Origin of the sequence: Streptomyces shenzhenensis (assembly GCF_003688995.1) — a bacterium.
In the GTDB taxonomy this organism is placed as follows: domain Bacteria; phylum Actinomycetota; class Actinomycetes; order Streptomycetales; family Streptomycetaceae; genus Streptomyces; species Streptomyces shenzhenensis_A.
Window position 1 is genome coordinate 56,149 of the sequence record NZ_PENI01000024.1, and the last position, 56,640, is coordinate 112,788.

At 71.5% G+C, this 56,640-nt stretch carries 56 protein-coding genes and 1 pseudogene (2 of these 57 cut by a window edge); 34 read left to right on the plus strand and 23 right to left on the minus strand.

The features are described 5' to 3' along the window. Positions 1-526 carry the 3' end of a c-type cytochrome biogenesis protein CcsB gene (gene ccsB / locus CTZ28_RS30770; protein ID WP_121892992.1) on the plus strand. 575 nt of this gene lie to the left of the window's left edge, so only the last 526 of its 1,101 coding nucleotides appear in the window; the start codon falls outside the window, past its left edge; the stop codon is at positions 524-526. Between the two features lie 40 nt (positions 527-566). Beyond that, complete coding sequence (locus tag CTZ28_RS30775) at positions 567-971, plus strand: SRPBCC family protein (RefSeq protein WP_121892993.1); 405 nt, start codon at positions 567-569, stop codon at positions 969-971. Positions 972-1,015: 44 nt separating this feature from the next. Here the strand turns inward: CTZ28_RS30775 and CTZ28_RS48770 are convergent. Next, positions 1,016-1,229 (minus strand): annotated as a pseudogene (locus CTZ28_RS48770) (isopenicillin N synthase family dioxygenase); the annotation flags it as partial. Between the two features lie 49 nt (positions 1,230-1,278). Further along, positions 1,279-1,746 carry a nucleoside deaminase gene (locus tag CTZ28_RS30785; protein ID WP_121892994.1) on the minus strand — a complete coding sequence of 156 codons (468 nt, stop codon included), beginning with the start codon at positions 1,744-1,746 and terminating at the stop codon, positions 1,279-1,281. 237 nt (positions 1,747-1,983) lie between these two features. On the opposite strand from CTZ28_RS30785, the gene CTZ28_RS30790 reads away from it, so the two are divergent. Further along, a complete protein-coding gene (locus CTZ28_RS30790; protein WP_121892995.1) occupies positions 1,984-2,751 on the plus strand; it encodes a CDP-alcohol phosphatidyltransferase family protein in 768 nt (255 codons plus the stop codon). Here the strand turns inward: CTZ28_RS30790 and CTZ28_RS30795 are convergent. Both CTZ28_RS30795 and CTZ28_RS30800 read right to left on the minus strand, forming a co-directional pair. Then, positions 2,690-3,451: a MerR family transcriptional regulator gene (locus CTZ28_RS30795; protein ID WP_259471896.1), complete on the minus strand. Its 762-nt coding sequence runs from the start codon at positions 3,449-3,451 to the stop codon at positions 2,690-2,692. The genes CTZ28_RS30790 and CTZ28_RS30795 overlap by 62 nt on opposite strands. Positions 3,452-3,486: 35 nt before the next feature. Beyond that, complete coding sequence (locus CTZ28_RS30800; RefSeq protein ID WP_121892996.1) at positions 3,487-3,876, minus strand: PLD nuclease N-terminal domain-containing protein; 390 nt, start codon at positions 3,874-3,876, stop codon at positions 3,487-3,489. An 88-nt stretch (positions 3,877-3,964) separates the two neighbouring features. Between CTZ28_RS30800 and CTZ28_RS30805 the strand changes: the two genes are divergently transcribed. The 8 genes from CTZ28_RS30805 to CTZ28_RS30840 all read left to right on the plus strand — a co-directional run bounded on the left by CTZ28_RS30805 (position 3,965) and on the right by CTZ28_RS30840 (position 11,005). After that, complete coding sequence (locus CTZ28_RS30805) at positions 3,965-5,422, plus strand: menaquinone biosynthesis decarboxylase (protein WP_121892997.1); 1,458 nt, start codon at positions 3,965-3,967, stop codon at positions 5,420-5,422. Positions 5,423-5,501: 79 nt separating this feature from the next. Continuing rightward, positions 5,502-6,404: a menaquinone biosynthesis prenyltransferase MqnP gene (mqnP, locus tag CTZ28_RS30810; RefSeq protein ID WP_121892998.1), complete on the plus strand. Its 903-nt coding sequence runs from the start codon at positions 5,502-5,504 to the stop codon at positions 6,402-6,404. A gap of 106 nt (positions 6,405-6,510) precedes the next feature. Then, a complete protein-coding gene (locus CTZ28_RS30815; RefSeq protein ID WP_121892999.1) occupies positions 6,511-7,185 on the plus strand; it encodes a UbiX family flavin prenyltransferase in 675 nt (224 codons plus the stop codon). A 95-nt stretch (positions 7,186-7,280) separates the two neighbouring features. Continuing rightward, positions 7,281-7,736, plus strand: a complete 456-nt coding sequence (locus CTZ28_RS30820; protein WP_121893000.1) for an Lrp/AsnC family transcriptional regulator — start codon at positions 7,281-7,283, stop codon at positions 7,734-7,736. 47 nt (positions 7,737-7,783) lie between these two features. Beyond that, positions 7,784-8,947 (plus strand): aminofutalosine synthase MqnE, encoded by a 1,164-nt coding sequence (gene mqnE, locus CTZ28_RS30825; protein WP_121893001.1) that lies wholly within the window; start codon positions 7,784-7,786, stop codon positions 8,945-8,947. 371 nt (positions 8,948-9,318) lie between these two features. Beyond that, positions 9,319-9,843: a GNAT family N-acetyltransferase gene (locus CTZ28_RS30830; RefSeq protein WP_121893002.1), complete on the plus strand. Its 525-nt coding sequence runs from the start codon at positions 9,319-9,321 to the stop codon at positions 9,841-9,843. Positions 9,844-9,968: 125 nt separating this feature from the next. Next, positions 9,969-10,268 carry a DUF4229 domain-containing protein gene (locus tag CTZ28_RS30835; RefSeq protein ID WP_121893003.1) on the plus strand — a complete coding sequence of 100 codons (300 nt, stop codon included), beginning with the start codon at positions 9,969-9,971 and terminating at the stop codon, positions 10,266-10,268. Between the two features lie 38 nt (positions 10,269-10,306). Then, complete coding sequence (locus CTZ28_RS30840) at positions 10,307-11,005, plus strand: TetR/AcrR family transcriptional regulator (RefSeq protein ID WP_121893004.1); 699 nt, start codon at positions 10,307-10,309, stop codon at positions 11,003-11,005. Here CTZ28_RS30840 and CTZ28_RS30845 read toward each other — a convergent pair. Together CTZ28_RS30845 and CTZ28_RS30850 are read right to left on the minus strand one after the other, a co-directional pair. After that, positions 10,993-11,826, minus strand: coding sequence for a MaoC/PaaZ C-terminal domain-containing protein (locus tag CTZ28_RS30845; RefSeq protein ID WP_121893005.1), 834 nt, complete (start codon positions 11,824-11,826; stop codon positions 10,993-10,995). The two genes, CTZ28_RS30840 and CTZ28_RS30845, sit on opposite strands and share 13 nt — an antisense overlap. After that, entirely contained in the window at positions 11,826-13,127 is a 1,302-nt protein-coding gene (locus CTZ28_RS30850) for a 3-oxoacyl-ACP reductase (RefSeq protein ID WP_121893006.1), read from the minus strand. Before CTZ28_RS30850 ends, CTZ28_RS30845 begins: the two co-directional genes overlap by 1 nt. A 128-nt stretch (positions 13,128-13,255) precedes the next feature. Between CTZ28_RS30850 and CTZ28_RS30855 the strand changes: the two genes are divergently transcribed. Together CTZ28_RS30855 and CTZ28_RS30860 are read left to right on the plus strand one after the other, a co-directional pair. Further along, the gene (locus CTZ28_RS30855; RefSeq protein ID WP_121893072.1) at positions 13,256-14,581 is read left to right on the plus strand and encodes an acetyl-CoA C-acetyltransferase; all 1,326 of its coding nucleotides are present in this window, start codon (positions 13,256-13,258) and stop codon (positions 14,579-14,581) included. 234 nt (positions 14,582-14,815) lie between these two features. After that, positions 14,816-16,762, plus strand: coding sequence for an AMP-dependent synthetase/ligase (locus CTZ28_RS30860; RefSeq protein ID WP_398657085.1), 1,947 nt, complete (start codon positions 14,816-14,818; stop codon positions 16,760-16,762). A gap of 30 nt (positions 16,763-16,792) precedes the next feature. Here CTZ28_RS30860 and CTZ28_RS30865 read toward each other — a convergent pair whose 3' ends face one another. Further along, the gene (locus tag CTZ28_RS30865; protein WP_121893007.1) at positions 16,793-17,149 is read right to left on the minus strand and encodes a class I SAM-dependent methyltransferase; all 357 of its coding nucleotides are present in this window, start codon (positions 17,147-17,149) and stop codon (positions 16,793-16,795) included. 766 nt (positions 17,150-17,915) lie between these two features. Continuing rightward, a complete protein-coding gene (locus tag CTZ28_RS30870; protein ID WP_003974443.1) occupies positions 17,916-18,119 on the minus strand; it encodes a cold-shock protein in 204 nt (67 codons plus the stop codon). Between the two features lie 287 nt (positions 18,120-18,406). Here CTZ28_RS30870 and CTZ28_RS30875 point away from each other — a divergent pair, with 287 nt between their 5' ends. Beyond that, positions 18,407-19,252: a menaquinone biosynthetic enzyme MqnA/MqnD family protein gene (locus CTZ28_RS30875; RefSeq protein ID WP_121893008.1), complete on the plus strand. Its 846-nt coding sequence runs from the start codon at positions 18,407-18,409 to the stop codon at positions 19,250-19,252. 91 nt (positions 19,253-19,343) lie between these two features. Continuing rightward, a complete protein-coding gene (locus tag CTZ28_RS30880) occupies positions 19,344-21,083 on the plus strand; it encodes a serine/threonine-protein kinase (protein ID WP_121893009.1) in 1,740 nt (579 codons plus the stop codon). A 29-nt stretch (positions 21,084-21,112) separates the two neighbouring features. Here CTZ28_RS30880 and CTZ28_RS30885 read toward each other — a convergent pair whose 3' ends face one another. Beyond that, positions 21,113-25,717 carry an FtsK/SpoIIIE domain-containing protein gene (locus CTZ28_RS30885; protein WP_121893010.1) on the minus strand — a complete coding sequence of 1,535 codons (4,605 nt, stop codon included), beginning with the start codon at positions 25,715-25,717 and terminating at the stop codon, positions 21,113-21,115. 336 nt (positions 25,718-26,053) lie between these two features. Here CTZ28_RS30885 and CTZ28_RS30890 point away from each other — a divergent pair, with 336 nt between their 5' ends. Then, complete coding sequence (locus CTZ28_RS30890) at positions 26,054-26,356, plus strand: WXG100 family type VII secretion target (protein WP_121893011.1); 303 nt, start codon at positions 26,054-26,056, stop codon at positions 26,354-26,356. Between the two features lie 94 nt (positions 26,357-26,450). On the opposite strand, the gene CTZ28_RS30895 is transcribed toward CTZ28_RS30890, so the two are convergent. From CTZ28_RS30895 to CTZ28_RS30945, 11 genes are all read right to left on the minus strand, one after another. Further along, positions 26,451-27,080, minus strand: coding sequence for a hypothetical protein (locus CTZ28_RS30895; RefSeq protein ID WP_259471897.1), 630 nt, complete (start codon positions 27,078-27,080; stop codon positions 26,451-26,453). Between the two features lie 145 nt (positions 27,081-27,225). Beyond that, on the minus strand, positions 27,226-28,140 hold the full coding sequence (locus CTZ28_RS30900) for a hypothetical protein (protein ID WP_121893013.1): 915 nt from the start codon (positions 28,138-28,140) through the stop codon (positions 27,226-27,228). A 38-nt stretch (positions 28,141-28,178) separates the two neighbouring features. Further along, positions 28,179-29,396, minus strand: coding sequence for an enoyl-CoA hydratase/isomerase family protein (locus CTZ28_RS30905; RefSeq protein ID WP_121893014.1), 1,218 nt, complete (start codon positions 29,394-29,396; stop codon positions 28,179-28,181). A gap of 1 nt (position 29,397) precedes the next feature. Further along, entirely contained in the window at positions 29,398-29,697 is a 300-nt protein-coding gene (locus CTZ28_RS30910; protein WP_121893015.1) for a hypothetical protein, read from the minus strand. Between the two features lie 185 nt (positions 29,698-29,882). Further along, complete coding sequence (locus CTZ28_RS30915; protein ID WP_398657090.1) at positions 29,883-30,929, minus strand: hypothetical protein; 1,047 nt, start codon at positions 30,927-30,929, stop codon at positions 29,883-29,885. Continuing rightward, positions 30,917-31,564: a hypothetical protein gene (locus CTZ28_RS30920; RefSeq protein ID WP_121893016.1), complete on the minus strand. Its 648-nt coding sequence runs from the start codon at positions 31,562-31,564 to the stop codon at positions 30,917-30,919. The genes CTZ28_RS30915 and CTZ28_RS30920 overlap by 13 nt, the downstream gene beginning before the upstream one ends. A gap of 209 nt (positions 31,565-31,773) precedes the next feature. Continuing rightward, complete coding sequence (locus CTZ28_RS30925) at positions 31,774-32,322, minus strand: hypothetical protein (protein WP_121893017.1); 549 nt, start codon at positions 32,320-32,322, stop codon at positions 31,774-31,776. Beyond that, positions 32,319-32,987 carry a hypothetical protein gene (locus CTZ28_RS30930; protein WP_121893018.1) on the minus strand — a complete coding sequence of 223 codons (669 nt, stop codon included), beginning with the start codon at positions 32,985-32,987 and terminating at the stop codon, positions 32,319-32,321. The genes CTZ28_RS30925 and CTZ28_RS30930 overlap by 4 nt, the downstream gene beginning before the upstream one ends. Positions 32,988-33,143: 156 nt before the next feature. Next, positions 33,144-34,346: a putative T7SS-secreted protein gene (locus CTZ28_RS30935; protein ID WP_121893019.1), complete on the minus strand. Its 1,203-nt coding sequence runs from the start codon at positions 34,344-34,346 to the stop codon at positions 33,144-33,146. Continuing rightward, positions 34,343-34,648 (minus strand): hypothetical protein, encoded by a 306-nt coding sequence (locus CTZ28_RS30940; protein WP_121893020.1) that lies wholly within the window; start codon positions 34,646-34,648, stop codon positions 34,343-34,345. Before CTZ28_RS30940 ends, CTZ28_RS30935 begins: the two co-directional genes overlap by 4 nt. 125 nt (positions 34,649-34,773) lie before the next feature. Then, positions 34,774-35,703 (minus strand): hypothetical protein, encoded by a 930-nt coding sequence (locus tag CTZ28_RS30945; protein ID WP_121893021.1) that lies wholly within the window; start codon positions 35,701-35,703, stop codon positions 34,774-34,776. Between the two features lie 516 nt (positions 35,704-36,219). On the opposite strand from CTZ28_RS30945, the gene CTZ28_RS30950 reads away from it, so the two are divergent. The 13 genes from CTZ28_RS30950 to CTZ28_RS31010 all read left to right on the plus strand — a co-directional run bounded on the left by CTZ28_RS30950 (position 36,220) and on the right by CTZ28_RS31010 (position 48,671). Further along, the gene (locus tag CTZ28_RS30950; RefSeq protein WP_121893022.1) at positions 36,220-36,966 is read left to right on the plus strand and encodes a hypothetical protein; all 747 of its coding nucleotides are present in this window, start codon (positions 36,220-36,222) and stop codon (positions 36,964-36,966) included. Positions 36,967-36,983: 17 nt separating this feature from the next. Beyond that, on the plus strand, positions 36,984-37,865 hold the full coding sequence (locus CTZ28_RS30955; protein ID WP_121893023.1) for a hypothetical protein: 882 nt from the start codon (positions 36,984-36,986) through the stop codon (positions 37,863-37,865). After that, positions 37,862-39,169, plus strand: a complete 1,308-nt coding sequence (locus CTZ28_RS30960; RefSeq protein ID WP_121893024.1) for a TadA family conjugal transfer-associated ATPase — start codon at positions 37,862-37,864, stop codon at positions 39,167-39,169. Before CTZ28_RS30955 ends, CTZ28_RS30960 begins: the two co-directional genes overlap by 4 nt. A 59-nt stretch (positions 39,170-39,228) precedes the next feature. Beyond that, positions 39,229-40,200 (plus strand): type II secretion system F family protein, encoded by a 972-nt coding sequence (locus CTZ28_RS30965; protein WP_183154676.1) that lies wholly within the window; start codon positions 39,229-39,231, stop codon positions 40,198-40,200. Next, positions 40,197-41,117, plus strand: a complete 921-nt coding sequence (locus CTZ28_RS30970; RefSeq protein ID WP_183154672.1) for a type II secretion system F family protein — start codon at positions 40,197-40,199, stop codon at positions 41,115-41,117. Before CTZ28_RS30965 ends, CTZ28_RS30970 begins: the two co-directional genes overlap by 4 nt. Before the next feature lie 132 nt (positions 41,118-41,249). Then, the gene (locus CTZ28_RS30975) at positions 41,250-41,501 is read left to right on the plus strand and encodes a hypothetical protein (protein ID WP_121893025.1); all 252 of its coding nucleotides are present in this window, start codon (positions 41,250-41,252) and stop codon (positions 41,499-41,501) included. A gap of 34 nt (positions 41,502-41,535) precedes the next feature. Next, positions 41,536-41,985 (plus strand): TadE family protein, encoded by a 450-nt coding sequence (locus tag CTZ28_RS30980; RefSeq protein ID WP_121893026.1) that lies wholly within the window; start codon positions 41,536-41,538, stop codon positions 41,983-41,985. Next, a complete protein-coding gene (locus CTZ28_RS30985) occupies positions 41,986-42,426 on the plus strand; it encodes a TadE/TadG family type IV pilus assembly protein (protein WP_121893027.1) in 441 nt (146 codons plus the stop codon). Next, positions 42,423-42,887: a Tad domain-containing protein gene (locus CTZ28_RS30990; protein WP_121893028.1), complete on the plus strand. Its 465-nt coding sequence runs from the start codon at positions 42,423-42,425 to the stop codon at positions 42,885-42,887. Before CTZ28_RS30985 ends, CTZ28_RS30990 begins: the two co-directional genes overlap by 4 nt. Before the next feature lie 102 nt (positions 42,888-42,989). After that, entirely contained in the window at positions 42,990-45,986 is a 2,997-nt protein-coding gene (locus CTZ28_RS30995; protein WP_121893029.1) for a bacterial transcriptional activator domain-containing protein, read from the plus strand. Beyond that, the gene (locus CTZ28_RS31000; RefSeq protein ID WP_121893077.1) at positions 45,983-46,711 is read left to right on the plus strand and encodes a prepilin peptidase; all 729 of its coding nucleotides are present in this window, start codon (positions 45,983-45,985) and stop codon (positions 46,709-46,711) included. The genes CTZ28_RS30995 and CTZ28_RS31000 overlap by 4 nt, the downstream gene beginning before the upstream one ends. Positions 46,712-46,822: 111 nt before the next feature. Next, positions 46,823-48,022, plus strand: coding sequence for a cyclic dehypoxanthinyl futalosine synthase (gene mqnC, locus CTZ28_RS31005; protein WP_121893030.1), 1,200 nt, complete (start codon positions 46,823-46,825; stop codon positions 48,020-48,022). Between the two features lie 7 nt (positions 48,023-48,029). Beyond that, positions 48,030-48,671: an imidazolonepropionase-like domain-containing protein gene (locus CTZ28_RS31010; RefSeq protein ID WP_121893031.1), complete on the plus strand. Its 642-nt coding sequence runs from the start codon at positions 48,030-48,032 to the stop codon at positions 48,669-48,671. Between the two features lie 4 nt (positions 48,672-48,675). On the opposite strand, the gene CTZ28_RS31015 is transcribed toward CTZ28_RS31010, so the two are convergent. Beyond that, entirely contained in the window at positions 48,676-49,701 is a 1,026-nt protein-coding gene (locus CTZ28_RS31015) for a chitinase (RefSeq protein ID WP_121893032.1), read from the minus strand. A 203-nt stretch (positions 49,702-49,904) separates the two neighbouring features. On the opposite strand from CTZ28_RS31015, the gene CTZ28_RS47305 reads away from it, so the two are divergent. The 4 genes from CTZ28_RS47305 to CTZ28_RS31035 are packed head-to-tail and all read left to right on the plus strand — an operon-like array spanning position 49,905 to position 54,493. Beyond that, positions 49,905-50,330, plus strand: coding sequence for a hypothetical protein (locus CTZ28_RS47305; protein WP_183154673.1), 426 nt, complete (start codon positions 49,905-49,907; stop codon positions 50,328-50,330). A gap of 18 nt (positions 50,331-50,348) precedes the next feature. Beyond that, positions 50,349-52,601 (plus strand): bifunctional polysaccharide deacetylase/glycosyltransferase family 2 protein, encoded by a 2,253-nt coding sequence (locus CTZ28_RS31025; RefSeq protein WP_121893033.1) that lies wholly within the window; start codon positions 50,349-50,351, stop codon positions 52,599-52,601. Further along, positions 52,602-53,744: an acyltransferase family protein gene (locus CTZ28_RS31030; RefSeq protein ID WP_398657099.1), complete on the plus strand. Its 1,143-nt coding sequence runs from the start codon at positions 52,602-52,604 to the stop codon at positions 53,742-53,744. Positions 53,745-53,797: 53 nt separating this feature from the next. Beyond that, positions 53,798-54,493: a demethylmenaquinone methyltransferase gene (locus tag CTZ28_RS31035; RefSeq protein ID WP_121893034.1), complete on the plus strand. Its 696-nt coding sequence runs from the start codon at positions 53,798-53,800 to the stop codon at positions 54,491-54,493. A 14-nt stretch (positions 54,494-54,507) separates the two neighbouring features. Here CTZ28_RS31035 and CTZ28_RS31040 read toward each other — a convergent pair whose 3' ends face one another. Beyond that, positions 54,508-54,810, minus strand: coding sequence for a PASTA domain-containing protein (locus CTZ28_RS31040; protein WP_259471899.1), 303 nt, complete (start codon positions 54,808-54,810; stop codon positions 54,508-54,510). A 293-nt stretch (positions 54,811-55,103) separates the two neighbouring features. Here CTZ28_RS31040 and CTZ28_RS31045 point away from each other — a divergent pair, with 293 nt between their 5' ends. Continuing rightward, entirely contained in the window at positions 55,104-56,387 is a 1,284-nt protein-coding gene (locus CTZ28_RS31045) for a geranylgeranyl reductase family protein (protein ID WP_121893036.1), read from the plus strand. Positions 56,388-56,532: 145 nt separating this feature from the next. Here the strand turns inward: CTZ28_RS31045 and def are convergent, their stop codons facing one another. Beyond that, positions 56,533-56,640 carry the final stretch of a peptide deformylase gene (gene def, locus CTZ28_RS31050; protein ID WP_121893037.1) on the minus strand. It continues 519 nt past the right edge of the window, so 108 of the gene's 627 nt are visible here — the last part of the coding sequence; its start codon lies off the right edge, out of view; it ends in the stop codon at positions 56,533-56,535.

The following is a 56,640-nucleotide window of genomic DNA, read 5'->3' on the forward strand; positions in this document are numbered from 1 at the left end:
CACCGTCCTGTACACCGCCAGCGACCAGTTGGTTCCCGCCCTGCACTCGTACTGGCTGTACATCCACGTCTCCACCGCGATCTTCTGCGGCGCGGTGTTCTACGTCGGCGCGGTCGCCACGATCCTCTACCTGTTCAAGGACTCGTACGAGAGCAAGCTCCAGAGCGGTGGCCGGCCCGGCAGGTTCGCCACCTCGGTGCTGGAGCGGCTGCCCGCCTCCGCCTCGCTCGACAAGTTCGCCTACCGGGTCAACGCGGCCGTCTTCCCGCTGTGGACGTTCACGATCATCGCGGGCGCGATCTGGGCGGGCGACGCCTGGGGCCGCTACTGGAACTGGGACCCCAAGGAGACGTGGTCCTTCATCACCTGGGTCGCCTACGCCGGCTATCTGCACGCCCGTGCCACCGCCGGCTGGAAGGGCCGCAAGGCCGCCTACCTCGCGCTGATCGCGTTCGGCTGCTGGCTGTTCAACTACTACGGCGTGAACATCTTCGTGAGCGGCAAGCACTCCTACTCGGGCGTCTGACCCGGGTGCGGAACGTTCCGCGCCGGTCCAGGCTGGTGTCATGGCCGGATCCATCGAACAGGGCAGCAGCCGGACCCGTGGGAATGCTCATCTGCTCCACTTCCTGGTGCGTCTGCCGCGGCCCATGGAGACGGTCTGGCGCGCGCTGACCACGCCCGACGGGCTCGCGGGCTGGCTGACCGCCGTCGACGTCCTCGAACCCCGGCTCGGCGGCGCGGTCACCCTGCGTGAGCTGGGCGCCGGGCGGGTCACCGCATGGGACGTGGACCGGGTCGCGGAGTACACGCTGGAGGGCGGCGGCCGGCTCAGGTTCCACCTGGAGCGGGGCAGATCCGGCGGGAGCGTGCTCCGCTTCACCCATGAGTTCCGGGGCGAGACGGAGTCGGAGGAGCGCTGGCGGGCCCGTTTCGAACGCCTGATCGAACACGTGGAGTCGGCGTCGTAGAGCGCGGCGGATGGTGAAGCCGTACGCCGCATGCTCCATGTGCCGGGTGACGAAGTCGGGTTCGAGGCCGAGGGCGTACCGCGCGACTCCTTCAGGTCCGGCGAGGTCTCGGTGCCCTCCGCGTAGCCGTTGGCCTCGGCGCCCGGCCCGCGCCGGCCGCGCTCGCCGACCCTCGCCGCGTAGACGTCCTTCGCGCAGGGCGAACGCGCGGGCCGCCGTCCGGATCCGGGCGCGCAGCCCCGGAGTCACCCCGTGCCCGGGGTCGTCGGGGAGCCGCGGCGGCAGACCGGTCGTGAGGATGTGAGCGTCACTCGCCGATGTCCTCGTTCCACAGCGCCGGGTGGTCCTCGACGAAGGCGCGCAGCAGTCCGATGCACTCGGGGTCGTCCAGGACCAGGATCTCCACGCCGTGCGCGGCCAGCCAGTCGTGCCCGCCGCGGAAGGTGACGGCCTCGCCGATCACGACCCGCGAGATGCCGAACTGGCGCACCAGACCGCTGCAGTACCAGCAGGGCGACAGGGTGGTGACCATCGTCGTGCCCCGGTACGTCCGCTGCCGGCCCGCGGCGCGGAAGGCGGCCGTCTCCGCGTGCATCGACGGGTCGTCGTCCTGGACGCGGCGGTTGTGGCCGCGGCCGAGGAGAGTGCCGTCGGGGCCGTAGAGGGCGGCGCCGATGGGGATGCCGCCCTCGGCGAGCCCGGCGCGGGCCTCGGCGACGGCGGTGGCGAGCCAGCCGCGGGCCCGTGCCAGGTCCTGGCGCTCCGTGCGGTCCATGTGTCCACTCTCCTTCGGCGCCAACTCCGGGGCAACGTGCGGAAAGTACCCCCGGGGGCTCACCGGCGCCGACATTTCGCCCGGATGCGGCCGGGGGCGCCGACGGGCCGCGAACCGAGGTTACCGATGGCCGACCTCCCGTGGTGGCCTCGGTGAAGCAGCGGGAAACACACTCTGTACCCTGGCCCGATCGTCGCCGCGCGAGCGGCAGTTGGGCCCCGGGTGGGAGGAACGGTCATGGGTGCTGCGCCGGTTCTGGAGGAGCTGCGAGAGGTCTGTCAGCCGCAGGCCAAGCTGGCGAGCCGTAACGGCGAGCACTGGGCCGGGCGCCTGTACATGCGGCGCGTCTCGCTGCGCTTCACCCGCCAACTGGTGCGCACGCGCATCACGCCGGACCAGCTGACCTGGACCATGGTCGGCTGCGGGGTCGCGGCGGGCGCCGCGCTGCTGATACCGGGCCTGCCCGGGGCCGTGCTCGCCGTGATCCTGATGCAGCTCTTCCTGCTCTTCGACTGTGTGGACGGCGAGGTCGCCCGCTGGAAGGGGCAGAACAGCGCCACCGGCATCTACGTCGACCGGCTGGGCGCCTACCTCGCGGACGCGGCGCTGCTGGCGGGCGCCGGGTTCCGGGCCGCCGAGAACGGCTTCGGCGGCTGGCTGTCGGTCGGGATCGCGACGGCGCTCGGTGTCGTCCTGCTGAAGGCCTCCACCGATCTGGTGGACGTGGCCCGTGCCCGGCGCGGGCTCGGCGTCGCCGACGACGAGTCGACCAGGCCGCGCTCGCAGGGCGTGGCCCACGTGCGGCGGCTGGCGGCGGCGTTCAAGATCCACCGGGTGACGAACGGCATCGAGGCGTCGCTGGTGCTGCTGGTGGCGGCCGTCGCGGACGCCGTGACCGACGGGCTCGAACCGACGCGCTGGGCGCTCGGCGCGCTGGCCGTGATCACCTGGGTGATGGTCCCGGCCCACCTCCTGTCGATCCTGTCGTCGTCCCGCCTGCGCTGAGCCGGTCGCGGCGGTCGAGCCCGCCGAGGTGGTCGAGATACGCGTGCAGCCGGGCCGAGCCCGCGAGCATCGCGCGCGACCGGGCCGTGAGCGTCAGGGCGCGCAGCGCGAGCGCGGCCCGCAGCGCCTCGCCGCTGCCCTCCCGGCGCAGGTCGTCGAGGACCGGGCGGAGCTGCCCGAGGCCGTGGTGCGCGCGGCGCAGGGTGTGGATCAGCCGGGCGTCGCGCACGTCGGCGGGGGAGTAGCGGCGGTAGCGCGTGCCCCGTTCACGGCCGGGCGTGAGCAGGCCGGCGTCCTCCCAGACGCGGAGCGTGGACGTGCGGACGCCGAGCAGGTCCGCGACCTCCCCGATGCGCAGCCCCGCCCGCGGCACGGCTTTCGGTGGCTGTTTGGCGAGGGACTCCAGCGCCTCGCCCGTCGCCCGCAGCGCGGCGCGCTCCTCGTGCAGCGCCGCGTGCGCCGCGTCCACGAGGGCGAGCGCGCCGGGCACGTCCGCGGCGTGCACCGCCCGCATGATCCTCGCCGCCTGTGCCGTCCCGTACCCCGCCGGCAGCGACCGGTACGTCAGCAGCGCCTGCCGGTGCACCTCCCGGAAGCTCCGGTACCCGGCCGCCGACCGCTCGGCCGGGGGCAGCACCCCTGCGTCCTCATAGTTGCGGATCTGCTGCGTCGAGACACCGACGGCACGCGCAAGATCCACGGTCCGCAGCCGCACCCCGCGGCGCCCGGCCCGGGTCAGTTGTCCTTCGGTTCCTCGCCGGTCTCCTTGCGGCGGAGTTCCTCCTCGCGGCGGCGCAGGTCCGCCTCCCAGTTCTTCAGGAGCTGCTCGTCCCGCTTGTTGTCCTCGGCGAGGGACTTCAGGAACTCGGGGTTGTCGTCCGGGGCGACCTGCTCGAACTGGTGGTTGCGGTGCCACTCGGACGGTGTGCGGCCGCCCGCGGGCGGCCGGCGGACCTTGCCCGCGGCCAGCCAGACGATCGGGCCGACGATCCAGAAGAGCAGGATGATGAAGACCCAGGCGATCTTGGGCACATGCCGCGCCTCGTCCTCGGGCGTGTTCAGGCAATCGATCAGCGCGAAGATCGTCAGTGCCAGCGGCACGAGGTACATCAGCAGCCTGAGCATGTCGAGAAGTCCTCTGGAAATGATGGAGGGGTTCCGCACCGGCCCCCCGTGACGGGGCCAGGGTAGCCGCTCGGGGATACTGGACCCCATGGCTTATGACGATCTTCGCTCCTTGCTCAGGGCTCTGGAGCGCGAGGGGGACCTCAAGCGCATCAAGGCCGAGGTCGATCCCCATCTGGAGGTCGGGGAGATCGTCGACCGGGTGCAGAAGTCCGGCGGCCCGGCACTGCTCTTCGAGAACGTGCGCGGCTCGCGCATGCCGCTCGCCATGAACGTCTTCGGCACCGACCGACGGCTCCTCAAGTCCCTGGGCCTGAAGTCGTACGGCGAGATCTCCGACAAGATCGGCGGACTGCTCCGCCCCGAACTGCCGCACGGCTTCGTCGGCGTGCGCGAGGCCTTCGGGAAGCTCGGCGCCATGACCCACGTACCGCCGAAGAAGGTCAAGTCGGACAGCGCGCCCGTGCAGGAGGTCGTCCTGCACGGCGAGGACGTCGATCTGCACGCGCTGCCCGCGCTGTTCACCTGGCCCAAGGACGGCGGCTCCTTCTTCAATCTGGGGCTCACCCACACCAAGGACCCGGAGACCGGGATCCGCAACCTCGGCCTGTACCGCCTCCAGCGCCACGACAGGCGCACCATCGGCATGCACTGGCAGATCCACAAGGACAGCCGGAACCACTACCAGGTCGCCGCCCGCAGGGGCGAGCGGCTGCCGGTCGCCATCGCCTTCGGCTGCCCGCCCGCCGTGACCTACGCGTCCACCGCCCCGCTCCCCGGCGACATCGACGAGTACCTCTTCGCCGGGTTCATCGCCGGCAGGCGGATCGAGATGGTCGACTGCAAGACCGTGCCCCTACAGGTGCCGGCCAACGCGGAGGTCGTCCTGGAGGGCTGGCTGGAACCCGGCGAGATGCTGCCGGAGGGCCCGTTCGGCGACCACACCGGCTTCTACACGCCCCAGGAGCCCTTCCCGGCGCTCACCATCGACTGCGTCACGATGCGCAGCCGGCCCCTGCTCCAGTCGATCGTCGTGGGCCGCCCCCCGACGGAGGACGGACCCCTCGGCCGGGCGACCGAGCGCTTCTTCCTGCCCCTGCTGAAGATCATCGTCCCGGACATCGTGGACTACCACCTGCCCGAGGCGGGCGGCTTCCACAACTGCGCGATCGTGTCGATCGACAAGAAGTACCCGAAGCACGCCCAGAAGGTGATGCACGCCATCTGGGGCGCGCACATGATGTCGCTGACGAAGCTGATCGTGGTCGTCGACGCGGACTGCGACGTGCACGATCTGCACGAGGTCGCCTGGCGGGCCCTCGGCAACACGGACTACGCCCGCGACCTGAGCGTCGTGGAGGGCCCCGTCGACCATCTCGACCACGCCTCCTACCAGCAGTTCTGGGGCGGCAAGGCGGGCATCGACGCGACGAGGAAGTGGCCCGAGGAGGGCTACACGAGGGACGGGGGCTGGCCGGACATGGTCCTGTCGGACCCCGACACGGCGGCCCTGGTGGACCGCCGCTGGAAGGAGTACGGACTGTGAAGGGCACCGACATGACGGGGTGCGGCAGCGCGGGGACGGGACTTCCCGGCCGCCGCGGGGGCGATCCGGAGTACGTCCTGTGAGCAGCGCTTCCGCCGCGATTCCGCAGCCGGGACGCACCAGGGCGTTCCTGCGCCTGGTGATGATCGAGCACTCCGTGTTCGCGCTGCCCTTCGCCTACATCGCGTCGCTGACGGCGATGTACGAGTGGGACAGGAACATCCACTGGGCCCGGCTGCTGCTGGTCACCGTCTGCATGGTGGGCCTGCGCACCTTCGCGATGGCGGTCAACCGGATCATCGACCGTGAGATCGACGCGCGGAACCCGCGCACCGCGCACCGCGAGCTGGTGACCGGCGCGATGTCCGTGCGGCATGCCTGGACCGGCGCCCTGGTCGCGCTGGTGGTCTTCCTCGGCGCGGCGGCCCTGCTGAACCCGCTGTGCCTGGCCCTCGCCCCCGTCGCGGTGATCCCGATGGTGGTCTACCCGTACGGCAAGCGGTTCACGAACTTCCCGCAGGCCATCCTGGGCCTGGCCCAGGCGATGGGTCCGGTCGGCGGCTGGCTCGCGATCAGTGGCGAGTGGTCCTGGAACGCGGTGATCCTCGGGCTCGCGGTCGGCGTCTGGATCGGCGGCTTCGATCTGATCTACGCCTGCCAGGACGTGGACACCGACCGGGCGATCGGCGTCATGTCGGTGCCGGCCCGGTTCGGCATCCCGGCGGCGATCTGGGGCGCCCGGGTCTGCCACACCATCACGACGGCCCTGTTCGTCTGGTACGCGGTCGCCACGGACGCGGGCGCCTTCTTCTGGCTGGGCCTGCTGATCGTGGCCGGCGCGTTCGGCTACGAGCACACGATCGTCCGCCCGCACGATCTGTCCCGCCTCAACCGGGCGTTCTTCTCGACGAACGGTTTCATCGGCATCAGCCTCTTCGTCTGCGCCCTGATCGACCTGCTGATGCGGGGGCTGACCGTGTAGCTCCCTCGCCCCTTCGAGTGGCGGAGGGCGGACGGCTGGTGCGGGGATCGTGCCCAGGCTGCCGCCCCGTCCTGAACACGATGGGGCGCGCCGGTACGCTCGTGGTGTGAACGCAGGAGAAACGCAGCGCGCGCCTTGGATCGTGGGGGTGTCCGGAGCTTCCGGAACACCGTATGCGGCGGCCGTGCTGCGAGCGCTGCTGGCCGCGGGGGAGCGGGTCGACCTCGTCGTGTCCCGGGCCTCGCGGCTCACGCTGCTCGACGAGACCCAGATCGCCTTCCGCGACGGCCACTGGCAGGACGACCTGCGGGAATGGCTGTCGCGTGGGGCCGACGGCAAGCCCGGGACGTTCGCCGTGGACATCGAGCCGGTGCGGTACTGGAACGCGGGGGACCTGGCCGCCGGGCCGTCCTCGGGCTCGTACCCGGCGCGGGGCATGCTGATCGTCCCCGCCTCCACGGCCTGCGTGGCCGGTGTGGCGCTCGGCCTGTCCAAGGACCTGCTCCAGCGGGCGGCGAGCGTCACCCTCAAGGAGCGCCGCCCGCTGGTCGTGGCCGTACGGGAGACCCCGCTGAACGGTCAGACGCTGCGCCACCTGGTCGCCCTGGACGACGCGGGCGCGACCGTGCTGCCCGCCTCACCGGCCTTCTACGCGGGCGCCGGCCACATCCAGGACCTGGTGGACTTCGTGGCCGGCCGGGTCCTCGACGCGGCGGGCGTGCCGCACCGGCTCTACCGGCGCTGGGCGGGCGAACTCGGCGGTGGCAGCCGGACCGAGTGAGTATCAGACGGCGCCGGCAGCGCTCACCTCTTCGGAAAACTTCAGGAACTCGGCAGATCTCACATCGGATCTCCTCAGCGGAAGGCTTCGATCGCATGGACGCGGTGGACAGGCAGCTCATCCAGGCCCTGAGAGAGAACGGCCGGGCCTCGTACGCGGAGTTGGGGCGCCTCGTCGGACTGTCGGGCCCCAGCGTCACCGACCGCATCAACCGGCTGGAGGCGGCCGGCGTCATCACCGGCTACCGGGCCACCGTGAACGCGGCCTCCCTCGGCCTCGGTGTCACGGCCCTGATCGGTATCTCCCTGTCGGACGCGGCGGACCACGAGGACGTGGCCCGCAGGCTGAAGGACCTGCCCGAGATCGAGGACTGCTGGTTCATCGCGGGCGACGACTCGTTCATGCTCAAGGTGCGGGCGACGGACGTCGACGGCCTGGAGCGGATCATCCGCCGGCTGTCCGGGACCAAGGGCGTCTCGCGCACCCGCACCACCATCGTGCTGTCGACCAAGTGGGAGAACCGGGTGGGTGTGCTGCCCGAGGAGGTGTAGCCGCAGGGGCGTACGGTGGGCGGAGTCTTCGAGAGAGAGGTAACGGCATGGACGTCGGGCTCAAGCGCGAGCTGGAGGAGAAGGTCCGGGCGGGCGTCCGCCTGACCCGCGAGGACGGCATCGCGCTGTACGAGTCGGACGACCTGGCGTGGCTGGGCGGTCTCGCCCACGAGGTGCGCACCCGCAAGAACGGCGACGTCGTGCACTTCAACGTCAACCGGCACCTCAACATGACGAACGTGTGCACCGCGTCCTGCGCCTACTGCTCCTTCCAGCGCAAGCCGGGCGAGAAGGACGCGTACACGATGCGCATCGAGGAGGCCGTCAAGCTGGCCAAGGCGATGGAGGCGGAGAACCTCACCGAGCTGCACATCGTCAACGGCCTGCACCCGAACCTGCCGTGGCGTTACTACCCGCGCTCGCTGCGGGAGTTGAAGGCGGCCCTGCCGGACGTCTCGCTGAAGGCGTTCACGGCGACGGAGATCCACCACTTCGAGACCATCTCCGGGCTCAGCGCCTCCGAGATCCTCGACGAGCTGATCGACGCCGGTCTGGAGTCGCTGACCGGCGGCGGCGCGGAGATCTTCGACTGGGAGGTGCGGCAGCACATCGTCGACCACCGCACCCACTGGGAGGACTGGTCGCGCATCCACCGGCTGGCGCACGAGAAGGGGCTCAAGACCCCGTGCACCATGCTGTACGGCCATATCGAGGAGCCCCGGCACCGGGTGGACCATGTGCTGCGGCTGCGTGAACTCCAGGACGAGACCGGCGGTTTCCAGGTCTTCATCCCGCTGCGCTACCAGCACGACTTCGTCGACCTGAAGGACGGCAAGGTCCGCAACCGCCTCCAGGCCCGGACGCAGATGGCGACCGGAGCCGAGGCGTTGAAGACGTTCGCCGTCTCCCGGCTGCTGTTCGACAACGTCCCGCACGTCAAGGTGTTCTGGGTGATGCACGGTGTGCAGACGGCCCAGCTCGCGCTCCAGCACGGCGCCGACGACATGGACGGCTCGGTCGTCGAGTACAAGATCACCCATGACGCGGACAACTTCGGCACCCCGAACAAGCTGACCCGCGAGGACCTGCTGGACCTCATCCGCGACGCCGGTTTCCGCCCGGTGGAGCGCAACACGCGGTACGAGATCATCCGCGAGTACGCCGGCCCGGACCCCCTGCGCCGCGAGTCACCGCAGCCGATGCGCGTCTGAAGAGTGTGCGGTGCCTGTGTGGCGGTCGTCCAAGGGACCTGCCTGAGGGGTGCGGCCACTGTCCACCCGCGGCCGGGTGTGGTCCGGTCCCATCCGGGCCGGGCGCCGTGCGCGAGTGTGCGGTGCCTGAGGGGCGCGGGGAACTGCGCGCCCGACCACCGTCCACGCGCGGCCGGGTGTGGTCCGGTCCCATCCGGTCCGGGCGCCGTGCGCGAGTGCGTGGTGCCTGGGTGGTGGGGGTTCGGGGGATCGGCTTGAGGGGCGCGGGGAACTGCGCGACCAGCCGCCGTCCGCCCGCAGCCGAGCCCCGTGCCCGCGCGTGCAGGCGGGTGGTCGCACAGTGGTGTTCGGGTAATAGATACAATCACCTCATGCCCCTTACCTTTACGCTCGATCCCGTCGTCACCCCGGCCCTGCGGGACGGCGTCGTCGAGCTGTGGACGAACGTCTCCAACGCCGGTGGTGCCGTGGGCTTCGTGCCGCCGGTGTCGCGGGAGGAGATACGCCCGGAGCTGGTCAGGCACCTGGTGGCGATGGCCGAGGGCCGCACCCGGCTGCTCGTCGGGCAGGACGCGGCCGGTGAGGTCGCCGCGACGGCGTTCCTCACCTTCAACACGCACCGGCTGATGCGGCACTGGGTGTGGCTGTACACGGTGATGGTGCACCCGAAGCACCAGGGCCGCGGCCACGGCCGCGACCTGCTGGCCGCCGCCGCGGACGCGGCCCGCGGCATCGACGGCATCACCGCGATCCGGCTGACCTGCCGGGGCGGGCTCGGCCTCGAGCGGTTCTACGGCGGCTGCGGCTACAAGGAGGTCGGCCGGGTGCCCGGCGCGATCCGCGTCGCCGACGGCGACGACCGCGACGACATCACGATGCTGCTGCCGCTCACGTGACACCCGACACCCGCCGCCACGACCGGGCGGCTGGCGTGCTTCACTGGATGATGCCCTTTGGGGTGTTCCGACCTCCTCCGGCTCCGTCGAGCGGAGGACCGCCAGAAACGGAAGAGTGGATTGAGATGCTCCGCTACACGCTGATGCGCCTCGGTATCTTCGCGGGCTGCCTCCTCGCCGTCTGGGGCCTCGTCTACTCCGGTGCCTTCCCGCGCGGCTTCGGCGACTCCAACTTCCTGTGGGTGCTGCTGCTCGCGATGGTGATCTCGGCGCCGATCAGCTTCGTCGTGCTGCGCCGGGAGCGGGAGCGCGCCTCCGTGCAGATCGTGCGCAAGGTCGACCGGGCGAAGGCCGATCTGGAGGCCAACCGCAGCCAGGAGGACGTGGCCGACGACACCACCCGCGCCCAGGGCCAGCCGTCCTGATCCCGCACCGGGCGTCCGGGGCCAACTAGTCTGGCCCCATGGGTGCCGTGAAGACCAAGCGGATGCCGCGGGCGGTCCGGGAGCAGCAGATGCTCGACGCCGCCGTACGGATCTTCGGCCGGCGGGGGTACACGGCCGCGTCGATGGACGAGATCGCCGAACTGGCCGGCGTGTCCAAGCCGTTGGTGTACCTGTACCTGAACTCGAAGGAAGACCTGTTCACGGCGTGCATCCGGCGTGAGGCCAAGGCGCTGACGGGCGCGGTGCGCTCCGGGGTCCGGCCCGGGCTGCCGGCCGACCGCCAGCTCTGGGACGGGCTGCGGGCGTTCTTCGCGCACACCGGCGAGCACCCGGACGCCTGGTCCGTGCTGCACCTTCAGGCCCGCACCCATGGCGCGACCTTCGCGGCCGAGGTCACGGCGATGCGCGAGGAGATCGTCGCGTTCGTGACGCAGCTGATCGTGGTCGCGGCCCGGGAGGCGCACCGCAACCCGGATCTGCCCGAGCGTGAGGTCGCCGGGCTCGCGGAGGCGCTGGTGGGCGCGGCCGAGTCGCTCGCCGCCTGGGCCAACGCCACCCCGGGCGTCACGGCGCGGGAGGCGGCGGAGACCCTGATGAACTTTGCGTGGGCGGGCCTGGCCAACCTGATGGCCGACCGCCCCTGGACGCCGCCCGAAGAGCCGGAAGCGCCCGAAGCGCCCGGGGAACTCGGCGAGCCGGTGGCTCAGCCCGGGTAGACGGCGCCGGTCACCTGGATCCGGCCGTCCCCGCCGCGCACTTCGAACCGCCCGCCGCCGGCCGCGTACGTCACCGTCCCCGGCAGTAGCACCGGCGCCCGGAACTCCGCCCGCACCCGCACCGCCTGAGGTGTCCCGTGCGCGGCGAGGCAGCGGGCCACCGTCCACATGCCGTGCGCGACGGGCCGCGGGAAACCGAACAGGCGGGCGGTGAGCGGATGGAGGTGGATGGGGTTGCGGTCGCCGGAGGCCGCGCCGTAGCGCCGGCCGAGGTCCCCGGCCAGCCGCCACTGCGCGAGCGCGGGCAGCGGCCCGTGCTCCGGCCGCTCGGCCCCGGCAGCGCCGGATGTCCGGTGCCGCGCCAGATAGGTGCTCCGCGACTCCCAGACGACCTCGCCGTCGGCCCTCAGCACGGTGGCCACGGATGCTTCCGTACCGCGCCGGTGCGGCGCCAACCCCTCTGTCCGCACGCCGAGTTCGTACTCACCGGTGGCCGTCAGGGCCCGGTGCCGGGTCAGTTCCACCGATGTGTGGACGAGCCCGAGCAGCGGCAGCGGGAAGGCGCGGTCGCTCATCAGCCGCATGGCCAGCGGGAAGCCCAGCACATGGGGATAGGTCACGGGCAGGGCGTCGTCACCGGTCGTGAAGCCGCACACCCGCTCGTAGGCCGCAAGCCGCGCGAGGTCGATGCGCAGGGCGGGCAGCACGAGCCGCTCCTGCGGGAAGTCCGCGTCCGGACGCGGCCGTTTGAAGGGCGACAGCACGGCGCCGCGGGCGAGCAGCGGCGCGAGCGCGGGGGACCGCGCGAGGACGACGGACATCACGCCCCCAACAGGCTCTGGCCGCACACCCGCACGACCTGCCCGTTGACCGCGCCGGAGGCCGGATGAGCGAGCCAGGCGGTGGTCTCGGCGACGTCGGCGGGCAGCCCGCCCTGGGCGAGCGAGTTCATGCGCCGGCCGGCCTCCCGGATGAACAGCGGGATCGCCGCGGTCATCCTCGTTTCGATGAACCCGGGTGCCACCGCGTTGACGGTGATCCCGTGGTCGGCCAGGGCGCGCGGGGCGAGGGAGTGCACCAGTCCCACGATCCCCGCCTTGCCGGCACCGTAGTTGGTCTGTCCCGCGTTGCCCGCGAGGCCGGCGATGGAGGCGGTGGCCACGATGCGTCCGCCGGCCCGCAGCGTTCCGCGGGCGAGCAGCGCGTCCGTCGTGCGCAGCACGCTGCCCAGGTTGACCTCCAGCACCGAACTCCACCGTTCGGCGGGCATGTTGACCAGCCGGCGGTCCCGGGTGATGCCCGCGTTGTGCACGAGCACGTCCAGGCCGCCCGGGAGCGCGGCGGCGATCCGCTCGCCGGCGTCGGCGGCGCTGATGTCCAGCGCCAGCGCGCTGCCGCCGAGCCGCTCGGCGACCCGGCGGGCGTCGGCCTCGGCGGCGGGCACGTCCAGGACGACGACCTGTGCCCCGTCCCTGGCCAGCGTCTCGGCGACGGCCTCGCCGATCCCGCGGGCGGCGCCGGTGACCAGGGCGGTGCGCCCGGCCAGCGGCCGGTCCCAGTCGCCGGGCCCGGCCACCGGGCCCGTGCCGACGTGGATCACCTGGCCGCTGACGTAGGCGGACCTGGGGGAGAGCAGGAAGCGGAGGGTGGACTCGGCGGCGGGTGCGTCGCCGAGCCGCAGCAGGTTGACGGTCCGGCCGCGGCCGATCTCCTTGCCCAGGGACCGGGTGAAGCCCTCCAGGGCCTGCTGGGCGGCCGACTGGTGGTGGTCGGCCGGGTCGAGCGGGGCGCCCAGCACCAGCACCCGGCCGCTCTCGGCGACGGACCGGACGACCGGGTGCAGCGCGGCGTGCACTCCGGCGAGCGAGTCGACGTCCCGCACCCCGGTGGCGTCGAGGACGACGGCCGCGGGCCGCTCGTCGCCGCCGGCCGGCCCGGTGCGGGCCAGGACGGGCGCGAGGTCGAGGGCGGACGGGCCGGCCGTGAGGTGCAGCAGACCGCCGTCGAGCGCCGGGGACCGGGGCGACCAGCGGCGCAGCGCCGCCGGCTGGGGCAGCCCGAGCCGACGGGTGAGGAAGCGGCCGGGCGCGGTGCCGGTGAAGCTCAGATAGCGGTCGGCCATGTCTCCAACTCCCACGGGTTCGGTGCGGTACCGAGGTACGCCGAGGTACTCGTGCGATACCCGGTCGACTTACTCTGGAGTAAGGTTACCGGAGGTAAGCCTACGTCGGGGTGGAGGAGCAGGTCGAGATGAGTCCCCTTGAGCCGCCGCGGGTCCGCCGGGTCGCGGTGATCGGCGGCAGCCGCGTCCCGTTCGCCCGCGCCGACGGCCCCTACGCCACCGCCTCGAACCAGGAGATGCTCACCGCCGCCCTGGACGCGCTCGTCGAGCGGTACGGGCTCGACGGTCCGGGCGCGGTCGGCGAGTTCGTGGCGGGCGCGGTCCTCAAGCACAGCCGGGACTTCAACCTCGCCCGCGAGACGGTCCTCGGCTCGGCACTGGACCACCGCACCCCCGCCTACGACATCCAGCAGGCCTGCGGCACCGGCCTCCAGGCCGTCATCGCCGCCGCCAACAAGATCGCCCTCGGCCAGACCGAGGCGGCGGTCGCGGGCGGCGCGGACAGCGCGAGCGACGCCCCGCTGGGCGTCAACGACCGGTTGCGGCGCATCCTGTTGGAGGCGCGGCGGGCGAAGACGGCCGGCGGCCGGCTCAAGGCCCTCGCGAAGGTGCGGCCCGGGCACCTCGTCCCGGACATCCCGCGCAACGCCGAGCCCCGCACCGGCCTGTCGATGGGCGAGCACGCGGCCGTGACGGCCCGGACCTGGGCACTCCCCGAGCTCTCTCCTCCGTCGGAGCAGGAGAGAGCCCTGTCCCGCGAGGCGCAGGACGACCTCGCGGCGACCAGCCACCAGCGGCTCGCGGCGGCCTACGAACGGGGCTTCTTCCAGGACCTGGTGGTTCCCTTCCGGGGCCTGACCCGCGACCAGAACCTGCGTCCCGGCTCGACCGCGGAGAAACTCGCCGCCCTGAAGCCGGTGTTCGGCCTGGGCGACCCCGACCCGACCATGACCGCGGGCAATTCGACACCGCTCACGGACGGCGCGGCGTTGGTCCTGCTGGCCTCGGAGGAGTGGGCGCGGCAGCGGGGCCTGGAGCCGCTGGCTTACCTCACGGCGTACGAGACGGCGGCCGTGGACTTCGTGCACGGCGATGTGGCGGGCGGCGAGGACGGCCTGCTGATGGCGCCCGCGTACGCGGTGCCGCGCATGCTGGCGCGGGCCGGACTGGGCCTGGCGGACTTCGACCTCGTCGAGATCCACGAGGCGTTCGCCTCCCAGGTGCTGGCGACGCTCGCGGCCTGGGAGAAGCGGGGTCTGGGGCCGGTGGACCGGGCCCGGCTGAACGTCGCGGGGTCCTCGCTGGCCACCGGCCACCCGTTCGCGGCGACCGGCGCGCGCATCGTGGCGACGCTGGCCAAGCTGCTGTCGGAACGGGAGGGTCCGGCCCGCGGGCTGATCTCGGTGTGTGCGGCGGGCGGGCAGGGCGTCACGGCGGTCCTGGAGCGAACGTGAGGGTCCCTCACATAATCTTCGAGGTTGCACAGGCCCGGCTCCGGTCCCTTCCCGAAACCGCACAACCCCGCCACAGCCTGGCCGTACGATCATCAGTCAACCGCCGGTCATCCCTCATGTACGGCCGCTCCCTGATGTACGGCCGCCCGGCCCGCCGACGGTGAACGCCTCGGTGCGCGAGGCACGTACGTCATGCAGCAAGCAGTGCACCGCTGCACGCCCGAGGAGCCGCCCGTGTCCACCCCGTACCCGAACGTTCCCGTCTCCTCCGGCATGACGGTCTCCGCCACCGACTACGACGGCGCGCCGATCCTCGTCGAGCCCGAGACCCAGCGGCTGGACGGCGCCGTGCGCGAGGTGTCCGTACCGCCGTTCGCCCCGCCGGTGCGGCACGGGTCGCTCGCCGACCTGCCCTTCGACAACGCGGCCGCGGACCCCGGCGCCGTGGTCCTCAGCCGCCGGACGGCGGACGGCACCTGGGCGGACGTGACGGCGGCGGCCTTCGCCGAGCAGGTGCTCGCCCTGGCCAAGGGGCTGCTGGCGGAGGGGCTGGCACCGGGCGACCGGATCGCCGTCATGGCCCGCACCCGCTACGAGTGGTCCCTGCTCGACTTCGCCGCCTGGGCGGCCGGCCTGGTGACCGTCCCCGTCTACCCCACCTCGTCCGTCTTCCAGACCCGCTGGATCCTCCAGGACTCCGGTGCCGTGGCCCTGGTGACGGAGACCGCGGGCCAGGCCGCCGCCCTCGGCCCGGAACTCGACCGGGTGCCCGACCTGCGCCACCTGTGGGTGATCGAGAAGGAGCATCTCGACCGGATCGCGGAACTCGGCGACGCCCAGGTGCCGGAGGCGGAGGTCGCCGTCCGCCGGGCCATGCTCGGCCCGGACACCCTCGCCACGCTCATCTACACCTCCGGCACCACCGGCCGCCCCAAGGGCTGCGCGCTCTCCCACGGCAACTTCTTCGCCGAGGTGGACAACGCCATCGAGCTGCTCTACCCGATCTTCAAGGCGAGGACCTCCGAAGAGGCGTCCGTGCTGCTGTTCCTCCCGATGTCCCACGTCTTCGGCCGCATGGTGGCGATCGCCTGCATCCGGGCGCGGGTACGGCTGGGCCACGCGCCGAGCCTCAAGCCGGAGTACCTGCTGCCGGACCTCGCGGCCTTCCGGCCGACCTGTCTGCTGACCATCCCGTACATGCTGGAGAAGGTCTTCAACACCGCGCGCGCCAAGGCGGAGAAGGGCGGCCGGGCCTCCTCCTTCGACCGCGCCGCGGCGGTGGCCAGACGCTACGGCGAGGCACTGGAGGCCCGGCAGACGGGCACCGGCAACGGCCCGAGCCGCGCCCTGCGCACGGCCCGCGCCTTCTACGACCCCCTGGTCTACCGCCGCATCCGCAACGCGATGGGCGGCCGGGTCCGGTACGCGATCTGCGGCGGCTCCCCGCTGGGCCGCCCCCTGGGCGCCTTCTACGCCGGCGCCGGCATCGAGATCTTCGAGGGGTACGGGCTGACCGAGACGACCGGCGCCTCCACCGTGACCCCGCCGCTCAAGCCCCGGCTCGGGACGGTGGGCTGGCCCATGCCGGGCGCCAAGATCCGTATCGCCGCGGACGGTGAGATCCTGATCGCGGGCGAGCACGTCCTGCGCGGCTACTGGGATCCGCAGGCGGGCGGGGTGGTCCCGGCGACCCGGGACGGCTGGCTCGCGACGGGCGACATCGGGCAGTTGGACGCCGAGGGGTATCTGACGATCACCGGCCGCAAGAAGGAGCTGCTGATCACGGCGGGCGGCAAGTCGGTGGCGCCGGCCCCGCTGGAGAACTGGCTGCGCGCGCACCCCCTGATCTCCCAGGTCATGCTGGTCGGCGACGCCCGCCCCTACGTCAGCGCCCTCATCACCCTCGACGTCGACGGCATCACCCACTGGCGGCAGATGAACGGCAAGCACCCGGTGCCACCGGAACTCCTGGTGGACGACCCGGACCTGACCGCGGTCCTGCAGCGCGCGGTGAACGAGGCGAACCGGCTGGTGTCCCGCCCCGAGTCCATCAGGAAGTTCACCATCCTGCCGAAGGACTTCACCGAGCAGGCGGGCCACCTCACCCCCTCGATGAAGCTGCGCCGCGACCAGATCATGCGCGACTTCACCGAGGCGGTGGAGGGCCTGTACGCGGGGTAGCCGCCCCCGCGGATCAGCCGGCCGGGTCGGTCAGCCGGCTGCGCGGGCCGCGATCAGGAACACCAGGTGGGTGGATTCGCCCTCCGCGAGGTCCGGTGCGCGGTCCAGCCGGGCCCGGACCGAGAAGCCGGCCTGCTCCAGGAGCCCGGCCATGTGGTCCGGCCGGCGGCGGCGGAAGTCCAGGGACGGCCGGTCCGGACGGAGCGGCTCGTCGCCGACCTGGAGGGCCGGCAGCAGCTGCCCGCCGGGCGCCGGCACCCGGGCGAACTCGGCGAAGAGCGCGGGCAGTCGGTCCACCGGGGTGTGGCTGATCGAGTACCAGGCGACCACACCCGCAAGGCCGCCGTCCGGCAGATCCAGCACCGGCATCGAGCCCGGCCGGAACACCGGCCGCGGATTCCCTCGACGGGCGAACTCCACCACACCCGCCGACAGGCCGACGCCTCGGTCCTGTCGTCAGATTCCCGTCGTTCGCCCGGAGGGCGGGCCCTGCGGCATCGTGGGGGTCCCCCCTGGTCGAGCGGAGCCGAGAGCTTGGGGGAGCGTGCATGGCGTCGTGGGGCTGGGGGCACCTCCCGGCCGGAGGCTGGGGGAGGGAGTTTGCCGACAGGGCCTAGGACCGACAGTCCCAGCGAGTCCAGATGGGCCGTCACCCACCAGCTCCGCGAACCCGGCCGGCACCGCTCGGTCCAGCCGGCCTGGTCGTCAGCGGGGCGGGGAAGTGGGCCGCATAGTCCTCGACGAAGGCCACCGACAGGGCCCCCTGCCCACCCAGCAGCCACAGCCCCGAGCACCACCACCGCGAACGGAGGACCCAGGCGGGTCTTGCCCAGCCCGCGGCAGCGCGCCCTCGTGGGCAGTACAAGGTCAGTTCCTGGAGGCGGGCCGGGACCGTGACTCTGCCGTGCGGCAGGGGGACCCGCAGGGCCGGCCCGCGCGGTGTTCGGTGGAGCGAACGCTCAGTGAATGGTCGTATCCATAGGGTGAATGGAGTTCATGAACGCCATGCGGCCCCGTACACGATCTGGGGAACGGGCGCGCTGATCATGCAGCACGCACAGCTACGGCCGGCGCAGGAAAAGGGCAGGAGCCCCGTCGCCGGAAGGCGCGGGGCTCCTTGGGTACTTCTCTCAGGCTGCGATCGGATCGCTGCTCAGACGGGGGTGACGTTCTCCGCCTGCGGACCCTTCGGGCCCTGGGTCACGTCGAAGCTCACCTGCTGGTTCTCTTCGAGCGAACGGAAACCCTGAGCGTTGATCGCGGAGTAGTGAACGAAGACGTCGGGGCCGCCGCCTTCCTGGGCGATGAAGCCAAAGCCCTTTTCGGCGTTGAACCACTTCACGGTTCCGGTAGCCATAAGCCCTCCTTGGGCTCACAAAGGGTTGCCCTGCTCCAGAACCTGCAAGTGTGAAACAGTGCCGCACAAGTGCATATGTCTGAAAACGACGAGAGCCCGCGGTTACATGCTCCGCAGGCTCTGTACTGCAAGGGAAACCAAACTGCAACTTGCGGCGAGCCTAGCACGCAGGCAGCCGGAAGCAATAGGGGTCAAGATCACGCCACTCGGAAGTTTGAACACCGCTAGGCCGGTTGACGGAGGGGGCGGTTGTCGGCACCGTACCTCATGAGGTCTAGTCTCGCGATGTGGACAATTCTCGCACCCGGCCGCGCGTCGGCCACATCCAGTTCCTGAACTGCCTGCCCCTCTACTGGGGGCTCGCGAGAACCGGCACCCTCCTCGACTTCGAGCTGACCAAGGACACCCCGGAGAAGCTCAGCGAGCAGCTGGTGCGGGGGGACCTCGACATCGGGCCCATCACCCTGGTCGAGTTCCTCAAGAACGCCGACGACCTGGTCGCCTTCCCGGACATCGCGGTCGGCTGCGACGGCCCCGTGATGTCCTGCGTGATCGTCTCGCAGGTCCCCCTCGACCGGCTCGACGGCGCCCGGGTCGCCCTCGGCTCGACCTCCCGGACCTCCGTCCGCCTGGCCCAGCTGCTGCTCGCCGAGCGGTTCGGCGTACAGCCCGACTACTACAGCTGCCCGCCCGATCTCAGCCTGATGATGCAGGAGGCGGACGCGGCCGTACTCATCGGGGACGCCGCGCTGCGGGCCAACCTCCTCGACGGTCCGCACTACGGGCTCGACGTGTACGACCTGGGCACCCTGTGGAAGGAGTGGACGGGCCTGCCGTTCGTCTTCGCGGTCTGGGCGGCCCGGCGCGACTACCTGGAGCGCGAGCCGGCGATCACCCGGCAGGTGCACGAGGCGTTCCTGTCCTCCCGCAACCTCTCCCTGGAGGAGGTCGGCAAGGTCGCCGAGCAGGCGGCCCGCTGGGAGGCCTTCGACGAGAAGGTCCTGGCGCAGTACTTCACGACGCTCGACTTCCGCTTCGGCGCCCCGCAGCTGGCGGCGGTCGCCGAGTTCGCCCGCCGGGTCGGCCCGACGACCGGCTTCCCCGCGGACGTGAAGGTGGAGCTGCTGGCATAGACCGGCGGTCGCGCCGCCCGGGCGCTCCCACGGTACGGCTCCGCGGCACTACCCTGCTGACCGAGGCGTGACGGGGAAGAGGGGGACGCCGATGCAGCCGCTCGCGGCCGACGAGCCCACCGCCGTGGGGCCCTACCGGCTCCTCGGCCGGCTCGGCTCCGGCGGGATGGGCCGGGTCTATCTGGGCCGCAGCACCGGCGGCCGTACGGTCGCCGTGAAGATCGTGCATCCGCACTTCGCGCTGGACGAGGAGTTCCGCGCCCGGTTCCGGCGCGAGGTCGACGCCGCGCGCCGGGTGGGCGGCGCCTGGACGGCACCGGTCCTGGACGCCGACCCCGACGCGCCGGTGCCCTGGGTCGCCACCGGCTATGTGGCCGGACCCTCCCTGGCGGCCGCCGTCGCCGCCCACGGGCCGCTGCCCCAGCACTCCGTACGGACGCTGGGCGCGGGTCTCGCCGAGGCGCTCGCGGCCGTGCACGAGCTGGGTCTCGTGCACCGGGACGTCAAACCGCCGAACGTGCTGCTCACCCTGGACGGCCCGCTGCTGATCGACTTCGGGATCGCCCGGGCCACCGACGGCACGGCCTCCCTGACCTCGACCGGCGTCTCCATCGGCTCGCCCGGCTACATGTCCCCCGAGCAGATCCTGGGCAAGGGCGTCACGGGGGCCGCGGACGTCTTCTCCCTGGGCGCGGTGCTGGCGTTCGCGGCGACCGGCGCACCGCCCTTCCCCGGGGACTCCTCGGCCGCACTGCTCTACAAGGTCGTCCACGAGGAGCCCGAACTGGGGGCTTTGCACGGCGAGTTGCGGCAGGTGGCCGCGGCCTGCCTGGCGAAGGAACCCGGTGCGCGGCCGGCCCCCGGCGCGGTGGCCGGCCGGCTCGCCCCGGACGGTGCCGCGCGCCTGGTCGCGGGCGGCTGGCTGCCGGGGCCGCTGGTGGAACAGGTCAGCCGGGACGCGGTGCGGCTCCTCGGCCTGGAGACGACGGATCCGGCGCCGTCGGGCCCGGTCGCGTTCAGCAGCCCCTCGGTGACCGGCAGGACGGAGGCACCGGCGGGGGAGTTCGGACCGCCGCCGGTGATGCCCGGGGCGGCAGCGGGAGCCGGGACGGGGATTGGACCCGGAGTCGCGGTCGGGGCCGGTGCGAGCGGGGGATTCGGTGCCGGTGCCGGGGGCCTCGGCGGCGGCACCGGCGGGGTTCCCGGGCCACGGGACGCGGTGCCCGGGGAGCAGCGGCCGGGCAAGGTCTCCGTCACCATGGCGGCCACCTCCGCTCCGGGCGCGGGAGGCCGGGGACGCCGTATGAGCTGCACGGTGGCGCTCGCCGTCGCCGGGGCGCTCGCGGCGGTCACGGTCGGGCTCGGCTTCCTGCTCCGCCCGCTCATCGGCGGCGACGGCGCCCACGACACCGCCGGGGCCGGCACCAAGCCGCCCACGGCGTCAACCGGTTCGGGCGATGCGGGCCCGGCGCCCGGTTCCGGCGTCCTCGCGCCCTACCTCGGCACCTGGCAGGGCCAGGCCACCGCCCTCGACGGCCAACTGCCCATCGGCACCTTCCGGCTCACCGTCCGGTCGGCGGACGTGGGCGAGGAGTTGGGCCGGCTGCGCCAGACCGACCAGCTCGGCGGCGTCTGCACGGACCTGCTCACCCTGAAACAGGTGACCGCGACGGCACTCGTCGCGACGTCGGTCGGGGCCGAGGACAACCACGCCGGCTGCAACCCCGACCCGCACACGATCCGGCTCACCCCGGTGGGCGACGACCTCACGTATACGTCGGACAGCACGGCGGAGGGCAACCCGACCTCCCGCATGTCCAGGACCGACTAGCCCTCGCCACTCGCGTCGGCGAAGGCGGGTCAGCCCGGGATCACCACCGTGCGCAGTTCGCCGTCGCCCAGGTGGAGCATGCCCTTGCCGGGGGCGATCTGGCCGCCCACCAGGCTGCGGGAGAGGCGTACGCCGATGAGGTCGCCGCTGGAGGACTCCTGCGGGGACAGCAGGATGCCGCGGCGGCCCTTCTTCGCGTCGACCTGCCAGCCCGAGAAGCCGCTGCACACGTCCTCCTCGTCGCCGGCGATGACGAGGGCGAGGCCGCGTTCGGCGCCGCGGGAGACGATGCGCTTCATATGGGACTCCGCATCGCAGTCCTCCAGGATCTCCCCGTCGTCGACGAGCACGGCGATCGGTTCCTCCAGGGACGCCGAGTCGATCGCCTCCTCGAACTCGTCCTCGTCGATGTCGTCCCCGGTGAAGACCTTCAACACACCGTCCCTGCCGTCGAGTTGCCGCAGCGGCGACTGGCGCGGGGCCGCGACGACCAGACGTATGCCCTGGGCGAGATAGGACTGGGCGAAGTTCATCAGGACCGTGGAGCGGCCGGACTTCGCCGGGCCCGCGACCACGAACGACGGGACGCCGTCCGCGAGATCGGGGCCGAAGCCGACGATCTCGTCGCCGCCGATGCCCGCCAGCGCCCACAGCCGCGAACGGGCGGCCTCCGGCTCGCGCATCTCCCACGCGTCCTCGAAGGAGATTCGGCTCGGCAGGCTGTCCACCCGGAACGGCCGGCGCGAGCGTGGCACGCCCGCGTCCCTGACCGTCGCCGCCTCGCCGATCGCCGCGATCGCCGCCGCCTGCCCCTGCCCCGTGGTGTCCTGAGCGAGCAGCGCGAACTGCGCCTCCGTACCGGACTCGTTGCGGAACGCCCGCCCCGGCGGGATCTCCTCGGGCACCTTGCGGGCGGGGATGCCGAGCGTCGAGAAGTCGCTGCGGTCGGCGAGCCGCAGACCGTACTTGTCCTCGGTGAGCGTCGCGATCCGGCCCACGAGCAGCGTGCGGTCACCGGTCAGCACCAGATGGATGCCGACGCTCGCACCTTCCCGCATCATCGTGGTCAGCTCGTCGGTCAGCGCACCGTGGTCGATCTCGCCGAGCGTGGGCACCCAGCCCTCCCAGCGGTCGAGGAGCACGACGAGGTGCGGCAGCCGCTGGTCCTCGGGCGCCGCGGCCCGCTGCTCGCCGATGTCGGCGAAGCCCTTGTCCGCCAACAGATCCTGACGGCGGGAGAGTTCGCCCTTGAGCCGGTTGACGAGACGGATGACCCGCTCGGTCTGGTTGCGGCCGACGACCGCGCCGCAGTGCGGCAGCCGGGTCAGCGCGTTGAGGGCGCCGTTGCCGCAGTCGATGCCGTACAGATGGACGTCGGCGCAGGAGTGCGTGCGGGCGAGGGAGCCGGCGATGGTGCGCAGCACCTGCGAGCGGCCGCTGCGCGGGGCGCCGCCGATCATCAGATGGCCGAAGGTGGCGAAGTCCACCACGACCGGGCGGCGCGCCTGGTCGGCGGGCAGGTCCGCCACGCCGTACGGCGCGGGCGGCAGCCGGCCCGGAGCGAGCGCCGGGACCGGTGTCTCGATCTCGTCCAGCAGCAGCGTCTCGGTGAGCGCGGGCAGCCACGGGCTGTGCTGCGCGGGGATGCCCAGCGCGGTGTTGGCGTCGCGGACCGCGTCGACCAGCACCTTCAGGTCGGTGATCTCCTCGTCCTCGCGCGCCTCGGCCTTCGGCTTCACCAGCGCGGCCCGGCCCAGGTCCGCCCAGCCCAGCTCGCCCACCCAGGGCGCGAGGGCGGTCGGGTCCGCGGCACCGGGCCGTCGGCCGCCGACCCGTCCCGACTGGAACGGCACCAGCGACGCGTGCCCGAGGCGGACGTACGCCCGGCCCGGCGTGTTCTTGGAGATGTGTCCGGCCTCCGGCGAGTCGATGACATCGCTGGACTCGCCGCCGTCCGTCACGCGCAGCGCGATCCGCAGGTTGGTGTTGGCCCGGATCTCGGGGGAGACCACACCGCTCGGCCGCTGCGTGGCCAGCAGCAGATGGATGCCGAGCGAACGCCCCCGCTGGGCGATGTTGACCAGGCCGGTCACGAAGTCGGGCAGGTCGCGCACCATCGAGGCGAACTCGTCGATGACGATGAGGAGTCGGGGCACCGGCGCGCGCGAGGGGTCGCGGCGCACCAGGTCCTGGTAGTCCTCGATGTCCTTGGCGTCGGCGGCGGCCAGGATGTGCTCGCGCCGCTTCAGCTCGGCGCCCAGGGACTCCAGGGCGCGCTCGACGAGGTGGGCGTCGAGGTCGGTGACCATGCCGACGGTGTGCGGCAGCTTCACACAGTCCTTGAACGCCGAGCCGCCCTTGTAGTCGACGAGGACGAACGTCATATTCTCCGGCGTGTTGGCCACGGCCAGCGAGGCGACGATGGTCTGCAGCAGCTCGGACTTGCCGGAACCGGTGGTACCGGCGATCAGACCGTGCGGGCCGTCCTTGCGCATGTCGATGCCGAACGGACCGTCGTACGACTCGCCGATGACCGCGAGCGTCGACTGCCCGCCCAGCCGCCAGCGGGCGGTGATCGCGTCCCCGGTCGGCGGCTCCAGTTGCAGCACGTCCAGCAGCCGGCTCGCGCCCGGCAGCGCCGAGTCCTCGGTCTCGCCGCTGATGTCCCGCAGCGGGGACAGCGAGCGGGCCAGGCGCAGGCACCAGGGGGCGGAGACGAAGTCGGGCCGTACGTCCTTGATGCGCTCCGCGCCCGCCTCCTCGACCCGCAGCCGCAACTCCGCTGCCTGCTCGGCCGGTTCGGTCTCCTGGCCGCTCGCGGTGTGCCAGGCGTGGAAGGACGGGAAGCCCCCGGGCGCCTGCTGCCGGACCGCCGGCTGCGCGGGGTCGTCGTACTCCCGCGCCTTGGGCTCGGCCACGACGAACGCCTGGCACTCGCCGGGCAGGAACCGCTCCTCCGCGTCCAGGCACAGCGCGTACATCGACACCGCGGGACCCTCGCGCAGCAGCCGTACCACGCCCGGCAGCGACCGCAGCCGCCGCGAGCCGTCCCAGACGACCACGATGTCCGGGTCGGAGAAGTCGGTCCGCTGGCCGCGGTTCTGCTCGGCGGCCTGCTTGCGGGCGTCGAGGATCCGGGTCAGCTCGCCGATGCGGGCGCCCACGGTCTCGGCGTCGGTGCCGATGAGGACGTTGGCGTCCTGCCCGCCGGTCGGTCTGGCGTGCGGCAGCCAGCGCACCCAGTCCCAGCTGCGCTGCGCGCTGTTCTCGCTCAGGACGTAGAACTGGACGTCCATCGGGCTGTGCAGCGCGGCGGTCTGGGCGACCGCCCAGCGTCCGAGGGCACGGGCGGAGTCGCCCGGCCCCGCCATGCCGATGACGCCGAGGGAACGCAGCGAGAGCGAGACCGGCGCGTCCTCAATGTGCCAGGTGACCTGGCGGCGGTGGTCGTCCTGCTCCGGGTCGTCGAGCACCACCTCGGAGGGCAGCCGGCCCGTACCGACCCGCACGAGCAGATGGTCCCGGTCGGTGCGCCGCCGCTCCCACAGCCGGGTGCGCGGGCCGGTGCCGAGGGAGAGGACGGCGGCCGGGTCGGGCACGGCGTGGCGCCGGTCCTGCCGCTCCGCGACCAGCGCGTCCTGTGCGTCCTTCTCGATCCGTTCCTTCTGCTCCTTGTACTCCTTGACCTGCTTCGCATGGGACTTGCGCCCGTGCTTCTTGTCCATGGAGTAGTTGGCGAACAGCAGGACGGGGCTGAGCGCCGCCATGATCAGGTAGTACCAGCGGTGGAAGACGAGCACGGCCACCACCGCGCCGACCAGCGGCGTCAGCGCCATCAGCCAGGGCAGCGGGCGGGCCTCGTAGTCACGCGGCGGCGACAGCAGCCGGAACTTGGTCTGCCGCTCGGGCGGGCGCAGCCGGGGCGGCCGGTTGTAGTCGAGTCCGATCCCGTCCTCCGACCACTTCAGGGCCGCGTTGGGCGGGCTGTAACGGCCGAGTTCGAGGAGGGTGTTGCCGACGGCGATCTGCGCGCCGAGCGGCCAGGCGCCGCCGTCGGCCGCGGAGATCTCCGTCCCGTCGAGGGTGACTGTGCCCTTGGCGTCCTTGGCGTCCTCGGCGTCGTTGCCGTCGTTGTCGTCCGTGCCGGTGTGCACGGCGACTTGGCAGGTGCCATCGGTTGCAACTGACAAGGTGAGGGCACGGGCGTCGAGTTCGGGATCGTCGACGCGCAGCGCGGCGGCCGGGCCGCTGCCGATGTCGTAGCGGCCGACGCCGAGCCGGTGCACATGGCCGGCGGCCGGGCCGCCCACGACCCGCAGTTCGACCAGCCCGGTCGGTTCGCCCGGCAGACAGCCGGCGGGGTCCTGGAGGCTGACGACGGCGCCCTCGCGCAGCGGCGAACCGACGACGGTGGCGGCGGGATCGACGGCGTACCCGTCCACGTACACGAGGGGCGCACCGCCCGGCGGGACCGCCTGGTGCTGCCCGATCGGAATGACCTGCGCACCACCGACCCCGACCTGCTTGGCCAGTTCCTGGGCGATGTCCCCGACTCTGGACTCGGGGTCGGCATCGAGTACGACATCGGCGGAGCCCCCGCCGAACGGGTCGACGACGGTCAGAGTCAGGCGCACGCTTGTCCTCCCCAAGCCCCCGTGACCGCTCCCTCCCGCAGGTCACAGTGGAAGCGACGATATCCGTTCGGTGCCGGGGCGGGGCAATGGGGAGGCGGGGGTACCGGCGCTTCCGCGTGCTCTTTCCGATGGCAACGCGCTGTGCACGAGCTCACGACGTCCCGTTCACCGATCCTGTGCGGGATTCGGGGATGTGGCACGTCAGTTCACCCCCGTAAGCTGCTGCCCGCAGGAGCGGACGATCACCCGGCTGGAACCACGCGGCCCGGCCGTCTCGTCCGCTCACAGGGAGCCACGGGGGTTGGCCCTGCGGCATGGGTGAAGAGGAGCGGTCTCATGGCCAAGGACCTTGATGTCACATACCAGGACATGCGCGATGCAGCCAAGCATGTCGTGAAGGAGAAGGAAAAGCTCCAGGAGAAGCTCGACGGCCTGCGCAAGTACATCGCCAACCTGGTCGAGTCCGGCTACGTCACCAAGAGCTCCTCGAAGGCGTTCGACGAGAACTTCGAGGAGTTCACCCGCGGTACCAAGGACACGCTCGACGGTCTGGACGGCATGGGTGACTATCTGACCAACGCGGCCGACAAGTTCGAGCAGATCGACGAGGAACTGGCAAAGGCGGCCAAGAGCCGGTGACCGCCGGCTGACGGGGTGCGGTGCCGTGCGGACACGACACCGCACGGCCCACCCGGCCTGCCGGGGCTGTGGCCGAGGCGTACGAGGACATCGATCACTCAGCCGACACAGTGGGCGAGCCGTCGTCGGTCGGATCGATGAATGACACCGTCTGGAGAATGCTGGACATCAGGCGGTAGATCTCGGACCACTGCTCCATGGACGCCGTGTAGAGAGTGAAGATCGCGGTGAACGGTCCTGTGGGAAAGGGCACATGGACCTGGATCTGTCCGGTGAGGAGCTTCGTCTCCTCACCGCTCGCCGTCGCCTCTGGACTGATCCGGTACTCGCGCAGGCTGATGCAGGACACAGCCGGTCCGCACGGCAGATCGAGCCAGATGGCGTCGTTGTACGGATCACTGGACAGTGCCGCGAGGACGCCCTGAGCCACGACGTCGGTGTCGCCGTCCTCTTGGTCGGTTGCCACGGTGGCCACGGTGAAAGCGCACTGGGCCACACCGTCGGCCGGCTCGTGTCGGACGACCGATTCTTCGGACGTGGCTCCTTCCTCCACCGTGGAGAACAGGCCCATCGCGGCATAGGAGACACCGGTGTCCGCCATGAGTTCGGCTATCGCCGCATAGTAGGGGGCGGCGGGCTCCCAGACGGTCTCGTCGCTTCGGGAATACAGTTCTCGCACGAACGAGCGGGCACGTTCGGCGCGTTCTTCCGCAGTGGCGGCCACAGGCAGTGCGAAGAAGCCCTCAGGGACGAGGAACCAGACCGGGGGAAGCCCGCCGTCGGCAGAACTGACGTACAGATCGTTCGCGGAGTGGGTGGCAGGGCTCATCTGAAGTGGTCGGCCGTTCTGATCGGGAGCGGGGAGAGCGTCAACTCGGGAAGTCTTCCTGGTGGTACTCCGTGAGTGGGAGTTCGGTGCCCTGCGCGTCCATGACCGTGCTCAACTCGGAATCACCGAAGAACGCATGGATGGTGCTCGGCGCCACGACGTGGACTCTGAAGCAGCCGCACGCGTTCTGTGACACCAGAGGAGCCTGAGAATCCGGCGGCTGGGCGGCGGCGAAGCGCTCTACGGTGTTCCGCTGCGCGGGAGTGAGCGTGTCGAGCGGAATGAACTGCACGTCCTTGTCGAGATGCCGAATGAGCCTTATCCGTTTGATGCTGCTGAGCCGGCACCAGGAACCGTCGGCGAATACGATCTTTACGTCCTGTCCGTCCCTGAAGTCCCGTGGGACGACCTCGGTGATCGTGGAACGCGGAATCTCCCAGAGGAGTTCGTCGTCGATCAGCCGGTCGTTGTGCTTGACGTAGGGGAACCCCACGATCACCAGTCGGCGATCAGTGATGACGGCGTGGGTGCGATAGCGCTTGGCCGAGGAACGACCCGGGTCGAGTTGCCAGGGCAGAGTGCGGGCGACGGTAGCGGGAGCCGCCCACATCACGGGGAAGTCCTCCACCTCGTCACCCCGGTCGTCGGACGTGTCCGACCCCTCTTCGGAAGGGCCTCCCGGGGTACTTCCCCCCTGCGAGGTGAGAACGCCCATGATGGCCACGCCCACGGCCATGGCGGCGCCCTTGAATGTGTTCCGGGCGACCGTGTCCCCCGTGGAACGGGCTGTGTAGACCGGTCCTTCGGGCCAGCCCGCGAGTTCGTGCTGAATGTCGTTGCGCTCGGTGTCACGGAACCACCGCATACCCCTGACCCGCATGGCGGCGCCGGTGGCGAACGTGAGGGGAACACGGGCGAGCAGAACTTCTCCGGGGCCGGGTTGCCAGACACTCATCTCGATGTGAATCCTCCTGAACGGCGTATCGGAGCCGACTAGTCTCCCGACACGTGACCGTAGATCTTGGGAGCGATCTTGAGACCGGCGTCGAGTGCGATACCGGCTCCGAACGGGTTGATGTTCACGCCCGGAATGAGATTCGCTCCCTTGGTGCCGATGAACTGCCCCTGGTGATAGCCGGCCACGGCGAGACCGCCCATCCGTGACATGAGTCCACTGGTTCCGTGGGTCACCTGGTAGACGTCGTCCGACATGCCGCCGAGCCTCACGATGCCGGCTTTGCCGAGCCCTCCCGTCAGATTCGAGGATTCTTTACCGAAAGACATCAGGATTCGTGAGCTTCCGATTCTCGTGGACGTGAATCCCTTGCCGAGCCTGCCGGCCGTGGTCGTCGCCTTGGCCGCGCCGATCACCTTGACGCCCTTGCTGAACAATCCGATTCCTGGCAGCAGTCCTACGGCGTCTAGTCCGACGTGCATCCAACTCACGTCTGCACCCGCCGCTTTGGCGACGCCGTGTGCGGCCAGGGCAAGACCGCTGCCGATGAGCGCGGCCGTGCCGAAGATGGCCGCGAGAGGTGGGAACGGGAGCGTGACGATGGCCAGCATGCCCAGTACAGCTGTGACATCGCTGAGTACGTCACCCACCATCTTGATGAGATCGGCGTGGTCCTTGAGCCAGTCGCCGGTTGCGTCCCAGGCGTCCGCTATGCCCTTGCCCAGCTTCTCCCAGAAACCGGGCTCGTCGGGGGCGATGTCCGCGGCCTTGTCCAGCTCCTTGCCGATCTTGCCGGCGGCCAGCCTGTAACGCTCCTCAAGGTCATGGACCTTGTTGATGACCTCGTTGACGGCGCTGGAGGCCTCGCCGAGTTCCTCGCTGCCCTCGCTCCCGGCCTCCGCCTTGGCTTTGTCCTGGGCGCTGAGCTTCTCCCCGGCCAGCTTCTCCAGCAGATCCGCCTCGTCCTGGAAGTCCTGGAGCTCACCTGCCCACCGGTGCAGGGCACGCGAGGCCTTGTCGAAGGACTCGTGGCTCTTGCGGATGAGCGGAGTGACGTCCTGCCCGATGTACTCCGTGAAGGCGATCGCGGTCTTGCCCTTCCAGGCGCCGCACTCGATCCGCTCCAGCTCGCGCACGGCCGTGCCCAGTTCGCTCGCCAGACCGCCGAGCCGCTTGGCGAGTTCCCGGGTGTCCGTCACGTCCCCCGGGGTGGGGTCCCACCCTATGCGCGGGAAGGCCGGCCGCTTTACGGTCACGTCACTTGCCCTTCTTCTTCACCTTGAGCGATTCGGCAAGCTCCTGGTCGAGTCCGTCGAATGTATCGCCGATGGTGTTGATCATCTTCACCGCACCGTGCGTGTGCTTGCCGAGCTGCTTGATGCCGTAGCCCCAGTCGTCGGCGAAGTCCTTGACGTCCTCGATGAGTTTGCTCTCGCCGACGGCGGAGGCGTCGGCGCTGCGCAGGCTGCGACGGGCGTCCTCCATCCGGTCGCTGATGGAGGAGAAGGTCTTCTTCAGATGCTCGAAGACGGTGTCCTCGAGACGCAGGTCACTCATGTCGCATTCCGGTCTCCGTCACAGCCGCACAGGGGGATTCCCGTGCGGCAGGTGCTGGTCGAGAGTCCCGACGGTATCCATGGGTTCCGTGATTTCGCCAGGGCGAACTGCTCCTGTGAAGAGACCTCGACGGTCCGTCCGTTCCGCTGCCCGGCGGGTAGGGGCCCGCCGGGTCGGTGGGGGTGTCAGCGGTTGACCGACTGGATCTCCTGCACGGTGACCGCCTGGTCGTTGCCGAACGTGCCGTCGGGGAGCCGCGTCGGGTTGGGGCTGCCCGTGCCCGTCCAGGTGATCTCCCAGGTCACGGTGGCCCGGAGGTCGAAGGTGCCGTTGCCGGAGGAGCGCAGGTACTTGACACCACAGGGCGGGGTCCTGTCGGCCTTGCCCTTCGCGTAGGGCTCGCCGATGGAGCCGTCGGCGTTGACGCGGCAGATTCCCGAGCCGGGGTAGGTCGTGGCGTCGGGGGTGCCGGGTTCGAGCCTGAGGGCGACCGGTCTGGCGGTGGTCGTGGCCTGGATGTCGAGGCCGGCGACGTTGAGCGCGGCGGTCACGGAGACCTCGTCGAACTTGGCCTTGTCGAGCCAGGCCCAGGTGGCCAGGTTGACCTTGGTGGTGTTCTGCGGTGCGAGGGTCACCTCGGTGGCGGGGAGCTGGATGCGGTTGTAGGCGAGTTCGGCCAGGATCTGGGGGGTCACCGCGTTGTCCACGGGCGGTGCGTCACCGGTCTCCACCCAGAAGGGCTGCTTGTTGCAAGCCTGTGCCGCGGGTTCCATCCAGCGGTCCTCGTCGACGACCGCCACCCACCAGTTGCCCTCGTCCTTCACGTCGAGGTTGTAGTTCTTGTACGTGCCGTCCTTGTAGTCGTTCCGGAACATGCCGACGGACGTCTTGGCGTAGCTGTGCTGTCCCGGCGTGTTGATCGTCTCGGTGTACATGTCTTCGACGTACTGCGCGAAATCCTCAGCACTCCGAGGTTCGTACCAGCACGCGGGCGGGGTCCAGTTCGTCACCGGCCGTACCGACGAACCGGTTCCGCTTCCGCGTACCGAGCCGGAGTACGTGACCCGGGAGGTCAGAGTTCCTCCGCTCGCGCTTCCGGACTGTTCGGTGCGTCCCTGCGTGCCGCTGCTCGGCGGCCAGTCGGCGAACGCGACGCCGGAGGCGGTGAGGGTGAGAGCCCCCGCAAGGAGAGCTGCCAAGACGATCCTGCCGCGTGACGTCACGGAGTGCATGACTTGTGGCCCCTTTGGGAAGTGAGCTTCGTCGTCTGCCAGACACCCTGCTCGTTCTTTTCCACGCGAGTTGAGTAGAGGACGTAGGAATTGTTCGTCACTTCGGTCTTGTGGACCTTGTTGGTCTTGCGGTCCTTCGCGTAGGCCTTGCCCTGGTCCTCGCAGTAGACGACGCCCGCTGACGAGGAATCGAAAACCTCGATCTTGGCGTTGTAATAGCGGTTGGTCCCGGTGATGCTGTACCCGTCCTTCGCAATGGACTGGACCCAGTCCTTGGCGTCGGCAAGGGCGGTGCCGCGGTAGTAGAAAGAGAGCGCCGGAAGATCGACGTTTCCTTGTGTGATGGCGTAGTTGGTGGCATCGACGCGTTGTGCCACATCCGCGAGGACGGCGTCCTCGGTCGCGTCCCCGGTCTTCCACCCCTCGAACGTGTCCTTGAGGTCGTCCGGAAGTGTGATCTTGGGACGGTCGGCCGAACCGCTTGCGCTCGGCGACGTGGACGCGGAAGAACTTCCGCTGTCCGCGCCGGCGATCTTGTCGTTGTCCTTGGAATCGTCGCTGCTGCCGCAGGCGGTGAGCAGAAAGGCTGCGGCTGCGGCAAGCGCGGCAGCGATGGGCAGAGGGCGGCGCTTCACACTGGGCTCCCCGTGAGACAAGAAGTGAGTCAAGAACTCTGACGTTATAGGCGTGGTCGAGCGGCTTGCCAGGACCAACGTCACCTGACAGGCGGTTGTTCGAGGCGCTGGAGGGGCAACCCGGCGCACCGGAGGCGTGCCGGCCGTGTCCGAGGGCGCCGGCCACCGGCGCAGTCCACGGCTCCCGGGCGCAGCGAGAGCCATCGGCTTCACACCCACCGCAACGACCCCCCGATCGCCTCGCACAGTTCTCCCATCGGGCTTTTGACGCCGCTCAGGGGGACGGTGAAGGCCAGCAGCAGGTAGCCCGCGGAGCCGGGGACGCGGACGTAGAGGTCCAGCGTCGTCGCCGTGGTCACGCGGACCGTGTCGCCGGCCGGGAGGGGGACGACGGTGACGTCCGCGCCGTCGCCGCGGCGGGCCGCGAGCGCCGCGGCGAACTCCTTCGGCGGGGCGTTCAGGGCTCCCCGCGTCGGCAGCAGCGAGACCAGCAGGGTCGCCGGCGTCGCGGTCTGCGCCTCCGCGCGCAGGAAGAGTTCCAGGGCGCCCCGCGCGACCCCGCTCTCGGCGGTGTTGCGCAGGGTCGCCCACACCTCGTGCCTGGCCTCGGCGGACAGCGGCCGGCCCGCCGTCTGCCGGTCGACGAACGTCTTCAGCTGGGGCCGCCAGCGGTCCAGCGTGAGGTCGACGCGGAACCAGTCGCGGGGGACGAGGAGCCGGTAGTCCTCCGGGGGCGGTGTGCTCGTCGGACCGGTCACGCCGCGGGCCCCAGCGGGTTGCCCGCGTCGTCGAAGAAGCAGAGGCTCTTCAGGATGCCCGCGAACATCGCGGAGAAGACCTCCCAGCCCTCCTGCGTCGGGGTCACCATCTCCAGCACCACGGTGGTGCCGTTGGGCAGCGGGACCTGCACCTGGATGAACGACGTCCAGAACGGCTCGTCGTGGCCCGACGGCATGAGCGCCGCGTCGATGGCCGCCTGCCGGGTGCCGATCCAGGACACGGCCCGGCCGCAGGGCAGGCCGATCTCGGCGACCTCGCCCTGGTCGAGCGCGGTCAGGGCGCCGATCGTGGCGTGCACGGGGTTGAAGCGGGCCTCCTCCGGGACGTCCAACAGGGACACGTGCACGGTGGCGGTGCAGCGGGTCCCGTCGACCTCGGTGATGACGAAGCCGGCGTACTGCACGCCCGCCTCGATGAACGTGTCGTAGTTCCCTGCGCACAGGGCGGCCCATTGGTACTGCATGTCGGGCGGCGCCCCGGGCATCACCTCGCGGGCCAGCTCGATCAGCCCGTCGGCCAGCTCCTCGACGGACTCCACGTCCATCGGTAGTTCGAAGAATCCTTCCGGCATGATCCAGCGGAGATGGACGGCCTCGCCGTCCACCACCGACGTGGCTTCGGTCTCTGTCGTGACTGTGCTCATCGGCTGTCCGCCTCGCTGGGCAGTTCGAGTTCCTCTGGGGTGGCGCGCGGGGCGACGGCGAACCGCGGGGGCCCACAGACAGGCCGGGGCCCGCGGTGCTGCCGCCGGCCTCCGCCGCCGGGACGGAAATGACGGTGACGGAACGTCATGGGGGTGCTAGTAGGCGAGCGCCGCGTGGAAGGGCGCGGACGCCGGCCGCGGAGGTGCCTGGGGCGACGGGCTCGGGGTGACGGTCGGGTAGTCGCCGGGGTCGCCGGTCCGTTCGCCGTTGTGCCCGGTGAACACCTTCACCACGGCGTTGACGAAGCTGCCGCCCTTGATGGCGGCGGTGATCTTCTCGCCCGGGATGGCGGCCTTGCCGGCCTTGGTGAGGATGGAGTTCACGGCTGTGACGGCGACGCCGTTGAAGAACTTGAAGCGGACGCCCGCCATCGCCGCCGCGCCGCTGAACCGTAGGCCGCGCAGCCTGGACAGCCCCTTGAGGCCCTTGAGGGCCGTGAAGCCCTTGAGCGCGCCGACGCCCGGAATCACCCCGAGCGTGTCGAAGAACAGCTTGACCCCGTTGAACTCGCCGCCGCGCACCGTCATGTCGTAGACGTGCCCGGCGAGCGCCATGGCACTGGTGACGATGGCGAGCCCGGCGAACACCGGGGCGAGGAACTGCAGGGGCGGCACGAACGCGCAGATGACGGCCAGGACGGAGAAGACCGCCGAGAGGTTCGCGAACATGTCGGCCCAGTCGGCGAGCCAGTTCATGAAGCCGCCGGGATCGCGGACGCCGTCGTGGTGGATGATGTTCTTGATGTGCTTCTCGGCGGCCTTGGCTGCGTCGTCGCGGATGATCTTCGCGCGGCCGATCTCGCTGTGACACTCGCGGATGACGTCCCACGCGGCGTCACGTTTCTTCTCCAGCCGGTTCCGGTCGGCGAAGTCGTCCTTGCCGGGCACGGTGTCCCGGTACTGCTCAAGTCCGGACAGGGCCGTCCTGTGGTCGCCCTCCGCCGCGCGGAAGTCGCTCAGCGCCTTGTCGGCGACCTTCTGGGCGCGGTGCAGCTCGCTGGCGTACTCCTTGGACTCGCCGCCGTCCACGACCTTGGTGCCCAGCGCCTTCGCGGCCTCGTCGTAGCGGTCGAAGGCCCGCTTCAGTCGCCCGGACGTGCCGTCGGCGATCTCGTGGAAGGCGCGCCCGGCGTCGCTGTCCCAGCCCTCGACGGAGGCGAGCGCCCGGATGTTGCCGGCCTGCTTCTCGATCTCGTCGGCCATGCCGCGCAGTTCCTTGCCGAGCCTGGCGACCTCGTACGGGTCTCCGGGTATGGGATCGCCGTCGTGCAGGGGCTCCCAGTCGCGCGGGCGAGTCACTTCTTTCCCTTCTTGCGGGCGTCCCGGAGTGCCTGGGCCAGCTTGCGGTCGACGTCGTCGTACGTGTCCGCCGCCGTCTTCGTGTATTCCGCGAGGTTCTCCATGTCCTCCATGAGTTTCTTGCGCGTCTTCTTCCAGGTGTCGGAGAAGTCGTCGAAGACGTCGCGGAGTCTCTCGCTGCCGAGGTCGTCGCGGAATTCGTCGGCGGGATTCCCGTGCTCCTTGAATTCGCGATGAATGCGGAACAACGAGTCGGAGCAGTCCCTGATGGTGTCCAGGTCTGCTCGCGTCCTGTCAGCCATGTGTACCCCCGTGCGGCCCAGGATCGGTGCGTCTGCGTCGAGATGATGAAGGTAGCGGTGCGGTAGGTGGTTCCGCCAGGCCGGGCGCGCACGCGCGGCCGGAGGGCTGTGAAAGGCGACTTCGGCTAGTCGTCCAGCAACTTCCTCAGTGCGGGCGACAGTTCGGGGACCCGGGCACCCGCCGCCTGCGCCGACCTGACCGCCCGGACGTAGCTCAGTGCCTCGGCCCGGAGGCGTTCCTTCTCCAGCCCCTGGCGCCTGCCGAGCAGCCAGACCAGGATCGCGACGGGGACGAGGACGAGGGCGGCGTAGCCGGCGGGGGTGTCCGAGGTGGCGCCCCACACCGCACCGCCTCCGGCGGCGAGCACCAGCAGACAGCCCGTCTCGTCGTGCCAGCCGCCCTGGTCGGCGACCGTCTCGTACGCGGTGACCGCCTGGGACTTGGCCGGGACCTGGGCCGCGGGGCCGGCCGCCGACGGGTCCTCGGCCGGGTGCGGCACGGCCTCCCCGCCGGCCGTGCCCGCCTGCGGCTCGACGGATTCGTACGACGGGATCGGCGCCACCGCCTTCTCGGACCAGGACCCGGCCGAGTCCTTCCGGCGGCCCTCCAGCCATCCCGGCGCGTACGCCAGCGCCAGCCCGTGCGCCCGCGCCGTGCCCAGCACCTCGCGGTAGCCGGCCAGCGCCGGATGCCTGAGCTCCTGCTTCCAGCGGTCCCGCACCCGGACGAGCGCGGCCACGGCGATGACCAGGAGGGGACCGGAGGCGGCGAGGCTCGCCCTCGCGGCCTGTGTGGACGCGGCGGACGCGGCGAAGGGCAGCAGCAGGGCGATGACGAGGGCCAGCGCTCCGAGCCAGACCAGCGGGCCGCGTTCGGCGGACCGCAGTGCTCCGCGGCGCTCGGTGAGCAGTGCGGTCACCGCGCTGTCGTCGGTGTAGTCGAGGCCGTGGCGGGTGCCTATCGCGCGCACCGCTGTGAGCAGCCGGGGATCGGACGCCAGTGCGGTGCCTTCGAGGGGGAGCTGCTCGGCCGGTGTCGGTGTTGTCCCAGTCACCCGAGGATGATGACATGGGCACCCCGAACCGATGTGAGCAAATCGTGCGGGAACGATGTCCGGCCGGTGCAGCGGAGTGCGGCGCGGACACGCATCGGCCTTCCGCGCGGACGGTCCGTGGCGGCCCCGTTGAACTCCCCGTCCCCGTTGTGAGTGACATGTGCAGGCGTCGTGTTCACCCCGTGGGCGGTCGTCCGGCTGCGGGTCCGGCGGTCCTTCGCCGGCGCAGGTGACGGGCCTGTTGGGCCCCCTTGGCGCAACTGGTCCCTATACGCCCGAAGTTGCAGAGCGCAACGGCGATCCGGGCGGGGCCGGGGACCTGGAACGTGCCTTGAGGGGCTTATGTGTGGCTGATACGGTGCGATCGCTTGACACTCACTCTGGCGCTGGGTATTCGCCCAGGTCGAGCGGTGCGTCCAGCGCGTCTCGTGCGTCGCGCGCGAGCGTTCGGGGGTGAAGTGTCCGCTTGTGCACGGAACTTGCCAGACATTTCTTGGGCGTACGGGGAGCGGTTGCGTGAAGATCCAGGAGCGTACGGGGGCGGGCGCGAATCGTGCCGCCGCTCCGGTTCAGCCGCCGGTCGGTGACCGGCTGCCCACTCCGCCTCGTGAGCGCAAACCGGCGTTGGCCGCGCTCGCCGTGCTGTTGATCCTGCTGGGTGCGCTGGGCGCGACGACGCTCGTGCTGCGCGCCGGTGACCGGATCGAGGTCGTCAAGGTGACGCAGGAGATCCCGGCGGGCGGATCCGTCACCGACAGCAACGTGACCTCCGTGATGGTGGCCGAGGACAGCGAGATCAACTACGTCCGGTGGGAACAGGTCGACAGCCTGAAGAAGCTCAAGGCCAAGAGCACCATCCCGGGCGGGGTGGTGGCGGTCGGCGAGATGTTCGGGACGGAGAGCGGGCTGGCCGCGGGCAAGGCCACCGTCGGCCTGTCCCTCAAGGCGGGCCAGTACCCGGCCAGGCTCGCCGTCGGTGACACCGTCGCCGCGTACCGGGTCGGCGGCAACAGCGGCTCCTCCGGCAGCGGTTCGGCGGACTCCTCCGCGGCCGGCAGCAGCAGTTCCATGATCGTCGACCAGGCACGCGTCACCTTCGTCCCGGACAAGAAGGGCGACAGCGAAAGCCTCGTCAGCAGCACCAACCTGGCCGTCACCCTGGCCGTGGACGGCGACAAGGCCGCCGCGCTCGCGCAGGCCGCGTCCGCCGGCGAAGTGGCCCTCGTCCGCGTCCCCGGCAACAACGCCCCCGGCAACGACTAAGAGGCGGAACCCACCCCATGGCGCTCATCGCTCTCGCCGCCGACAAGGGTTCCCCCGGCGTCACCACCGCGGCCGTCGCCCTCGCGGCGGTCTGGCCCCGGCGCGCACTGCTCGCCGAGGCCGACCCGGCGGGCGGTGACCTGGTCTACCGCAGCGCCGCCGCGCACGGCGGACCGCTCAACCCGAACACCGGCATGCTGTCCATAGCCGCCACCGCCCGCCGGGGCCTGGTGCCCGACCAACTCTGGGACCACGTACAGCCGTTGAGCGGCGGACTGGAAGTGCTCGTCGGGCTCGGCATCGCCGAGCAGGCCACCGGGCTCGCCGGGCTCTGGCCCACGCTCGGGCACGCCTTCGCCTCCCTCGCCGACTCCCCGAACGCGCCCGCCGACGTCATCGCCGACTGCGGACGCATCAGCGGGGACACCCCGGCCATGGAGCTGTTCCCGCACGCGGCCCTCGTCCTCCTGATCGCCCGCACCGAACCCGAGTCGCTGGCCCGCGTCCGGGACCGGGCCGCCGCCCTCTCCGCCAAGCTGCACGGCGGCCCGCGCGGCGCCGCGGCCCTCGCCACCCCGCTCATCGGCGTCGTCCTGATCGCCGACCCGAACAGCTCCGCGAAGATCGCCGGCCAGGTCAACGACATGCTGGTGCATGCCCAGACCGGCGCCCGGGTCGTCGGCACTCTCGCGGACGACCCCACCGGCGCCGACCAGTTGGCCGGCCGCAAGCGCGGCCGTCTCGACAAGTCCCTGCTGATCCGCTCGGCCCGCAAGGTCACCGCCGACCTGTACCAGCAGTACGGCACCGCCTGGGCCGCAGCCGCCCAGGCGCACCAGCCCCAGCAGCCCCATCAGGCCCAGCGTCCCCAGCAGGGTCACGCGGGGGCCGGCCGATGACCGCTGTCGACCACCAGTTGGTCAAGCGGTTCCGGCAGGAGGCCGGCGACCGCATCGCCGAGCAGCGCCGCCTCGACCAGGTCAACGGCGTCTCGCCGATGTCCACGGAGGACGAGCGGCAGTACGCCCGCGCGGTCATCGCGCAGATCCTGGAGGAGTACGCCCGCACCGAGATCAACGCGGGCCGTACGCCGCTGGACGCCGAGACCGAGGAGCAGTACGCGGCCGCCGTGCACGCCGCGCTCTTCGGCGTGGGCCGGCTCCAGCCCCTGCTGGACGACCCCGACGTCGAGAACATCGACATCAACGGCTGCGACCAGGTCTTCGTCGGCTACTCCGACGGGCGGGAGGCCACGGGCGATCCGGTCGCCGAGACCGACGAGGAACTGATCGAGCTGATCCAGGTACTGGGCGCCTACTCCGGCCTGTCCTCCCGGCCCTTCGACTCCGCCAACCCACAGCTCGACCTGCGGCTGCCCGACGGCTCCCGGCTCTCCGCCGTCATGGACGTCGCCCGGCGGCCCGCGCTGTCCATCCGGCGCGCCCGCATGGGCAAGGTGTTCATCTCCGACCTCGTCGGCAACGGAACCCTGGGCCCGGAGCTGGGGCACTTCCTCGCCTGCGCCGTCCGCGCCCGCAAGAACATCATGATCGCGGGGGCCACCAACGCGGGCAAGACGACCCTGCTGCGCGCCCTCGCCAACGAGATCCCCCCGGGCGAACGGCTCATCACCGTCGAACGCGCCCTGGAACTCGGGCTCGACACCTTCCCCGACCTGCACCCCAACGTCGTGGCGTTCGAGGAACGGCTGCCCAACTCCGAGGGCCAGGGCGCCATCGGCATGGCCGAACTGGTCCGCCGCTCACTGCGGATGAACCCCTCCCGGGTGATCGTCGGAGAGGTGCTCGGCGACGAGATCGTCACCATGCTCAACGCGATGTCGCAGGGCAACGACGGCTCGCTGTCCACGATCCACGCCAACAGCTCCAGCGAGGTCTTCAACCGCATCTCCACGTACGCGTTGCAGGCCACCGAGCGGCTGCCCATCGAGGCCAGCCAGATGCTGATCGCGGGCGCGGTGAACTTCGTCGTCTTCATCCAGCGGCGCAACAACTACCGGACCGGGGGCGGGCTCCAGCGCATGGTGACCTCCGTGCGCGAGGTCAACGGCGTCGACGGCCGTGTGCTGTCCAGCGAGGTGTTCGCCGAGACCCCCGACGGCCGGGTCGTACCGCACGCGCCCATAGCCTGCCTGGAGGACCTGATGGCCTACGGCTACCAGCCGCACGGGGCGTGGGGGTGACCATGACGCACTTCGCCGCCGGCCCTGCCACACACACCGCGCTCGGCTCGCTCGGTTCCATGGGCGGCCTCTTCTCCACCACCGTCCTGTACTCGATCGGCAGCGGCGTCGCCGTCGGCGGCGGACTCGCGCTGCTGATACTCGCCGTACGCGGCCTGCCCGCCAAACCCGCGCACGAGAAGCAGAAGGCCGACGAGCGGTTCGCCGAACTGATCCGGTTCGCCGGGCAGCGCGGCTCGCTCGCCGCGATCGTCGGCCTCGCCGTCCTGCTGCTGACCCGCTGGGCGGTGGCCGGGCTCGCGGCCGGCGTCCTCGTCTTCTTCTGGGACCGCCTCTTCGGCGGCGCCGCGGAGGAACGGGCCGCCATGCGCCGCGTGGAGGCCCTCGCCTCCTGGACGGAGTCCCTGCGCGACACCATCGCGGGCGCGGTCGGCCTGGAGCAGGCCATCCCGGCGTCCGCGCGCGCCGCGGCCCCCATCCTGCGCCCCCATCTCGACGCCCTCGTCGACCGGTTGCGCGCCCGCACCCCGCTGCCCGAGGCGCTCCAGCACCTCGCCGACGAGATCGACGACGCGTCCGCCGACATCATCGTGGCCGCGCTGATCCTCAACGCCCGGCTGCGCGGCCCCGGTCTGCGCCAGGTCCTCGGCGCGCTCGCCAAGTCGGCACGCGAGGAAGTCGACATGCGCCAGCGCGTGATGGCCCAGCGCGCCGCCACCCGCCGCTCGGTGCAGATCGTGGTCGCGGTGTCCATCGCCTTCGTCCTCGGCCTCGCCGTCTTCAACCGCGACTTCGTGTCCCCGTACGGCACCGCGGTCGGCCAGCTCGTACTCGCCGTCGTCTGCGCCCTGTTCGCGCTCGGCTTCTGGTGGCTGCGCAAGCTGTCCACCATCGAGACGCCCGAACGCTTCCTGGTCCGCGACGAGTCCTCGGTGCAGTTCGTACGGCCCCGCACCGCCGCCCCGACCGCCCAGCAGCCGCAGCCTCAGCAGCCCCAGCCGTTCCAGTCGGAAGAAGGTGTACGCCGGTGAACCTGACGATGCCGATCCTGGTCGGCGTGGTCTTCGGACTGGGTGTCTACGCCCTCGTCCGCGCCCTCATGCCGTCGAAGCGGAGCGCGGTCGCCCAGGTCGCCCGCATCGACGCGATGCGCGCGCGGGGAGCGGCGTACGAGTCCGCGCGACCGGCCCAGGACACCGGGCGCTTCGGTTCGCTGCGTGCCGAGGTCGGCGCGCGCGTCTCCGAGTTCTACCTCCACCAGGGCTGGGAGCAGCGCTCGCTGCGCGCGGACCTGGCGGTCCTGGACCGCAGTTGGGAGAAGTTCCTGGCGACGAAGGTGCTGCTGGCCGCGGCCGGGCTGTTCTTCGGGCCGTTCCTGTTCGCGGTGGTCTGGACGCTGGGCGTGGGCCGCAGCCCGCTCATCCCGGTCTGGCTGGCCCTGTTGTGCGCGGCGCTGTTCTTCTTCCTGCCCGACCTGGAGGTACGGCGGGACGCGGCCGAGAAGCGCCGGGACCTGCGGCGCGTCATCGGCGCCTATCTGGACCTGGTGTCGATGAGCCTGGCCGGCGGCCGGGGTCTGCCCGAGGCGCTGATGGCGGCGGCCGACGTGTCCGACGGCTGGGCCAACCAGCGCATCCGCAGTGCCCTGGCCGACGCCCGGATCACCGGCATCAGCCAGTGGCAGGCGCTCGGCCAACTCGGCGAGGAACTGGGCGTGGAGGAGCTGAAGGACCTCTCTGCCTCGCTGGCGCTGGTCGCGGACGACGGCGCCAAGGTGCGTGAGTCGCTCGCCTCCCGCGCCGAGACCATGCGGCACCGCGAACTCGCCGAGATCGAGGGCAGCGCGGGCGAGAAGTCGCAGTCGATGCTGGTGGCGCAGTTGCTGCTGTGCGCCGGCTTCCTGGTGTTCCTGATCTTCCCTGCGGCCGTGCGGGTGTTCCAGGTGTGAACCGACCGATACGTGCGGCTCGTCCTACGATCCGTACCCGCGGCTGCCACGGCCGCTCTTGCCTGCACCGCTTCCATCGCTCCACTGCCCGAACCGCCGGCCGAGTTGAGCTGAGTTGAGAGGACGACTCCCATGACCGAACGCACCGTCCGCACCGGAATCCCGGCGGTGGACTTCCTGGTCACCTTCCTGCAGGCGCGTGTGCAGCGCGCCCGCTCCGGCGAACTGGACCGCGGCGCCTCCGCCGTCGAGTGGGTCATCATCTCCGCGGTCGTCGTGGCGATCGTCGGCGTGGTGGCCGCCATCATCAACGCCGCGCTGAGCGAGGGCGCGAACAAGGTCGGCGACTGCATCAAGGGCGCGGACGCGGGCAAGACCTGCTGACGCACGACGTACGACGACGGGGATGACGGGGTTGATGGTGGGCGTGGGCAGATGGGTGCGCCGCCGCGCGCGGGCCGTGCGCGGCGAGGCTGGTGACTCCGGCATGACCGCGATCGAGTTCGTGCTGCTCACCCCCGTCCTGTTCTTCATGATCTTCGCCACAGTGCAGTTCGCGCTGTACTTCTTCGCCGACCACGTGGCCCAGGCGGCGGCCCAGGCGGGCGCCCGGAAGGCCCGCGCCACGGCCGACGAACAGCCGGGCGGCTGGCGGGGCGAGGCCCGTGACGTCGTCGACTCCTACATCCGCCAACTCGGCCCGCAACTGGTGCTGGCCCCGGACGTGAAGCTGCTCCAGCCGGAGCCGAACACGGTGGGCGTGGAGATCTCGGCCCGGGTGCCCACGGTGTTCCCCGGCCTCGACCTGACGGTGCACGCGCAGTCCTCCGGGCCGGTGGAGCGATTCGTACCGGAAGGGGGCAACTGAATGCCCACTCCCTTCACCCGGTTCCGCACCGCGCGCGGGCGGTCGGCCGACGGCGACCGCGGGCTGTCGACGGTCGAGGTGGTGATCCTGGCGCCGGTGATGATCCTGTTCATCCTGGTCCTGGTGGCCTTCGGGCAACTCGTCGACGGGCGGGGCGCGTTGGACGGCGCCGCGCGGGACGCGGCGCGGGCCGGTTCGATCCAGAAGGACCACGCCACCGCCCTGGCCGAGGCCCGCAGGGCCGCCGAGGCGGACCTGGCCGACGTCTGTTCCGGACCGGTGTCCGTCGTCCAGACCAGCCAGGGCTTCGAACCCGACACCCTCTTCACGGTCGAGGTGAGCTGCCAGGTGCGGGGCCTGGCCATGCTGGGCCTCGACGTCCCGACCCGGCTGTCGGCGAGCTTCAGTTCCCCGCTGGATCCGTACCGGAGGACGGCGTGAGGACGGCAGTCGTACGCGCGTGGTGGTCCGCCCACCGGTCGGGGCCGGCCGACCGGGGCTCGGGCGCCGGCGCGGTGATCATCTTCACCCTCGTCTTTCTCTCCCTGTCGGCGTTCGTGATCGACGGCGGCCTGTCCATCTCCAAGCGGGAACGCGCCGCCGACATCGCGGAGCAGGCGGCCCGCTACGCCGCCCAGGACATAGACAAGGAATCCCTCTACGAGAACGAGGGCGGCCCCGCGCCGATCAACTTCCAGAACTGCGACGCGCGCGTGAAGACCTTCGCCCGCGAGATGAACATGACCGGCCCCGACATCGCCGCGAGCCACTGCGTGGCGGCCGACACCCAACAGGTCGAGGTCGAGATCCAGCTGACCTACCAACCGGTGTTCACGGGCATGTTCTACGGCGGAGCGGTGACCGTACACGGCAGAGCCCTGGCAGAGAACCAGGTCGGCTGACCCGACGACCGGCGCCGCTCAGCCGGGCTCAATAGGATCTCCGTAGGCTCCATTCGCCCCCCACCGACCAACTCCTCCCACCCACGACCCAGGACACCCGCCATGGCGCGACGCAGCACATCAAGCTCGACGGGAAGCCCGACGGGCCCGAGGAATCGGACACCGCAGCCGGTACGCGTGCGGCGCCGTACGTTCGGGGACTTCGTCAAGGCATTCCTCGCGTTCATCGCCCTGCTCGTGCTCGTCGTCGGCGTACCCGGCGCCCTCGCCCTCACCGTCGGCTGGCCGCTGCCGAGCGGGGCGCCGACGCTGGACTGGCTGCGGCAGGAGATCACCGTTCAGACCTTCCTGAACGTCCTGACGGTGATCGTGTGGCTCGCCTGGGCCCAGTTCACCGCCTGCGTGCTCGTCGAGGCCAAGGCCGCGCTGTCCGGCGTGGGACTGGCCGGACGCGTCCCGGGCGCCGGCCCAAGCCAGTTGCTCGCCCGCCAGCTCGTCGCCGCGCTGCTGCTGTTCGGCGCCACCGCGGCCAGCCTCACCCCGGGACTGTCGCAGCTGGGACAGGGCCTGGAGGGGAACAACAGGGGGACGGTGGCCGCCGCCCAGCAGACCCCGGGACTCTTCGCCCAGCAGCAGGAGCAGGCATCCGGCACCGCCGCGGCCCTCGCCGAGCAGGCCGCGCAGGCCGCGCAGGCCGCCGCCCACGCGGACCCCGGCGGCGCCTCCGCCGCCAGGGACGCCGGGACGAAGTACTACCGGATCCAGCCGCCCGAAGGGCGCCACCACGACTCCCTCTGGGAGATAGCGCAGCGCCACCTCGGCGACGGCCGCCGGTACAAGGAGATCCACGAACTCAACAAGGACCGTGTCCAGCCCGACGGTTCACGGCTGTCCGAGGCGAGCCTGATCCGGCCCGGCTGGATCATGGAGATGCCCGCCGACGCGCGCGGCGGCGAACTGGTCGAGATGCCCGACGCCCAGGTCTCCCCGGACGTCCAGCAGCAGATCCACGACTACGCCAAGTCCGGGGACCAGGGCCAGGACCACGCCGAGGAGGGCGGCGGCACGGACGCCTCCCAGGTCGCGCTGCCCGAGCAGCAGCGGCCCGGCGCGGACGGCGGCGCGGACCACGGGGACGCGCACGGGCAGGGGCAGGGACAGCAGCACGAAGGCCCCGCACAGCCCGGCTCCGGCAGCGAGGCCGGCGGGCACGCCTTCGGTCTGCCCGAAGCCCTCATCGGCGCGCCGCTCCTCGCCGCCGGCCTGCTCGGCGCCCTCGGACGCCGGCGCCGGCAGGCGCTGTGGCAGTCGGCGCTCGGGGCCGTCGGCGGCCGGCGCGGCATGGAACCGCCCACGCCGACCGGCGACGCCCAGGACGCGCAGGACGCGCTGCTGGTCGGCGCCGACCCCGAGGGCGTACGGCTGCTCGACCGTTCGCTGCGCGGCCTGGCCGCCGGGCTCGCCGCCGAGTCGCGCGCCCTGCCCGTCGTCTACGCCGCCTGGCTGAGCAACGGCGATCTGCACCTCCAGCTCGCCCAGCCCGCCGGAAAGCCGCCCGCGCCCTGGCAGCTCGGGCAGGACCAGACGTTCTGGATGCTCGCGCGGGCCGACGCCGAGCGGTACGAGGACGTGGACACCGCCGCGCCCTACCCGGGTCTCGTCAGCCTCGGCACCATGGACGACTCCCGGCTGCTGCTCAACCTGGAGGCGGTGCCCGGCCTCGTCTCGCTCAGCGGACGCGAGGCCGACCGGGCCGCCGTGTTCGCCTCGGTCGCCGCCGAACTCGCCACCAACGGCTGGTCGGACCGGATGACCATCACCCTCGTCGGCTTCGGCGCCGACCTCACTCCGCTCGCCCCGAACCGGCTGCGCCACCTCGACGGCATCGAGGCGCTCATCGAGACCATGGAGGCCGAGACCCGGCAGCGCCGCGGGGCGCTCGGCGCCGCCGGGCACGACTCCGTCCTCACCGGCCGTACCGGGCCCGCGCAGCACACCCGTTGGGCGCCGCACCTGGTCCTGCTCGCCGCACAGCCCTCCGCCGAGGACGCCCTGCGGCTCGCCGAACTCGCCGCCGACGCCGGCCGCCTCGGCATCGGCTATCTGGTCGGCACCGAGACCGGTGAACTGCCCGGCGCCGCCTGGGAGATGGAGATCACGACCGAGGGCAGGCTGCTCGCCCCGCTGCTCGGCCTTGAGCTGGACGCCCAGCTGTTGCCGGCCGTCCAGCAGCGCGCCGTCGTCGAACTGTTCGCCGACGCCGACCCCGAGCGCGATCCGGACGGCCCGGTCAACGCCCCGCCGTTCCTCGTCGACATCAGCGAGCAGGGCCGGCCCGCGGTCTACGCCCGCCTCGTCGGACCGTACGAGATCATCGGCCTCGACACCCCGGACGGGGAGCGCAGCGCGCTGCTCCACGAGGCGCTCGCCCTGCTGCTCCTGCACCGCGAGGGCGTCCACCCGCGGGTGCTGGCCTCCGCGCTGTGGCCGCGCGGCGTCACCGAGGACGTGCGGGACGCGCTCGTCGAGCGGCTGCGCGGCTGGCTCGGCAGCGACCCGGACGGCACGGCCCGCCTCGGCACCGACGAGTCCGGCCGGCTCACGCTCGCCAAGTCCGTCGTCTCCGACCTGGACGTGCTGCGCTCCCTCTACCACGAGGCCACGCAGGGCAAGGGCGTGGACAGCCGGGCCGTACGCGGGCGGCTGCTCACCGACGCGCTGGTCCTGGTCCGCGGGCCGCTGCTCGCGGACCGCCCCGAGGACCGCTACCGCTGGCTCACCCACGAGATCATCGACGCCCAGCTCCCGCTGCTGGTCGCGGACATCGGGCTCGCGCTGTCCGCGTTCCACCTGGAGAAGGACCGCGCGGAGAAGGCGATCGAGGCGCTGGACGCGGCGCTGCGGACCGCGCCGTCCGACGAGCGGCTGTGGCACGAGCTGCTGCGCGCCACCCACGCCACCGGCGAACCCGCCCGGATCCGTGCGCGCGCCGCCGACCTGCTCGCCCGCAGCGGCGCCCGCGGCCTGCCGCCGCGCACGGAAGCGCTCCTCGACGAGTTGCTGCCGTCGTGGCGCGACGGCGTCGCCGCCGCGGGATGAGCGACCTCGCGGTGATCGCCGCCGCCGCGCTGTGGGGCGTGGCGTCCGGTGCGCTGCTGCCCCGGGCCGCCTACCGGTTCTCCGCCCCGGCGGGCGAGCCCTGGCGCCACCTGTGCCCGGCCGGCCACCCGGTACGGGGCTGGCTCGGCCCGGCCCGCTGCGGCGAGTGCGCCGCGCGCTCCTACGGCCCCCGGGTGCCGGCCCTCGCGGCCGTCACCGCGCTCGTCTGCGCCGCGCTGGCCGCCGCCACCGGCACCCGTCCCGAACTCGGTGTCTGGCTGCTGCTCGCCCCCCTCGGGGTGCTGCTCGCGGTCGTGGACTTCCGGGTGCAGCGGCTGCCGGACCCGCTGACCCTGCCCCTGGCCGCCGCCGCGCTCGGCCTGCTCGCCCTGGCCGCCCTCCTGCCGGAGCACGCCGGCCACTGGCTCACCGCGCTCTACGGCGCCCTCGCGCTCGGCGCCGGCTACTTCGTGCTGTTCCTGATCAACCCCGGCGGCATGGGCTTCGGCGATGTGAAGCTGGCCCTGGGCGCGGGCGCGGCGCTCGGCTGGTACGGCTGGCCGACCCTGATGCTCGGCACCTTCGCCGGGTTCCTGTTCGGCGCGGTGTACGCCGGTGCCCTCGTGGTCGCCCGGCGGGCGGGCCGCAAGACGGCGATCCCGTTCGGGCCGTTCCTGATCGCCGGGGCGTACGCGGGGGTGCTGGTCGGCGCGTACGCGGGCTGAAGCCGGGCCGGTGAGAGGCCTGGCGTAGGCTGGTCCGGTCCGCCCACCACCACTCTTGTACCGAGCGCTTCGCGCGCACCTTTTGATTTCCTTGACGAAAGGGACGCCCCGGTGACCGAGAAGGCCGACCTCCAGTCCGTCCTCGACCGTGCGGCCGCCGGGGGGCGGATCACCCCCGAGGAAGCGCTCGACCTCTACCGCGACGCCCCGCTGCACGCGCTGGGCGCTGCCGCGGACGCGGTACGCCGGCGCAAGTACGCGGGCATCGAGCACATCGCCACGTACATCATCGAACGCAACATCAACTACACGAACGTCTGCGTGACCGCGTGCAGGTTCTGCGCCTTCTACGCCGCCCCCAAGGACACCGCCAAGGGCTGGACCCGCGACCTCGACGACATTCTGCGGCGCTGCGCCGAGACGGTCGAGCTGGGCGGCACGCAGATCATGTTCCAGGGCGGGCACCACCCGGACTACGGCGTCGAGTACTACGAGAAGCACTTCCGGGCCATCAAGGGGGCGTTCCCGCAGCTGGTGATCCATTCGCTGGGCGCGTCCGAGGTCGAGCACATGGCCCGGATCTCCGGGGTGACGGTCGAGGAGGCCATCGCCCGGATCCACGCGGCGGGCCTCGACTCCTTCGCGGGGGCGGGCGCCGAACTGCTGCCGGAGCGGCCGCGCAAGGCCATCGCGCCGCTGAAGGAGAGCGGCGAGCGCTGGCTGGAGATCATGGAGACCGCGCACCGGCTGGGCGTGGAGTCCACGTCGACCATGCTGATGGGCACGGGCGAGACCAACGCCGAGCGGATCGAGCACCTGCGGATGCTCCGGGACGTGCAGGACCGCACGGGCGGCTTCCGGGCCTTCATCCCGTACACCTACCAGCCCGAGAACAACCATCTGAAGGGCCGCACCCAGGCCACGCTCTTCGAGTATCTGCGGATGATCGCGATCGCCCGCCTCTTCCTCGACAACGTCCAGCACATCCAGGGGTCCTGGCTGACCACGGGCAAGGAGACCGGCCAGCTGTCCCTGCACTACGGCGCCGACGACCTCGGCTCGATCATGCTGGAGGAGAACGTGGTCTCCTCCGCGGGCGCCAAGCACCGCTCCAACCGGCTGGAGATCATCGACCTGATCCGCAAGGCGGGCCGGGTCCCGGCGCAGCGCGCGACGACGTACGAGCACCTGGTCGTCCACGACGACCCGGCGAACGACCCCGTCGACGACCGCGTGGTCTCGCACATCTCCTCCACCGCCATCGAGGGCGGCACGGCCCACCCCGAACTGAAGCTGCTCTCGTCGAACTGAGCCGCCCGTGCCGACGATTCACGCCGCCGATCTGCTCGTCACGGGGGACCGCCGGCTGTCCGTGCCGGGCGGGGCGGTTCTGGTCGACGGCCGGGAGCTCGCGGCTCTCGGCTCGTACGAGGAGCTGGTGGCCGCGCATCCGACGGCCCGGGTCCGGCGCTGGCCGGGTCTGCTCACCCCGGGCCTGGTCAACCGGTACGGGCCCGAACTGCTCGCGCAGGCCTACCATCCGGACCCGCGCGAGGCCGACGAGCTGGGCACCGAGCCGATCACGGGCGAGGGACTCGCGGCGCTCGCCATGACGGAGGCCCGCTGGGGCGCGAGCGCGCGGCGAGGTGTGCAGCGCATGTTCGCGCACGGGACCGTGGCCGTGGCGGGGGCGCTGTGGCGGCCCGCGGTGGTGGACGCCGTGCGGCGGGCGGGGCTGACGGAGACGGAACGGAGCGCGGACCCCGTGGGCCCGCCGGCCCTCGATCCACTGGCCGGGCGCGGCCTCGCGGCGGCGATCCCGCGGCCGTTGCCGTCCGTCGGTGGGGACGCGACCTTCGCGGTGTTCGACGTCCCGGACGAGGCCGCGCTCGCCGAGCGCGGGGCCGCCGCCTGCGTGGCGACCGTCCTGGGCGGCCGCCTGGTGTACCGCGGGCGTTGAGCGGTCAGCCCGCGAACGCCGTTGCGAACGCCCCCGATCGCTGGGGTACGCCGCTGCAGTCCGTCGCCGCCTCGTCCTGGGCCGACGTGTCGTCCGCGCACTGCCGGTCGCGGAACGTCGACCACATCGACACCCAGGCGATCTCCTTCTCCTCGGCGAAGGAACGCACTTGCGCCGCGTCGGACAGCGTGAACGTCTCGCCCGGGACGTCGTTGACGCCGATCATCGAGGTGAGGGCCATGCCCCGCCAGGCACCCGCGTCGGTCAGGCCGAAGACCTTCGTCAGCTGCGTGTGCGCGGCCTTGGCGGAGGCGAGCGCGTAGTCGCCCATGTCGCCGGTGAAGGACTCGCCGTAGTTCATGGTCATGATGTTGACGGTCGACACCTGGACGTCATGCGTGTTCGCGGACTCCAGCAGGGCGAGGCCGTCGGAGTCGAGCCCGGACGGCATCACCGGCAGGGTGAACGAGACCTTCAGACCGGTGCGTTCCTTCTGCAGCAGCGCGATGGCCGCCGAGCGCCGGGTGACCGAGGCGGAGTCGGCCAGCGTGTCGCCCTCGATGTCGAAGTCGGCCTGGTCGGAACCGGCCGCGTCCAGCGCCTTGCCGTAGGCAGCGGCCAGTTCGGACGCGCTGTCGCAGGTCTGCGCGAGTTCCTTCCCTGACGCCCCGCCGAAGGAGACCCGGACCGTCGCGCCGTCCCGCTTCAGCCGGGAGACACGGGAGGCCACCGCGGAGTCGGTGACCGACCGCGTGCCGTTCCACTTCGGCGTGCAGCCGCTGCCGTCCGACAGCACGAAGGCGAGGTTGTACGCCGCAGGCGAGCCCGTGGCGTCGTTGCCGGACGCCTCGGTGGCGCTGACGTAGGGGGCGTAGGCGGTTCTGTAGGAGGCGGACTTGCCGGTCGAGCCGGTCGAGCCGGTCGCGGCGGGCGCCGCGTCCGAGGTGCCGCCGGAGCCCGCGGAGCATCCCGTGACGGCCAGTGCAAACACCCAGGCGAACCCGGCCGCCGGCATCAGGAATCTCCTCATCGCGCATGCTCCCGCTCCAGTGATGTCCGTCTCAGGTTCCGTCTCGGGACGGCAACGGACCGCCTTTCCCGGGGGAAATGTCTCACACACCAGCGGGTCCCCGGGGAATCTCTCAGGAAAGCGACAGGTTGGCCGTTCTCTCATGGGCGGTTCACAAGAATTCCCGAGAAGGGAACACATAAAGGCTCCCTAATGTCCGGGGAATGCATTCCGAGACTGCCATCGAAAGCCGTGCCGCCGGGCGCGGTCGCCGCCGCAAACGCGGCAACGGACCCGCCGAGGGGCCCGTGTTCGTGGACACCTCCGGGCGCCGGTCGAAGGTGCTCCGCCGCATCGGCGTCCTCGTCGGCGTCGTCTGTCTCGCGTACGCGGGCGTGCTCGGCGCGGCCTTCATGGGCTGGGGCACCTCGCTCAACCCGTCCTCCCTGCTGCCCTTCGCGGGCGGCGGAAGCGGGCAGGCCCCCGACGGCTTCGGGCCGCGCGACGGCATCGGCCGCCAGGCCGGTCCGCCCGGCGGCACGCCGTCGGCCGCCCCCTCGGGCACCGCCGCCCCGTCCCCTTCCTCCCCGTCCCCGTCCCCCTCCTCCCCGTCCCCCTCCTCGCCGTCCGCGTACGCGGCGGCCAACTGACCGGAACGCAGCCACCACATGACCCATCCGACGCCCTCCCGCGGCCGCCGCCGCGCCCCCACCCGCATGGAGCGGGCGGCCGGCCGCGCCGCGGCCCTGCAGAAGCCGCGCGTCGTCCTCGCCCTGCTGCTCCTGCTCGCGCTGACCTGTGTGCTGCTGCTCGACGGCTATCTGCGCGCCGAGGTCGGCGGCGACCAGCGGGTGCGCACCGGGGCCGGCTCCGGCGACGTACCGGACAAGGTGCTCGACGGCGGTCCGATCCTCACCTTCCGGGGCGGCCGGGCGACCTCCGTCTCCGTGCCGGCCAAGACCATCGCGCTCACCTTCGACGACGGCCCCGACCCGACGTGGACCCCCAAGGTCCTCGAGATCCTGCGGAAGTACGACATCCCCGGCACGTTCTTCCTCGTCGGATCGATGGTGTCGCGCCATCCCGGCATCGTGCGGACCATGGTCGACCAGGGCAACGAGGTCGGCATCCACACGTTCACGCACATCGACCTGTCCTACCAGAGCGATGCGCGCGTCAAGCGTGAGATGGAGCAGACGCAGCTCGCCCTCGCGGGCGCGGCGGGCATCACCACGACCCTGTTCCGCGCGCCGTACTCCTCGGAGACCGACGCCATCGACAACTACAGCTGGCCCGTCTACAAGAAGCTCGGCGCCGACGGCTACACGAGCGTCTTCGTCGACACCGACAGCGACGACTGGAAGCGGCCGGGCGTCTCGAAGATCATCAAGTGGGCCACCCCGAAGGACGGCAAGGGCGCCGCGGTCCTCTTCCACGACGCGGGCGGCGAACGTTCGCAGACCGTCGCCGCGCTGCCGCGCTACATCGAGAAGATGCGGGCGAAGGGCTACACCTTCACCACCGTCAGCGGCGTCATGGGGCAGCGGAACGCGACGGGGGCGGCCGGCGCGCCGCGGGACGGCACCCCCGCCGACGGCACGGCCGGCGCCTCCGACCTCTCCGGGCTGCAGGCCGCCCACCACACCGCCACCGGCACGACCCGCTACGAGGGCAGGGCCCTCATCGCGGCGGTGGCCGTCGCCGAGTGGACGGTGCCCGCGCTGTCGGCCCTGCTGATCGTCGTCGGTGTCGCCGTGATGGGCCGTTTCGCGATGATGCTGGCCCTCGCCCGGCGCCACCACAGGCAGCGCAACAGACGCCGGTTCGGCTGGGGTCCGCCGGTCACCCGGCCGGTGAGCGTGATCGTCCCGGCGTACAACGAGAAGGAGTGCATCGCGGGCACCCTCAGATCGCTGGCGAGGAGCACGCATCCGATCGAGATCATCGTGGTGGACGACGGCTCGACCGACGGCACCGCCGAGATCGCCGAGTCCCTCGGCCTGCCGAACGTGCGGGTCGTTCGGCAGCGGAACGCGGGCAAACCGGCGGCCCTCAACAACGGTGTCCGGCACGCGAGTCACGACATCGTCGTGATGATGGACGGCGACACCGTCTTCGAGCCGGACACCGTACGGCAGCTCGTGCAGCCCTTCGCGGATCCGGAGGTCGGCGCGGTCGCCGGCAACGCCAAGGTCGGCAACCGCGACACGGTCATCGGGGCCTGGCAGCACATCGAGTACGTCATGGGCTTCAACCTGGACCGGCGCATGTACGACCTGTTGCGCTGCATGCCGACGATCCCCGGCGCGATCGGCGCGTTCCGCCGGGAGGCGGTGCTCGGGGTCGGCGGGATGAGCGATGACACCCTCGCCGAGGACACCGACATCACCATCGCCCTGCACCGCGCGGGCCGGCGGGTCGTCTACCAGGAGCACGCCAGGGCCTGGACGGAGGCGCCCGGTTCGCTGGGGCAGCTGTGGTCGCAGCGCTACCGCTGGTCGTACGGCACCATGCAGGCGCTGTGGAAGCACCGCAAGTCCCTGACGGACCGGGGTCCTTCGGGGCGGTTCGGCCGGGTCGGCATGCCGCTGGTGGTGCTCTTCCAGATCGTCACGCCCCTCTTCGCCCCGCTGATCGACGTGTTCACCGTCTACTCGATGGTCTTCATCGACCTCCGCGCCGCCCTGCTGGCGTGGCTCGCGGTCCTGGGCGTCCAACTGCTGTGCGCCGCCTACGCCTTCCGGCTGGACCGGGAGAAGTACCGCTACCTGTTGATGATGCCGCTCCAGCAACTGGCCTACCGGCAGCTGATGTACCTCGTCCTCATCCACTCCAGCATCACCGCCCTGACCGGTGGCCGGCTGCGCTGGCAGAAGCTGAAGCGGACCGGTGAGGTCGGCACCGCGGCGGGGGTGGGCTGAGTGGGCGCGCACAGCAAGGGCGGTACCCGGTCCCTGGTGCCGGCCCCGGTGCCGGATGCCGGCCCGGACGCCGGCCGGCCGGCGCGGGCGGTGGCTCCCCGGCCGGGGCCGGCCCAGCGGGACCGGTACTTCGACACCCTCCGCGCGGTCGCCCTCGTCCGCGTCGTCACCTACCACACCTTCGGCTGGGCCTGGTGCGGCCTGGTCCTCCCGTCCATGGGGATCATGTTCGGCCTGGCCGGCACGCTGATGGCCAGGTCCCTGGAGCGGCCCGCGCTCGCCGTGCTCCGAAGCCGTCTGCGCAGACTCCTCCCGCCGTTCTGGTTCTGGGGTTTCTTCGTCGTCCTCGCGATGCTGCTGCACGGCTGGATGCCGGGCCGGGAGATCGTCTACTGGATCGTGCCGCTCGGCGATCCGCCGGGCGACGCGTGGGGCGAGCAGGCCTGGGAGATCCTCTGGTACCTGCGGACCTACCTCTGGTTCGTCCTGCTCTCCCCGGCCCTGCTGTGGCTGTTCCGCAGGGCGCCGGTCCCCGTCCTGCTGCTGTCCCTCGCGCCCGTCCTGGTGCTGAACTTCCTCCGGTCGCCCCCGGACGGCCGGCTGGGCAGCGCGCTGTGGGACCTGTCGACGTATCTGTTCTGCTGGATCCTGGGCTTCGCGCACCACGACGGAGTGCTCCAGCGGATCAGGCCGGCCGCGGTCGTCGCCCTCTCGCTCGCCGCGCTCGGCTACGGCGGCTGGTACGCCGTCGCGCACCAGGCCGAGTTCGGCACGTACGACCTGGACGAGAACCCGCTCGCGCAGGCCTTCTGGTCGGCCGGTTTCGTCACGCTGCTGATGTGGGCGAAGGCGCACTTCCGGATCGACTTCGCCCGGCTCACCCGCCTGCGCCGGACCGACCGGCTCGTGACGGTCTTCAACGCCCGCGCGGTGACGATCTACCTCTGGCACGAGATCGCGCTCGTCCTGGCCGTGCCGCTGATCGACCGGTTCTGGGACGTGCCCGCCTTCGAGAGGTATCTGCCGCTGGACAGCCAGTGGTTCCTGTTCGGCATCGGCTGGATCCTGATCGCGGTCTTCGTCCTGCTGTGCGGCTGGGTGGAGGACGTGGCGGCGCGCAAGCGGCCGAGGCTGCTGCCGTGACGGCGCCGAGGGCGCTGCGCACGCGGCGCACCCCCTGCTGCCACAATGGGCGGGTGACCCGCGCATCCCTGGACAAGCAGCCGCACGAAGTCGCCTCGATGTTCGACAACGTGGCGGACCGGTACGACCTGACGAACGACGTCCTGTCGCTCGGCCAGGACCGGCGCTGGCGCAAGGAGGTGGCGAGCGCCGTCGACGCGCGCCCCGCGCAGAAGGTCCTGGACCTCGCGGCGGGCACGGCCACCTCGTCACTGCCCTTCACCCGGACCGGCGCCTACGTCGTCCCCTGCGACTTCTCCCTCGGCATGCTCCAGGTCGGCAAGAAGCGCAACGCCTGGCTGCCCTTCACCGCGGGCGACGCGACGCGGCTGCCGTTCAAGGACGACACCTTCGACGCCGTGACGATCTCCTTCGGGCTGCGCAACGTGCAGGACACGGACGCCGCGCTGCGCGAGATGCACCGGGTGACCCGGCCCGGCGGGCGGGTCGTGATCTGCGAGTTCTCGCATCCCACCTGGGCGCCCTTCCGGACCGTCTACACCGAGTACCTGATGCGCGCGCTGCCGCCGGTGGCGCGGGCGGTCTCCTCCGAGCCGGACGCCTACGTCTACCTCGCCGAGTCCATCCGTGCCTGGCCCGACCAGGCCGCACTGGCCGGGCGGCTGCGCTCGGCGGGCTGGTCGAAGGTGGCCTGGCGCAACCTCACCGGCGGCGTGGTGGCCCTGCACCGGGGCTTCAAGGAGGCCTGAGCCCGCGCCGGCCGCTAGCGGTTGGTCATCTCGAAGGCGCCGCCCGGTTCGTCCAGTTCCCGCTGCAGCCCGCCCGAGGGCGGTCTCGGGATGCGGGGTTCGCGGACGCCTCCGCCGCCGTCGCCCTCGCCGAAGTCGAACCACACGTACACCATGGACTCCCGCGGCACCTCGGCGCCGGGCTGCGGGTACTGGCGCACGACGTAGTCGACGACCGTGCGGTGGAAATCCGGGCGGTCCGGCGCGTTGAGGAACAGGCCCTGTGCCCGGGCCCGCTCGCGCGCGTCCACGGCCATCAGGCCGACCAGGCGCGGCACGCGGACTTCGGGTGTTTTGGGTGGTATGTGCACAGATGTCACCCCCAGCGGTACTGGAAGGGTAACCCCGGCGCAGGCGGCCCGAAAGCGGTAAGTGTCTTTCTGTGACAGACGATTACCGTCCGTCACGGATCAGGGCGCGGACAGGGCCCGCGCTCGGCGTCGTGCCGCTGTCGCCGAGCTGGGTTCGGCCCACGGGGCGGCCCTTCGCCGGGTGATCGGCGCCGCTGAATAGACTGCCCCTGTCCAGTGCCGGTCGGCACGTACATTTCGAACCTTGGGGAGATCCCGCCGTGACCGAGCCCCTCTCCGACAACACCGCCGATGTGATCGTCGTCGGCGCGGGGCCAGCCGGCTCCACGACCGCGTACCACCTCGCCAGGGCCGGACTCGACGTACTCCTGCTGGAGAAGACCGAGTTCCCGCGGGAGAAGGTCTGCGGCGACGGTCTCACCCCGCGCGCCGTCAAGCAGCTCGTGTCGATGGGCATCGACATCTCCGAGGAGGCCGGCTGGCTGCGCAACAAGGGCCTCAGGATCATCGGCGGCGGGGTCCGCCTCCAGCTGGACTGGCCGGATCTGGCCTCCTTCCCCGACTACGGGCTGGTCCGCAAGCGCGACGACTTCGACGAGCAACTGGCCCGCCAGGCGCAGAAGGCGGGCACCCGGCTGTACGAGCGGTGCAATGTCTCCGGCCCGGTCGTCGACGACCGCACCGGCCGCATCACCGGCGTGACCGCCAAGCTCGGCGAGGAGAAACGGGAAGTCACCTTCCACGCGCCCCTGGTGGTGGCCGCCGACGGCAACTCCACCCGGCTGTCCCTCGCGATGGGCCTGCACCGCCGCGAGGACCGCCCGATGGGCGTCGCGGTCCGTACGTACTTCACCTCCCCGCGTCACGACGACGACTACCTGGAGTCCTGGCTGGAGCTGTGGGACCGGCGCGGCCCGCAGGACCGGCTGCTGCCCGGCTACGGCTGGATCTTCGGCATGGGCGACGGCACCTCCAACGTCGGCCTCGGCGTGCTCAACACCTCCGCCGCCTTCAAGGACCTGGACTGGCGCGAGATCCTCAAGGCCTGGTGCGCGTCCATGCCGGAGGACTGGGGCTACACCCCGGAGAACATGACCGGCCCGATCCGCGGCGCCGCCCTCCCCATGGCCTTCAACCGCCAGCCGCACTACACCAAGGGCCTGCTGCTCGTCGGCGACGCCGGCGGCCTGGTGAACCCCTTCAACGGCGAGGGCATCGCCTACGCGATGGAGTCCGGCCAGATCGCCGCCGAGGTCATCGCCCAGGCGCACGCGCGGGCCACACCGGGCCAGCGCGAACTGGCCCTCCAGCGCTACCCGCGCGTCCTCAAGGACACCTACGGCGGCTACTACACGCTGGGCCGCGCCTTCGTGAAGCTCATCGGCAACCCGAAGGTCATGCAGATCGCCGCCCAGCGCGGCCTGACCCACCCGCTCCTGATGAGGTTCACCCTGAAGCTCCTGGCCAACCTCACCGACCCGACGGGCGGCGACGCGATGGACCGGATCATCAACGGCCTGAGCAAGGTGGCACCGAAGGCCTGACCCCGGGGCCCGGCTCCGAGACGCCCGGCTCCGGGTCGGTCCCCGGCCGGCTCGTGCGGCCCGGGGCCTCGCGCGTGCGGGCGCGGCCAGCCACGATGGTGCCGCGGACGGCCGACGGCACATCGCGGCACTTCCAGCGGAGCGCTCAGCTCGTGAAGGCCGCGGTGCGGGCGGCCCGCCGCGCGAACACCTCCGCCCGGCGGTCCGCGACCTGCCGCAGCGCCTCCTTGCGGTCCCGCCGGGAGAGCCGGTC

Coding starts and splice junctions, on each gene's coding strand:
- CTZ28_RS30805 (WP_121892997.1), top strand. CDS start 3,965: ATGGCTTATGACGATCTTCGCTCCTTGCTCAGGGCTCTGGAGCGCGAG.
- CTZ28_RS30960 (WP_121893024.1), top strand. CDS start 37,862: ATGACCGCTGTCGACCACCAGTTGGTCAAGCGGTTCCGGCAGGAGGCC.
- CTZ28_RS30930 (WP_121893018.1), bottom strand. CDS start 32,987: ATGAGCACAGTCACGACAGAGACCGAAGCCACGTCGGTGGTGGACGGC.
- CTZ28_RS31015 (WP_121893032.1), bottom strand. CDS start 49,701: ATGAGGAGATTCCTGATGCCGGCGGCCGGGTTCGCCTGGGTGTTTGCA.
- CTZ28_RS30870 (WP_003974443.1), bottom strand. CDS start 18,119: ATGGCTACCGGAACCGTGAAGTGGTTCAACGCCGAAAAGGGCTTTGGC.
- CTZ28_RS30890 (WP_121893011.1), top strand. CDS start 26,054: ATGGCCAAGGACCTTGATGTCACATACCAGGACATGCGCGATGCAGCC.
- CTZ28_RS30975 (WP_121893025.1), top strand. CDS start 41,250: ATGACCGAACGCACCGTCCGCACCGGAATCCCGGCGGTGGACTTCCTG.
- CTZ28_RS30775 (WP_121892993.1), top strand. CDS start 567: ATGGCCGGATCCATCGAACAGGGCAGCAGCCGGACCCGTGGGAATGCT.
- CTZ28_RS30850 (WP_121893006.1), bottom strand. CDS start 13,127: ATGGCCGACCGCTATCTGAGCTTCACCGGCACCGCGCCCGGCCGCTTC.
- CTZ28_RS30830 (WP_121893002.1), top strand. CDS start 9,319: ATGCCCCTTACCTTTACGCTCGATCCCGTCGTCACCCCGGCCCTGCGG.
- CTZ28_RS30785 (WP_121892994.1), bottom strand. CDS start 1,746: ATGGACCGCACGGAGCGCCAGGACCTGGCACGGGCCCGCGGCTGGCTC.
- CTZ28_RS30820 (WP_121893000.1), top strand. CDS start 7,281: ATGGACGCGGTGGACAGGCAGCTCATCCAGGCCCTGAGAGAGAACGGC.
- CTZ28_RS31000 (WP_121893077.1), top strand. CDS start 45,983: ATGAGCGACCTCGCGGTGATCGCCGCCGCCGCGCTGTGGGGCGTGGCG.
- CTZ28_RS30855 (WP_121893072.1), top strand. CDS start 13,256: ATGAGTCCCCTTGAGCCGCCGCGGGTCCGCCGGGTCGCGGTGATCGGC.
- CTZ28_RS30980 (WP_121893026.1), top strand. CDS start 41,536: ATGGTGGGCGTGGGCAGATGGGTGCGCCGCCGCGCGCGGGCCGTGCGC.
- CTZ28_RS47305 (WP_183154673.1), top strand. CDS start 49,905: ATGCATTCCGAGACTGCCATCGAAAGCCGTGCCGCCGGGCGCGGTCGC.
- CTZ28_RS30845 (WP_121893005.1), bottom strand. CDS start 11,826: ATGTCCGTCGTCCTCGCGCGGTCCCCCGCGCTCGCGCCGCTGCTCGCC.
- CTZ28_RS30880 (WP_121893009.1), top strand. CDS start 19,344: ATGCAGCCGCTCGCGGCCGACGAGCCCACCGCCGTGGGGCCCTACCGG.
- CTZ28_RS30955 (WP_121893023.1), top strand. CDS start 36,984: ATGGCGCTCATCGCTCTCGCCGCCGACAAGGGTTCCCCCGGCGTCACC.
- CTZ28_RS30965 (WP_183154676.1), top strand. CDS start 39,229: ATGGGCGGCCTCTTCTCCACCACCGTCCTGTACTCGATCGGCAGCGGC.
- CTZ28_RS31025 (WP_121893033.1), top strand. CDS start 50,349: ATGACCCATCCGACGCCCTCCCGCGGCCGCCGCCGCGCCCCCACCCGC.
- CTZ28_RS30800 (WP_121892996.1), bottom strand. CDS start 3,876: ATGCTCAGGCTGCTGATGTACCTCGTGCCGCTGGCACTGACGATCTTC.
- mqnE (WP_121893001.1), top strand. CDS start 7,784: ATGGACGTCGGGCTCAAGCGCGAGCTGGAGGAGAAGGTCCGGGCGGGC.
- CTZ28_RS30995 (WP_121893029.1), top strand. CDS start 42,990: ATGGCGCGACGCAGCACATCAAGCTCGACGGGAAGCCCGACGGGCCCG.
- CTZ28_RS30900 (WP_121893013.1), bottom strand. CDS start 28,140: ATGAGTGTCTGGCAACCCGGCCCCGGAGAAGTTCTGCTCGCCCGTGTT.
- CTZ28_RS30985 (WP_121893027.1), top strand. CDS start 41,986: ATGCCCACTCCCTTCACCCGGTTCCGCACCGCGCGCGGGCGGTCGGCC.
- CTZ28_RS30835 (WP_121893003.1), top strand. CDS start 9,969: ATGCTCCGCTACACGCTGATGCGCCTCGGTATCTTCGCGGGCTGCCTC.
- CTZ28_RS30940 (WP_121893020.1), bottom strand. CDS start 34,648: ATGGCTGACAGGACGCGAGCAGACCTGGACACCATCAGGGACTGCTCC.
- CTZ28_RS30910 (WP_121893015.1), bottom strand. CDS start 29,697: ATGAGTGACCTGCGTCTCGAGGACACCGTCTTCGAGCATCTGAAGAAG.
- CTZ28_RS30915 (WP_398657090.1), bottom strand. CDS start 30,929: ATGCACTCCGTGACGTCACGCGGCAGGATCGTCTTGGCAGCTCTCCTT.
- CTZ28_RS30790 (WP_121892995.1), top strand. CDS start 1,984: ATGGGTGCTGCGCCGGTTCTGGAGGAGCTGCGAGAGGTCTGTCAGCCG.
- CTZ28_RS30840 (WP_121893004.1), top strand. CDS start 10,307: ATGGGTGCCGTGAAGACCAAGCGGATGCCGCGGGCGGTCCGGGAGCAG.